Here is a 57,671-nt window from a genome sequence, read left to right as displayed (position 1 = left end):
TGATATAGTAATTTTAGGGTTTAATGCTGAAGAGTTTGGTTGTCTAGGTTCTAAAGCTTTTGCAAAGGATAATCTGTCTTATATCAAAAATGCTAAAGCCTTTAATTTCGATATGATTGGCTCTGATTCAAATATACCTTTATCTTTAATGGGTGGAAAAACAAGTTCTCCTGATTCTCATTTGATTAAATCTGTGGCAAATACCTGCTCTAAATCAAAGGTTAATTTTACTTATATCTTCGATGATTCTAGTGATCATGAAGCCTTTACAAATTTAGGAATACATGCTATGACCTTTATTGATGATGATAAATCAAGAATTCATACTCCAAAAGACAAAGCTGAATTTATAAGTTCAAAATCTATAGATAGATGCTTTAAAGTTGCATCTAAAGAAGTTATAAAACAAGCTTTTTCTGATGATCCCAATATACTTTATTGTAAAGAGCTTTTAGTATCCTCTCTCTTTTTAACTACAATAATAAGTCTTATAATTATAAAAAAAAATAAATCATATAGAGTATAAATATAATACCCTTAAACATAGCTCAAGTTTAAGGGTATTGTAAGGTTAGTTAGCTTTTAAATATTCATTTATAAACAAATCAATATCTCCATCCATTACTGCTGTTAAATTACCTGTTTCTGCTGAAGTTCTATGATCTTTTACTAAGTTATATGGATGAAATACGTAAGATCTTATCTGACTTCCCCATCCCATATCTTTTAATTCACCAGTTAGATCTTCTATCTTTTCTTTGTGCTCTGCTTCTTTCAACTCTACAAGTTTAGCTTTAAGCATTTTTAGTGCAGTATCCCTATTAGAATGTTGACTTCGTTCTGATTGGCATTGTACAACTATTCCTGTTGGAATATGAGTTATTCTTACTGCAGATTCTGTTTTATTTACGTGTTGTCCACCAGCTCCACTAGCTCTATAAGTATCTACTTTTAAATCATCATCTATTATTTCTATGTCTTGATCTTCTGTAAGTTCTGGTATCAATTCTAAGGATGCAAAAGAAGTTTGTCTTTTTCCATTGGCATTATAAGGTGATATCCTTACAATTCTGTGTACTCCTTTTTCTGCTTTTAAATATCCATAAGCGAAATCTCCAGTTATTTTTAAGGTAACACTTTTTATTCCTGCCTCATCACCTGGTAGAAAGTCTAAAGTATCTACCTTATAACCTTTCTTCTCTGCCCATCTTGTATACATTCTAAGCAACATTTCAGTCCAATCTTGGGCATCTGTTCCCCCTACTCCTGCATGTAATGTCATTATAGCATTGTTTCTATCATATTCACCTGATAATAAAACTTCTATTCTAAAACTCTCTATTTCCTTCTTAAGTAGCACTAACTCTTTTAATACTTCTCCTGCCGAGGAAATGTCCTCTTCTTCTTTCATAAGTTCTATAAGAACTAAAGAATCTTCTATTCTATTCTCTAAAGAGTCAAACTTTTCTAATCTATCTTTAATTAATTTTTCCTGTTGTGTTACTTCTTGTGCTCTCTTTATATCTTCCCAAAAATCAGGTTCTTGCATTTTATTTTGAAGTTCTTGTACTTTAAATTTTAAACTAGTTAGGTCAAAGAGACTCCCCTATTTCTTTTGTTAAAGTTTCTTTTAATTCTTCCAAATCTTTTACAGCTTCTTCTAACTGCAATAACACTTTAATCATCTCCCTTTATATAATAAAATAAGCATGGAGAAGTAATTCTACTCCTCCATTTTGTATGTTTAAACTTCTCTTCCGCAACAATTTTTATATTTCTTCCCACTACCACAAGGACATAGATCATTTCTACCTATCTTAGGCTCTTTTTTTATAGGCTGTTTTTTTAATGTATCATCTCCACCTTGGTTAGTTGAAGTTTCCTTTGCAACTTGTTCCCTTTCTGGAGCTTTCTCTATTTGCACTCTAAATAAATATCTAACTGTATCAACTTTTATATTATATATCATTTCGTCAAACATTTGACTTCCTTCAAATTGATACGCTTGAACTGGATCTTGTTGTTTATATGCTCTTAAGCCTATACCTTGCTTTAAGTGATCCATATTATCAATATGATCCATCCACTTAGTGTCTACTACCCTTAAAAGAATAACTCTTTCTATATCTCTCATTTGTTCTGATTCAAATTCTTCTTCTTTATCTGTGTATATATTTTTAGCTATATCATATAATTTTTCTTTTATTTCATCATTAGATAAATTTTCTAAGTGTTCTACTTTTATATAGTCTTTAGGCAAGAATATATCTTCTAAAAACTTAATAAGTTTATCAAGTTCTTCTTTAAACTCTTCTTCTATATCAGATATATGAGAATCTACAACTGAGTTTATAACATCTCTTATCATCTCTTGTATCTGATCTTTCAAGTCTGCACCTTCTAATACTTCAGATCTTTGTTTATAAATTATTTCTCTTTGTTTATTTATAACATCATCATATTGAATTAATGTCTTTCTTATGTCAAAGTTATTTCCTTCAACTTTCTTTTGTGCATTTTCTATAGCATTGCTTACCATTTTACTTTCTATAGCTTCATCATCACCAAGTCCTAGTTTTTCAACTATACCTTTTAGTTTATCAGAACCAAATATTCTCATTAAATCATCTTCCAATGAAACATAGAATCTAGATGCTCCAGGATCCCCTTGACGTCCTGAACGTCCTCTTAATTGATTATCGATTCTTCTGGATTCATGTCTTTCTGTTCCTATTATCTTTAATCCACCAGCCTTAATTACCTCTTCTTCAAGCTTAATGTCAGTACCACGTCCTGCCATATTTGTTGCAATAGTAACCATACCATATTCCCCAGCATGGGATACTATTTCTGCTTCTTTTTCATGATATTTAGCATTTAATACTTGATGTGGTACTCCTTTTCTTTTAAGCATTTCTGATATAAGCTCAGATTTTTCTATGCTAACAGTACCCACAAGCACTGGCTGACCTTTTTTATGAGTTTCTACAATCTCATCAACTATGGCCATATATTTTCCTTTTTCTGATTTATAAACTACATCAGAATTATCTATTCTTAAAACTGGTTTATGAGTAGGTATAACTACAACGTCTAGTCCGTATATTTCTCTAAATTCTACTTCTTCTGTTTGTGCTGTACCTGTCATACCAGATAATTTATCATACATTCTAAAGAAATTTTGATAAGTTATAGTTGCTAGAGTTTTTGATTCTCTTTCTACATTTACGCCTTCTTTAGCTTCAATAGCTTGGTGAAGACCATCACTATATCTTCTACCGTCCATAACTCTTCCTGTGAACTCATCTACTATTAATACTTCCCCATCTCTTACCATGTAATCTGTATCTTTTTTCATGGAATAGTTTGCCTTTAATGCTTGAACCACATGATGCTGTATTTCCATATTTTCTGGATCAGCATAGTTTTCCAACTTAAAATATGCTTCTGCTTTTTCTATACCTTTATCTGTTAGCATAACTGCACTAGCTTTTTCATCTACAGTAAAGTCTTCTTCTTTTATTAAGGATTTGGCAAAGTAGTCTGCTACTTTATAAAACTCTGTAGACTTTTCTCCTTGTCCTGATATTATAAGAGGAGTTCTCGCTTCGTCTATTAGTATGGAATCCACTTCGTCTACTATGGAAAAGTTTAATTTCCTTTGAACTCTCTCTTCTTTATAAACAACCATATTATCTCTTAAATAATCAAATCCAAGTTCACTATTGGTTCCATAAGTAATATCACAATTATATGCTTCTTGTCTTTCGTTATGCTCTAAATCGTGGAGGATAACCCCTACAGTTAACCCTAAGAATTCATATATAGCTCCCATAGTTTCTTTATCTCTTTTTGCAAGATAATCATTTACTGTAACTATATGTACGCCTTCTCCTTTTAGAGCATTGAGATATGCTGGTAATGTTGCAACTAATGTTTTTCCTTCTCCTGTTTTCATTTCTGCAATTCTACCTTGGTGCAAAATTATACCACCTATTAGTTGTTCTCTGTAAGGTTTTAATTTAACAACTCTCCACGCAGCTTCTCTTGCTACTGCAAAAGCTTCTACTAATATATCATCTAAGGTTTCTCCTTTTGATAATCTTTCTTTAAATTCATTTGTTTTATTTTTTAACTCTTCATCTGTTAACTTCTGCATGGTTTGGTCTAATTTATCTATTTTATCTACTATTGGAATTACTCTTTTAAGTTCTCTTTGACTATATGTGCCAAATATTTTTTCCCAAATCCTCATTTTATTCATCCTCACTATTATAAAATTTCTTATTATTATATACCTAATAGATTATAACATCTAATTAAACCCTCTTCAACTAATTATATAATGTAAGCTATTTTATTATTCTCTATTGAAAAAATTTTACATTACATAATTTAGGTATTATAATTAATTTGAATGTCCCATAATTTTAATTTAAAACTGAGGTGAAAATATTGGCTCATGAAATAAAAAATTTTATATTTTGTGCTGATGAAATGATGTATGATATACATACAAGAAGACATTATATTAAATTTATTAATTCTATTCCCCAAACTTGCTTTTATTTTTTTACCCATAATTGTTCTATAAGTCGTAAGGAACTTAAAGAAACGCTTTTAGATTTTGGAATTGATGTTTCATTAAATTCAGTATTAACACCAAATTATTTATTATTAGGATATTGTAAAAAAATATATTCTTCTTTTAGTGTATATCCTATAGTTGATAATAGTTATTCTCATGATTTTTACGATTTTCACATTCATAATATTGAAATATGTGATAAGTATTTTGATTTAATTTGCCTTTCTACTACTAACTTGGACAATCATCATAAAAAATTAATACAAAACTCTACTATTCCCATAGTTTTTTCTTCCAACTTATGCAAGAATAGAAGACTTGACTGTACTAGATGTGACCTAGAGTGCTATATAAGCTTTCTAAAACTTAATTATAAAAGTAGATTGATTATTCCAGATGCCCCACCATTTTTTAACACATTCTTATTATTTAAAAATTTAAACCTTAACCCATCAGAAAGTTTAGTTATTACAAATAGACTTAAATATGATTATTCTAAATTAAAAGAAGCTGGCAGTAAAATGGCTCTTATTCTTAAAAACGATTCCATCTCTGAATATCTTACCTCTCCCTATGATGCAGATATAGTAGTTGATGACTTAGATAATTTATTATATTTTTTAAATATAATAGAGAAGGCATAGCCTTCTCTTTCATGCTTTCTTAGAATTCTGGTTCTATCAAACCATAATTTCCATCTTTTCTTTTATAAACTACGTTTACTTCTCCTGTATCTGCACTTTCAAATACAAAAAAGTTATGTCCTATAAGTTCCATTTGTAAAACTGCTTCTTCTGATGACATTGGCTTTATTGCAAATCTTTTTGTTTTAACTATTTTTGATTCTTCTTTAAATTTGTCTCCTTCATAATCAGGTATAAATTGAAATCTTAATGAATCACCATGCATCCTTTTTTGTAATTTAGTTTTTTGTTTTCTTATTTGTCTCTCTAGTTTATCTATTACTAAATCTATAGAAGCATACATATCTTCATTAGCTTCTTCTCCTCTTAGAATAACTCCATTAAAAGGAATTGTTACTTCTATTATTTGTCTGTTTTTTTCAACACTCAATGTAACTTGGGCTTCTACATCAGGTTTAAAATACTTATCTAACTTTTCTAATTTCTTTTCAACCACATTCCTTAGAGCATTTGTAATCTCAATATTCTTTCCTGTCACTGTTATTCTCATAGCTTCAGCCCCTCTCCTAATGTTTATTATTTTTAAATTTCATGTTATATATATTTTAATACTATTTAATATATATATCAAGTTATTTAATGCTAATTTACAAAATATTAAATTAATTTAAATTAATTTATTTTTTACTCTAAAAAAAACAAAAGGCTTCAACTGCTAAAAAGCAGATGAAGCCTTTTGTTTTAAGCTAGTTGACCTGATCTTTGACCCCACACTCGCCTGCTGGAGCCTTTGCTACCCAGAATTTTCCTCTCACTACTAACCCTCTCGCTATTATTATACGGCAGGTCTTACTTCTAAACCGCACCATGCTCATTAAATATTTTATTTAACTTACGTGGATCGCTTTGCCTGCGGCTGGCATCGACTTTCAATCACAAACCTAACTTAATACAATAAAATTATACAACAATTTTGGCCACAGTCAATACATTTAATTCTTTTATATTTACATTAGATAGTTCTTTTGAGGCAAAATACACTGTAGCTCCAGTAGTTACGATATCATCTATTAAAATTATTTTTTTATTTACAATTTCATTTTTGTTATCAAGTTTAAAGCCTTCCTTTAAATTTATCCATCTATTTTCCCTATCCAATGACTTTTGTTCTTTGGTACTTTTTGCTTTAATTAAAACACCTTTCACAGGTAACTCCAATGTACTGCCAATTTTCTTAGCTAAAAATTCACTTTGGTTAAAGCCTCTTCTTTTTAAAGTTTTTTTATCTGAAGGAATATATGTTATTAAATCACATGAAATATTTTCTTCTATTATCTTTTCTACCATGTAACTTGCCAATATCTCGCCACTTCTAAAATCCTTTTTGTATTTTAAATTTAATATCATTTCCATTATAATTGAAGAATAATAGGCTATACTATAACAACAAACTTTAAATTTTTCTTCTTCTATATAAAAATTACCTTTACACCAATTTATTTTAGAAAAACAATTCATACATATTCCTTTTTCTGTATAAGTTCCACATATAACACATTGATTTTTAGAAGGATATAATAAAGATGCTATACTTTCTTTTATTATGCTTAAATACTTAAAAGACCCATTTCCCATGCTTCTTTATTAAACTCTCTAGTTATTTGTTTTGTTTTATCTATTTCATTAGTTTCTTCGTTACATACAAATATAACTTCTTTCATAGATCCTTCTCTTTTAAACGCCATTTCTCCACAGAAATATATTAGATTTTTATAATTATAGGCATCGTCATCTGCAAAAAATACCATTATGTTTGTATTTTTATCTTGCCTTATATTATAAGTTTCTCCATTAAGATCATCCGTAATTATTATAGCTTTTTTTAAATATTGAAAATTAGATAATATTTTTATGTTCCCATCTTTTTTGGAATAATAAAATATATTTTTACTAATATTTTTATAGTTGTTTTCAAAATAATTATAAACATTCTTTAGTCTATAACTATCTGGAACATATATTAAAACTTTTTTGTTAAGTTCTATGGTCCATCTTAAATATTCATAAATCATATAGGGAATATCCTGATTTAAATCCACCTTTGTAGTTATTATTCTAGGCTCTATTACAGGCATACTATTTTTATATAGTGGTAATACTATATCTCTTTTATTTATAAAAATTGGTTCTATAGAATATGCTATTCCTTTTCCATTTACCTTTAAACTTCTTTCTATTATTTGTTTAATTAACTTTTTAGGTAATTCTGAAGTTTTGTTAATGTCATCAAATATTACTAAATCAAATTTTTCTTCAAGCTGTAATGCTATTTTAGTATTACATACTAAAAGCTTTTTTTCTTGTAAACTTTTAGTATCTTTTATATGACTATACTCTTTAAAATCAGATACTTTTTTAATATTTAATATAATATCTATATCTTCCTCTTCTTCTGTTATATATAAAACTTTTCTATCATTATTAGCAAAAGTTAATATAGTTTCAACAAGTATAGAAGACGAATTACTTGGAACTGTAACTATATTTAATAATTTTTCCTTTGAAAATATCCATGTTTTTAAATAATTACTTATTTTCTCTAAACGCCAATGATTTTTTTTCTCCATTTTAATAAACATATAAACCTCCAGGCTATTGTTCATCATTTTCATAAAAATTTTCTAATATGTTTTGTATTCTCCACTTTAATAAAGAATACCTTTCAAAGCTTCTATTATTATCTACCATAAATTTTAATGCCTTTAATTCTCCTACTACAACTACTAATTCCTTTGCTCTTGTTATTCCTGTATACAGTAAATTTCTATTCATAAGCATAGGTGGTCCCATGAAGGTAGGTATAATAACTGCTGGAAACTCACTACCTTGACTTTTATGTATAGTTATGGCATATGCTAAATCTATTTCATCTAAAAAAATATCTTCATAAATTACTCTCTTTTCTTCATCAAAAATAATGGTCATATTATTATTTTCTTCGTCTATATCCTCTATATATCCTATATCTCCATTGAATATTCCCAATCCTTCTTCTCTATTATATTTGTCTATCTTCTTCCATTTAATATTATAATTATTCTTAGTTTGCATTATCTTATCCCCTACTCTAAATATGTACTCCTTAAATTTTCTCTCCTTTTTATCTTTTGATGGGGGATTTAACACCATTTGAAGATTTTTATTTAAATTTTCAACTCCTAATAGTCCTTTTCTCATAGGACTCAATATTTGTATATGTTTTAATTTATCCCAGTCTTTATTAAAATTTGGTAATCTTTTATGAACTAGTGCTAATAAAACATCTAATATATCTTCATTGGAGTCACCTTTTAAAAAAAAGAAGTCTTTTTCTCTTTCGTTTAAAACAGGCATTTGTCCATTATTTATCTTATGAGCATTTACAGTTATTGCACTAGTTTCTGATTGTCTAAATATGTCTTTTAACCTAACTATCTTAACACAATTACTCTCTATTAAATCCCTTAATACATTTCCAGGCCCTACTGATGGCAACTGATCTACATCTCCCACTATTATAAGTCTAGTTCCTATAGATATAGCTTTTAATAGATTGTTCATAAGCATTATATCTATCATTGAAGCCTCATCTATTATTACCACATCACATTCTAATGGTGTTTCTTCTGTTTTAGAAAATACTTCTTCTTCTCCTACTCCCATTTCCAATAATCTGTGTATAGTTTTTGCATCCCTTCCAGTAGCTTCAGTCATTCTTTTGGCAGCCCTTCCTGTAGGGGCCCCCATACAAACCGTATATCCATAATTTTCATATATCTCAGAAATACAGTTTATTATAGTTGTTTTACCTGTTCCAGGTCCACCTGTTATTATTTCCACTCCATTTAAAAACGCTCCCATTATAGCTTCTCTTTGCGAAGGAGAAAATTCTATATTATTATTTTCTTCAAATTTTTTTATCTCTTCCTCTACAGTCATATCTAAATCTTTATGGTTATATAAGGATAGCTTTAATATGTTCTTAGTTACTCCTAGTTCACAATAGTAGTAAGGTATAGAGAAAACATATTCTTTACCATCCACTATCTCCACCCTTAATTTACCTTGAAAGGCATTTTGCAATATGTTTTCTTTAATATCTTCCTCTTTTACATTTAATATTTCTTTTCCTTCTTTTATTAGTTTATCTATTGGCATACAAGTATTTCCCAATGCAGAAAATTGATTAACTGCATAGTTTACACCACTTTGTATTCTAAAAGGAGAATCTACATCAACTCCTAAATTTCTAGCTATTTTATCTGCTGTTTTAAATCCTATACCTGCAATATTTTCCGTTAATACATATGGATTTTCTTTTACTATTTTAATGGATTCCCCTTTAAATTTTTTATATATTTTAAGACAATGGTTTATAGATATTCCATACTCTTGAAAAAACATCATTATATTTCTAACTTCTTTTTGATCTTTGTAAGCTTCTTGAATTATATTTATTTTTTTATCGCCTATTCCATCTATTTCTTTCAATCTTTCAATATCATTTTCTAAAATATCAAAGGTTTCTAGTCCAAATTCCTTAACAATCTTTTTAGCTGTTACCGGTCCTATTCCAGAAATTACTCCTGAAGCCAAATATCTTTCAATACCTTTTTTAGTATCCGGAATAATTTCCTCACAGCTTTCAACTTTAAACTGTCGACCAAACTGAGGGTGTATAACCCATCCCCCCTGTAATTTTAGGTTTTGACCCTCTGATATATAAGGTATGCATCCTACTATAGTTGTTATAGCCTTAGCATCTTCCTTAATTCTGCTAACTACATACCCATTTTCATCATTCCTAAATATTATGGAATCAACGGTACCTTGTATTTCCTCCATAAGATCTCTCCTATTTTTAGTTATTCACTATCACCTATTAATTGAATATAAAAAAGTTCATAGCACTTTTTATATATTATATCATATATTATATTTTCTAATCCTTATTATACTTTTGGAAAGTTAAAAAACCCTGGTAAAATTTCACCAGGGTTTTAACATGCTATTATATTAAATTAAATTTTTTATTTCTTCTAATTTATTTAGACTCTCCCATGGAAGTTCTACATCTGTTCTTCCAAAGTGTCCATAAGCTGCTGTTTGTTTATATATAGGTCTTCTTAAGTTTAATTCTTTTATTATAGCTGAAGGTCTTAAATCAAATACTTTATTAATTATTTCTACGATTTTTCTATCATCTATTTTTCCTGTTCCAAAAGTTTCTACTGAAATAGATACAGGTTTTGCTATTCCTATAGCATAAGCTAATTGAACTTCTAACTTATCCGCTACCCCTGCTGCTACAAGATTTTTAGCTACCCATCTAGCTGCATATGCTGCGGACCTATCAACCTTTGTAGGATCTTTTCCAGAAAATGCTCCCCCACCATGCCTTCCATATCCGCCATATGTATCAACTATTATTTTTCTTCCAGTTAATCCAGCATCACCTTGTGGTCCGCCTACAACAAATCTTCCTGTTGGATTTATATAATAATTAGTGTTTTCATCTAAAAATTCTACTGGCACAACTTTAGATATTACATGTTCAAAAATATCTTTCTCTATTTGTTCCCTTGTAACTTCTGGTCCATGTTGAGTAGATACTACGATAGTATCTATTCTTATTGCTTTATTATCTTCATATTCTACGGTAACTTGTGTTTTTCCATCTGGTCTTAAGTAAGGTAATGTTCCATTTTTTCTTACTTCAGATAATCTTCTAGATAATTTATGTGCTATAGATATTGCCATTGGCATATATTCTGATGTTTCATTATTTGCATATCCAAACATCATTCCTTGATCTCCTGCTCCTATGACATCTTCCTTATCCATTCCACCCTGCTTAGATTCTAGAGATTCATCAACTCCCATAGCTATATCTGGAGATTGTTCCGATATAGATGTTAGCACTGCACATGTATCTGAATCAAATCCATATTTAGCCCTAGTATATCCTATAGCTTCTATTGTATTTCTAACTATTTTAGGTATATCTACATAACAATTAGTAGTTATCTCTCCTGTCACCAAAACCATTCCTGTAGTTACACTAGTTTCACAAGCAACTCTACCATTTGGGTCCCTTTCAAGTATGGCATCAAGCACTGCGTCGGAAATTTGATCGCAAATCTTATCTGGATGCCCTTCTGTAACTGATTCAGATGTAAATAATTTCCTCATCCTTTTACCTCCTATTGTGTAGCTCTTATATAAAAATAAAGCCTCTTCCGATAAGAAGAGACTTGCTTTTTATTTGCCAGCCCTCTTATCTTGCAGAACTTTCTGCAGGAATTGGCACCTTAATACTTCTAAAAATATTGGTTGCCGGGTTTCATAGGGCCCTTTCCCTCCACCTCTCTCGATAAGAGCTTTTTATTTAATTATTTTACTAATTTATATTAGCATATTACTATTTAGCTGTCAATTATATATAATATCATAAATAAAAATAACACTAATATTAGTGTTATTTTTTGGTGGAGGAGGACGGATTCGAACCATCGAAGGCGAAAGCCAACAGATTTACAGTCTGCCCCCTTTGGCCACTCGGGAACTCCTCCATATATGGAGCTGGCAATAGGACTTGAACCTACAACCTGCTGATTACAAGTCAGCTGCTCTGCCAATTGAGCCATGCCAGCACATTTTTATTATTAACAAGTTCATTTTAAAATATATCTTTTAAAAAACTATGGTGGAGGAGGACGGATTCGAACCATCGAAGGCGAAAGCCAACAGATTTACAGTCTGCCCCCTTTGGCCACTCGGGAACTCCTCCACATATGGAGCTGGCAATAGGACTTGAACCTACAACCTGCTGATTACAAGTCAGCTGCTCTGCCAATTGAGCCATGCCAGCATATTTTTAAATCGAACTTGTCGACAAAAACAAGTATACAATTATATTGTTAAAAATTCAAATGTCATTTTGGTATGTTAAACTTATATTTATCTGCTTTTCTCTATTTTTCTCTTATTATCTCTCTCTTAACTATGTAGATTAACTTTAATTGTTTATTTTTAATTTTAATACTTCACTTAATATAATGCTTATATTATAATGCTATTTAGACAAAATTTTAATATTGTAAAGGAAGATTGATATGAAACAACTTTTAAGTAAATTTAGAAAAGCAATAACTGATTTTTCTTTAATAGAAGATGGTGACAATATTGCAATTGGTTTATCTGGTGGAAAAGATAGCCTCGCTCTTTTATATCTTTTAAGTAAATACAGAGTGTTTTCTCCGGAAAGATTTAATATAATCGCAATTACCATAGATCCAGGAACGAATATGGATTTTTCTCCTCTAAAAAACCTTTGCCAAGAATTAGATGTACCTCTTCATATAATAGATTCTAATATAAAAGAAATAGTGTTTGATATTAGGAAAGAAAAAAATCCTTGTTCTCTTTGTGCGAATTTAAGGCGTGGGATATTAAACGATAATGCTAAAAAGTTAGGTTGTAACAAAGTAGCCCTTGGACACCATAAAAATGATGCTATTGAAACCCTTTTATTATCTATGTTCTATGAAGGTAGGATAAGCTGCTTCCTTCCAAAGACTTACTTAGACAGAAAGGATATAACTGTAATTAGACCTATGGTATACATAGAGGAAGCTGCTATAAAGAGAACTTCAGTGAAATATAATTTCCCTATAATACAAAACTCTTGTCCAGCTAATGGATTTACTAAAAGAGAATCTATAAAAAACTTAATAGAATCTCTTAAAAAAGATTTTCCTGATCTGGAAAACCGATTGTTAGGAGCTTTAACAAATTCCAAGCAACTTTGTATTTGGGATAAATAAATTTGGTAAACTTAGTATAATATTAACAATACCTCCTTCATATAAATTATTGAGGAGGTGTTGTTTTGGATAAAATCATGGTTCACTATAATGATCCTTTAGCTTATAAAATAATGGGAGAAACTTTAAGTAACTTTTTAAATAATAACACTATAATAGTATGTGTCGGAACAGATAAGTGTATAGGTGATTCTCTTGGTCCTATAACTGGAACAATTTTAAAAGAAAAAAATTTTCCTTTACCTGTCTTTGGAACAGTAGAAAATCCAATACATGCATTAAATATAAAGGTAAAAATGAGTGAAATAGCTTCTTTATACCCAAACCACAATATAATAGGTATAGATGCTTGTTTAGGAGAGTCTAATAATATTGGATTTATACAATCACGAAACTATCCAATATATCCTGGTAAGGGTGTGGGCAAAAAACTTCCTCACGTAGGAAACCACTCTATAGTAGGAATAGTTGATTCTACCGAAATAAATATATTTAACAATAACTCCATTAGACTTAATTTTATACTTAATATGGCTAAATCCATTTCTCATTCCATAATATATGGATTCAAATTAACTTGTGAAAAATATACTTTACCAAATAAAAATAAAGCAAAGACATAAACTCTTTGCTTTGTTTCATATTTAATCTATTAAAACTATATTGTCTCCTAGGAAAGTTACATCTAACTTATCTAAATACTCTAACATCTTACCCGTTCCAATTGCTACACATGTAACCGCCTCCTCAGAAACATATACTGGAACATGGGTTACCTCCGATATTAATTTATCTAAACCATTTAATAGTGCCCCTCCGCCAGTCATTACTATACCTTTATCAGATATATCTGCCGCTAACTCTGGTGGAGTTTTTTCTAAAATAGCATGAGTACTTTCTGCTATGGTATTTACAGGTTCTATTAGGGCTTCTCTCATTTCTGATGATGATACAGTTATATTCTTTGGTAAACCTGATATTAAATCTCTTCCTCTTATATCCATAAATTGTTCTTCGCCATTATCATAAACAGATCCTACATTGATTTTTAAGTCTTCTGCTGTCCTTTCTCCTATCATAAGATTATGTTTCTTTCGTATGTATTTTATTATAGCTTCATCAAAGCTATCTCCCGCTATACTTATTGTAGACCTTTCAACTATTCCTCCTAAAGATATAACCGCTATATCGGTTGTCCCTCCTCCTATATCAATTATCATATTACCGCTGGCTTTAGTTATATCAACACCTGCACCTATTGCTGCTGCTAAGGGTTCTTCTATTAAAAAAACTTTCTTAGCTCCAGCATTCCTTGCTGCATCTATAACTGCTCTTTTCTCAACTTCTGTAGATTCACAAGGTATACATACTACTACTCTTGGCGAAACCATTTTCTTCTTTCCACAAGCTTTAGTAATAAAATATTTCAGCATTTTTTCTGTTAAATCGTAATCAGAAATAACTCCTCCTCTAAGAGGTTTTAATGCCACAATATTTCCAGGAGTTCTGCCAATCATCTGTCTTGCTTCTTCTCCTACTGCTAAAAGTTTGCGTTTACTCTTATCAATTGCTACTACTGATGGATCATTTAATACTACACCTTTTCCTTTGATATAAACTAATACAGTGGCTGTTCCAAGATCTATTCCCATATCTGTTCCTACGCTAAAAAACATCCCTATTATTCACACCTACTCTTTCCTTATTCTTCTTTGGTAAAATTTGATACTATTACCTAATATCAATTATAATAGGAATGTTTTTAACCTTCAATAGCTTTATACTTCATTTTTGTAGCTTTTCCACCTCTTATATGTCGTTCTGATTTATTAAAGTCCAATATATTTTTGGCCTCTTTTGCAATTTGAGGATTTATTTTGGGTAATCTTTCCGTCATATCCTTGTGAACAGTGCTTTTACTTACACCGAAGACCTTGGCTGTTTTTCTTATAGTAGCCTTAGAACTTATTATATAGTTAGCAACTTCTAAAACTCTTTCTTCAATGTAATCCTTCAAATTACTACCTCCTTAATTTTTGCATTATTTGTAAATATATACCTATATTTAGTTAATCGATTTTTTATAATGCCATTTTCCGCTAAACTATACGGAAAATGGCGCTATTTTAATATTTTACGTATTTAGTTGGATTTACGTAGTTTCCATCTTTTGTAACAGAAAAATGAAGATGTTCTCCATAGGTCTCATAAGCAGCTCTTAGGGTAGTTTTTCCTACTTTCCCTAATTTACTTCCCTTTTTAACTTCATCTCCTGCTTTTATATCTAGCTTTTCGTCTAAATTAGAATAGATTGTCTTTAATCCATTTGCATGATTAATAGTAACTTGAACACCATCTGCTGTATCTTTTTTAATATCCTCTATTTTTCCATCTAATACAGCAACTACAGGTTTTCCTAATTCACATTTAATATCTATTCCAAAATTAGGTCTATAACTATTTGTAGATTTCCAATAAACAGGCTCTTCTGAATACTCTCTAGCTACAGTCCCTTCTACTGGCTTTGCAAATTTATTATCTGTTGCAGCTGACACCTGAGCCGTTTTCTCAGATTTTTTCTCAACCCCTTTATTTTCTTCTTTAACTTGTAAAGCATTGTCATACTCTACATTTGGTTCTCTAGTCTCTATAGTTTCTTTCTCTTGTTTTTCTTCTTTAATTTTAGTTTCTTCTCTAGCAGCTAATCTTTTTGCTTCTTTAGTATTTTTTGAGGATATGTAAGCCACTGATCCTACTAAACATAAACATATAAACAGGACTAGATAGAACCCCTCCTTCTTTATAAGCTTACGAAATTTACTTGAAAATTTTTTATTCATATAAGCACCTCCTTTTTGTAGTTTGTCCAGACTATAGTAAAAAATACATATTTTATTAAAATTTTTTTCTCCTACTTTCATCAATTTTTGACAAATATCCATTGATTTTAATAAAACAAAAATACTGAGAAGAAAAACTCTAGCTTTCTTCTCAGTATTTTTAATTATCTACTTAAAACCTTTTTATAGTTTTGTATTTCTACACCTGTATAATAATGTTTTAATATATATTTATAATCTTTACCACTCTTACCTAATGCATTAGCTCCCCATTGGCTCATACCTACACCATGTCCATATCCCTTACAGTTTATATTTATTTTATTTTTTTCCAACTTTATGGTAAAGTTTGATGAATTAAGATTTAAAATTTTTCTAAATTTAGAACCAGACATAGTAGTTTTTCCAACAGTTATCTCTTTTACACTTCCTCCAGAAGTCCTACTCTTTATTTTTATTTCATTTTTTAAATTCTTACTATTTGATATAGACTTAGGGTAATTTTTATTGATTATATTTATAAATTCATCATGAGAATATTTCTTAACACTTTCATATTTTGGAGCAGTTTCTTCTCCCTGACTTTTTACACTTTTTAAATATGGTTCTGTGGATGCAAATATATCTTCCCCATTTTCCGTAAAGCCACTACTAGTGGAAAAATAATATGCTCCCTTTATAATTTCACCTTTGTACACTAAAACCTCACCAGCGGTACTATTAACTGCGTTCTCAATCTTATTCCAGTATTCGTTTCTCTTTTTTTCTGACCATCCTTCCATTCTAGCTTTTTTAGTTAAAAATGCTTGGCAATGAACTGTATCACATAAATTTGCTCCTTTAGCATTTTTACAATTAACCCCATTCAATTCTTTTATACGTGGTATAGCATAAGTTCTTGCTGCTATAGCTTGAGCTTTTAAAGCTTCTTCATGGAACTCCGCAGGCATTTCTGCAGAAATTACTCCTTTTATATAATCTTCTAAATCTAATTCTATTACTTTTTTCTCTTTTGATATATATACTTTTACCTTTACTTTTTTAACTTTATTACTTATATCCTTTTTACTATTACTTATATCTTTAACTATATTATTTTCATTCTCTTTTTTTATCAAAGATGGCTTTAATATTATAAAACAAAAAATAATTACAATAAGTATACTCACTAGTATACTTACAAAAAATCTTTTTAATAAATGTATTAGATCACCTTTTCTCATATAGTTTTCTCCCTTTATTAATCTTAAGTATTTTATAATAACTATATGAAAAAAACTACATTTATATTCCAATTATTATATTCTATAAATCTCTGCTCCTAATGCTTGGAGTTTTTTCTCTATGTTTGCATACCCTCTATCTATATGATACACATCTGTAACATTTGTACTTCCTCTAGCTACTAAACCACAAAGTATTAATGCTGCTCCTGCTCTTAAATCTGTAGCCTTAACTTCACAACCTGTTAACTCATTGCCACCTTCTATCACAGCACTTCTTCCATCTATCTTTATATTTGAACCCATTCTTTTCATTTCAGTTGCATGCATAAATCTATTTTCAAATATAGTTTCAGTTACTATGCTAGTTCCTTCTATGGAAGTCAATAAAGCCATTGTCTGAGCTTGCATATCTGTTGGAAATCCTGGATAGGGCATAGTTTTTATATCCACAGGTTTTAGCTGATGATTTCCATCAACTATCATACTATCTCCATTTGTATCTATTTTTACACCTATCTCAGTTAGCTTAGCTATTATAGGTCTTAAATGTCCTTCATTTACTCCATTTAATTTTATTTTACTCCTTGTTATAGCTGCCGCAGTCATAAACGTTCCAGCTTCTATTCTATCGTATATAGGTTTATGAACTACCCCCTTTAAATCCTTTACCCCTATTATATTTATTGTATCAGTTCCTGCTCCAACTATATTAGCACCCATGCTGTTTAAAAATTTAGCCAAATCTTCTATTTCTGGCTCTTCCGCTGCATTTTGTATTATAGTATCCCCTTCTGCAAGTACAGCTGCCATCATTAAATTTTCTGTAGCTCCTACGGAAGGAAAATCTAAATATATTTTATTTCCTTTTAATTTATCAGCTTTAGCTTCTACATACCCATATCCTATATTTATATCTGCTCCTAGTGCATTTAAACCTTTTAGATGTAGATCTATGGGACGGGTACCTATATTACAGCCTCCTGGAAGAGATATTTTAAAATTGCCAAATCTAGATATCATAGGTCCCATTATAAGGAAAGATGCTCTTAGTTTTTTTACAAGTTCACTACAAGGTTCTGAATTACAAATGTTAGATGTATCTATTATTATTTTATTGTTATCCCTATCTATGTCCACTTCTGAAGATATTGATTTTAAAACCTCACTTATTACAAACACATCCTCTAACATAGGAGCATTTTCTATAATACATTTATCTCCACTTAATATACTTGCTGCTATTATAGGTAATACAGAGTTCTTAGCAGAATTTATATTAACTTCACCTTTTAAACTTTTACCCCCATTAACAATAATTTTATTCATAGTATTCCTCCATCTTTTATAAATTTCTAATATAATTCAAAAATTTGCGGTTCCCCCATTATTAAGTAGCTACCTGAAGAATAATTTGCTAAAACATATTGAAAAGAACTTTTTTCTAAGAAATTACTATATCCATTAGTGATTTTTATAGTATCTATACTTTCTGAACTATCATTAATGTTTTCTATGATTTTTTTATTCAGCTTATCTAAATCCTCTGTATTAATCTTAACTTTCATATAACTATACATCTTAACATTTCCCTTAAGTATTCGCTTCCCACTTTCTTTTAACGTCTCTAAAACATCTTCTAAATTCTCCTCTATTAAGACCATTGTAGTTCTACTTAATTTTTTATCCCTTATATTCTCTTGTTGAATGTATCCTCTTAAGTTTTCCTTCTCAAATTCTATAATAGCTATTTTCTCAGTTTCTCTACAATCTTTTATTTGTTCTTTTTCTATATTCAAATCATTTAAAATCTGTTGTAGACTTTTCTCACTATCATGACTATTCTCGCTAACTATTTTCACACCATTTTCCACTATAGTTCCTTTAGAAATATTTAATATAGATTGAAATAAATTTTTCTTTGGTAATTTTCCACCTAATAAAAATAATAATAAAATTAATATTATTGCCAGTTGTGTATTTTTATTCTTCTTTATAATTTTCATACTAAACTATATATCCCCCTTACAATTTATTATAAAAACATCCTTAATAATTATTGACAAATATATAGTTTGTATTCATAAATATATTATTAATATATAAACTATATAAAAAAAGTGTTACAAAATGAGAGTTTTTTTACAACTTTTATTTTGTAACACAAAAGCCGTTAGGAATATTCCTAACGGCTTAATTTATATTTGATTTTATTATCTTTCTACAAGAAGAGCTGTTCCCATTCCTCCACCTATGCAAAGAGTAGCTAAACCTTTTTTAGAATCTCTTCTTTGCATTTCATGTAGTAATGTAACTAATATTCTTGCTCCAGAGCATCCCACTGGATGTCCAAGTGCTATAGCTCCACCATTAACATTTACTTTTTCCATATCAAATCCTAGATCTTTAGCAACAGCTAAACTTTGTGACGCAAAAGCTTCATTAGCTTCGATTAAATCTAAGTCTTCTACTTTCCATCCAGCTTTTTCAAGAGCAACTTTTGTTGCACCTACTGGTCCATATCCCATATAAGCTGGGTCTAATCCTTTTGAACCATAGGAAGCTATCTTAGCTAATGGTTTTAATCCTAGTTCTTCAGCTTTTTCTGCACTCATTATAACTAACGCAGCTGCACCATCATTTATACCTGATGCATTTCCTGCTGTAACTGTTCCATCTTTTTTAAATGCTGGTTTTAACTTTGCTAATGATTCTACAGTAGCACCAAATCTTGGGAACTCATCTGTATCAAATACAACTTCACCTTTTCTAGTTTTTATAACTACTGGAACGATTTCGTCTTTAAACTTTCCTTCTTTAATAGCTTTTTCAGCTTTATTTTGTGAAGCACATGCAAACTCATCTTGCATTTCTCTTGTTAATTCCCATTTCTCTGCTATGTTTTCTGCTGTCATTCCCATATGATAATCATTGAATGATTCCCATAAACCATCCTTTACCATAGTATCTACCATTTTACCATCAAACATTCTTTGTCCCCATCTAGCGTTTGGTAAAACATATGGTGCTGCAGACATGTTTTCCATTCCACCAGCTATTACTACATCAGCATCTCCAGCTTTTATCATTTGAGCTGCTAGCCCAACTGCTCTTAATCCTGATCCGCAAACCTTATTTAAAGTAAATGCTGGTACTTCAACAGGTATTCCAGCTTTTACAGCTGCTTGTCTTCCTGGACTTTGTCCAAGTCCTGCTTGGATAACATTTCCCATTATAACTTCGTCTATAATTTCAGGTTTAATTCCCGCTCTGTTTATTGCTTCTTTAATAACTGTAGCACCTAATTCAACTGCAGGTACATCTTTTAAAGTTCCTCCAAATTTACCCATGGCAGTTCTAACTGCACTAACAATAACAACTTCTTTCATTTAAAACCCTCCCAAAGTATTTAAAATTTTGGCTTTATATCACCTTTAGTTAAAAAATTAACAAATTTCTTTTAAACTATTTATATTATAACCCCATATTAAAAATTTTTCAATATATTTTTGTTAAAAAAAACACAAACTTTATATAAAATTATTAGGTCTTTTATCTAAATACTTGAAATAATATAGTATAGAGTCTACTATTCTTCTTGAAGCATATCCATCTCCATATGGATTTATTGCTCTACTTATATTATTGTATTCTTCTTTATCTCTTATTATTTTATTAGCTTCACTCACTATAAGATTTTTATTTGTTCCTAATAGTTTTACTGTACCTGCTGTAACCGCTTCAGGTCTTTCAGTTACATCTCTTAAAACTAAAACAGGCTTTCCTAAATGAGGTGCTTCCTCTTGAAGTCCTCCTGAATCAGTCATAACCATATAACATTTATTCATTAAATTATGGGTTTCTTTAGTATCTAAAGGATTTAATAAATGAACTCTATCCATTTCACCTAAATATTTATATACCACATCTTTAACAATTGGGTTTAAATGAACTAAGTATACTATTTCTACTTCTTCATTATTTTCAACTATTTCTTTTAATCCTTTACATATATTTTCTATTCCTTCACCCCAATTTTCTCTTCTGTGTGCAGTAACCATTATAACTTTTTTATTCTTATAATCTATTTTATTTAATACTTCATTTTTAAAAGTATAGTTATCTTCTACTGTAAATTCCATAGCATCTATTACAGTATTTCCTGTAATATATATGTCATTATCAGCTATACCTTCCTTTAAAAGATTCTCTCTTGATCCCTTTGTTGGAGCAAAATGTAAATCCGCCATAGCACCGGATAATTTTCTATTCATTTCTTCTGGATAAGGAAAGTACTTATTAAAGGTTCTTAGTCCTGCTTCTACATGACCTATCTTTATTTGTTGATAAAAAGCAGCTAACGCTCCTGCAAAAGTTGTAGTAGTATCTCCATGAACTAAAACTAAATCTGGCTTCTCCTTAGCAAATACGACTTCTAAACCCTTAAGGCTTTTCATTGTTATATCTGTTAAAGTTTGTCCTTTTGCCATTATATCCAAATCATAATTTGGCTTAATTTGAAATAGATCTAAAACTTGATCCAACATTTCTCTATGTTGAGCCGTAACGCAAACTTTACTACAAAGTTCCTCTCTTTTTTCTATCTCCTTTACTAATGGAGCCATCTTTATAGCCTCAGGTCTAGTCCCAAATATAGTCATTATCTTTGTTTTTTTCATAAACCTTACCTCCAAGTTAATTATGTACTATTCCTTGTGCTTAAAAAAGCCATATCTCCAAGCTATTGCCATTATTATCATTACAACAACTGCAAGTAAAAAATATGAGTTCTGATTGCTTATTTGCATCGCTAGTATAGCAAAACTTCCAAGTATAGCACTTATAACATACATTATTAATACAGCTTGTCGTTGATTTAATCCCATATCAAGTAACCTATGATGTAGATGACCTTTATCTGCTTCCATTATAGATTTACCATTTATTTTTCTTCTTATCATAGCGAATAAAGTATCATATATAGGTATGCCTAATGCTAGTATAGGTACAGATATAGCCACTGTTGCTGCAGACTTTATTGCTCCTTCTATAGATATTGCCGCTAATAAGAATCCTAAAAGTTGAGCTCCAGTATCTCCCATAAATATTGAAGCTGGATTAAAATTATAAGGAAGAAATCCAAGGATTGCTCCACTTAAAGCTGCTGTTAAAAATGCTGCTTCATACCTAATATCTATACTCATAACAGCAATTATAAATAGGGTTACTGAAGATATTAATGCAACCCCAGCTGCTAATCCATCTAATCCGTCTATTAAATTAATAGCATTTGTTATTCCTACAACCCAGATTAAAGTTAATGGAATAGAAAGCAGTCCTGTGGAAAGCCAAGGATTACTATTAGAAAAAGGATTAGTTATATTTACTATTCTTAAATCAAATGCAACCAGAGTAGTAGCAGCTAAAATTTGAAATAACAATTTATAAATAGGTCTTAACTCATATTTATCATCTAAAAAACCTGCTATAACAATTATTGTTGCTCCTATTAATATGCCTTTCTCAGAGTTAGTTAAAGGACCTTCTTTCATAACTACAGTAAATAAAAATGACAGGTAAATAGCTATACCTCCCAATAAAGGTATAGGTTTTTTATGCACTCTTCTTTTATCCTTTGGCACGTCTATAACTTTTACCTTTATTGCAAACTTTTTTACTAAAGGTGTTAAAATTATAGATGCTATAGTGGAAACTATAAAAGCTAAAAACAATTCATTCATAACTATCTCTCCATTAATAGGAGCCATCCCCTTCTAATGAATCATCATTATCTATCCAATCTTGTACAGGGACAACTCTATATTCTGTTTTTGTATCTCTAATTATAACCTTATCTATTCCTGCATTTATTATAAATCTTTTACAAAGAGAACAAGGTGCAGCGTGTTTTACAAGTTCTCCTGTTTCTCTTTCCTTTCCAACTAAATACATAGTAGAATTTATCATGTCTTGTCTTCTAGCGGATATTATTGCATTTTGTTCTGCATGTACAGATCTACATAATTCATACCGAGTTCCTCTTGGTACATTTAACTCCTTTCTCCTACACACCCCCATATCACAACAGTTTTTTCTTCCTCTAGGTGATCCTGAATATCCCGTTGCCATTATTTCATCATTTTTTACAATTATAGCCGCAAAATTTCTTCTTAAACAGGTACCTCTTTTTAATAGTGTTTCACATATATCTAAATAATAATTATTTTTATCAATTCTATCCATCTAATCCTCCGTACACTTTAAATTTTATTTATATGCTATTTATTATTCTATACTAAAAATAACATAAATTAAAGTCACAAATTATAGCTAAGTAATATAAAAAGTCGGCATATGCCGACTTTTTATTATTACTTAGTTCCAAATAATCTATCTCCTGCATCTCCTAATCCTGGAACTATATATCCTGATTCATCTAATTTTTCATCTATGGAAGCCACATATATATCTACATCTGGATGAGCATCCATTACTACTTTTATTCCTTCTGGAGCTGCTACTAAACATACAAGTCTTATATATTTTGCTCCTCTTTTCTTTAAAAGAGCTATAGCATCTGCAGCAGACCCACCAGTAGCTAACATAGGATCTGTTACTATTATTTCTCTTTCTCCTATGTCCTGTGGTAACTTACAAAAATATTCTACTGGCGTTAAGGTTTTTTCGTCCCTATAAAGTCCTATATGACCAACTTTAGCTGCTGGTATAAGTTTTAAAATTCCATCTACCATTCCAAGACCTGCTCTTAAAATTGGTACTATGGCTACTTTCTTTCCAGCTAATACCTTAGATTTAGTTTTACATATAGGCGTTTCTATTTCCACTTCTTTTAAATTAAAATCTCTTGTAACTTCATAAGCCATAAGCATTGCTACTTCTTCTACTAATTCTCTAAAATCCTTTGCACCTGTATTTTTATCCCTTATTAAAGTTAATTTATGTAGTATTAATGGATGTGCAATTTGTGTTACTTTACTCATGTTTTTTCCTCCTAAACTTTATTATTTATGAAAACTATTTTCTATACCACTTATTTTATCTAGTCTTTTTTGGTGTCTTCCTCCTTGAAATTCAGAGGATAGAAAAGTATCTACTATATCTAATGCCAATCCTAAACCTACTACTCTTTCTCCTAATGCTAATATATTTGCATTATTATGTTCTCTACAAGAATGGGCACTAAAAGTATCAGAACAAAGAGCTGCTCTTATACCTGGTACTTTGTTAGCTGCAATACTAATTCCTATGCCTGTTCCACAAATTAATATACCTAAATCATAATTTTTATCAGCTACCTGATTTGCTACTTCTTTAGCATAATCTGGATAGTCACAAGATTCTTCTGCGTCAGTACCAAAATCTTTAAGTTCTATGTCTTTTCCTTCTAAGTGTTTTATTATTTCTTTTTTAAGCTTTAACCCTGCATGGTCACTTCCTAATGCAATTTTCAAAATACTACACCTCCAAATAATTTATGATTTTTACAAAAAAAGAAGACACGAGTACTCCTTAATGAATACTTTTATCTTCTTCTAATTTACTTAAAAGTAATAATATATTTTCTTTTAATTGTGCAAAGGTTCGTTGATAAATAGGTAGCGTGCCGCCGAAAGGGTCTAAAATTTCTCCTTTTACGCCGACATATTCATTTAGAGTATATATTTTTTCTTCATACTCTTGAAAATTATATTTTAATGTTTTTTTCAAACCTTCTGTCATTGTTAGTACTAAATAGCTCTCTTTTAATATCTTTTCTGTTAATTGTACTGCACATCTTTCATAGATATTCATATTTAAATTTCTATCTACTAATTTTGCCGCATTAAAAGAAGCTTTACTGTTAGGATGCACAGCTACTCCCGCTGACTTAGCTATTAATGACGTTTTATTAAATTTATTAAATATAGCTTCTGCCATTGGGCTTCTACATGTATTCCCTGTACAAATAAATAATATATCCATTAGCTCCTCCAATTAACTTTTCTAACTACCAGTAAAATATTCTATACTACCTTATTTTATATGTCAACTATTTATTTTAAAAATTTTAAACCTCTATAATATTAAATCCAGCCGATTTTTTTAATCTATTCATTATAGCAATACCTATACCCTTCTCTTCAAAGGTTTCTGATAATATAATATCTACGTTCTTACTATCAAAACTTCTTAATACTGAAAATAAGTTTCTTGCAATAGTTTCTAAATTTTCTCTACCTCCCAAGGATATTACCTGACCATTTACATAAAACTCTCTAGTCTCATCTGTTGCCATTATTCCCACATTTTTTCCTTGTGATTCATATTCGTCTGTAAGTTTCTTTATTTTATCTACAGAATTTTTTAGATCACCTCTAATTATTTTTAATTCTGCTTTAGGTGCATAATGTCTATATTTCATTCCAGGAGCCTTCGGTTTCAAATCCTTATTATCTCCAGCCATTATGGCAGGATCTATATATATTTTATTATCTATGTTTTTTAGCATTTCTAAAGTTATTCCACCTGGTCTTAACACGCAGGGTGGATATATAGTACAATCTATAACAGTGGATTCTACCCCTACATCGCATTTTTCTCCACCTATAATATAATCTACCTTTCCCTTTAAATCTTCTATACAAGTCTCTATATTCGTAGGACTTGGTCTTCCTGATATATTAGCTGACGGAGCCGCTATAGGTACCTTTGCTTCTTTTATAAGTTTCCTTGCTATCTCATTTGAAGGCATTCTTATACCTACACTATTAAGTCCACCACTAGTTCTACTTGGAATTAAAGAACTTTTAGGTAAAATTATAGTCATAGGTCCTGGCCAAAACTTTTCCATTAATTTATAAGCTATTTTGGGTACTTCTTCAACTAAAGGTGCTATTTCTTCTAGTTCTGATATATGAACTATTAGAGGATTATCTTGTGGTCTTCCTTTAGCTTCAAATATCTTTTTTACTGCATCTTCTTTTAAAGCATTTGCCCCTAAACCATACACAGTTTCAGTAGGAAAAACTACTAATTTGCCATTTCTCAGAGCTTCCCCGCACTCCTTTAATATTTTATTTTCTAATTTATCTTTATGTGTTTTTATAACTTTTGTTTCCAAAACTACATCTCCTTTTGTATCTTCTACAATAAATATACTATAATTAGTCCAAAAATCAATCCCGATAATACTCCAATTGTACTAGATACACCTTCCCATAACTTATTAGATTGAGGAAGCATCTCTCCACACACTACATAGAGCATTATACCTGATGCTAAGGATAGATTGGCTCCTAGTAAGTTATTAGATACCTGTCCCATAAAAGCGCCTATAATAGCCCCTAAAGCTGTTGGGAGGGCTGTTAGTACCGTATATAAAAATATTTTAAAGCTATTTTCTTTAGATGCCATTAAAGGAGTAGCTACTGCCATACCTTCTGGTATATCATGTATGGCAATAACTACACTCATTTTTATTCCTAAGTTAGTTCCAGCTGCAAAACCACAGCCCATAATCATTCCTTCTGGAAAATTATGAAGCATAAGACCTAAAGCTGTTATTATAGCCATCTTCTTATGCTCATCAATATACTCGTTATTCATATTTTTATCCACAAAGGCTATAAATATTATCCCCAATATACAGAATATAATTGTATATATAAAATTCCAGTTTGTAAGAGCTTCTGGAATTAAATCAAATACCACCACTGCTAGCATTAATCCGCCTGCAAAGCCTAGTAGTGATCCCAAGGCTTTTTCAGAAGGATTTTTAAACATTATGCCTACCAGTCCCCCTATAGCAGTACCCACTAAGGATATAATACTTCCTATTATTATCATATAAATCAAACTTTATTAAAACCCCTTTTAAAATACTATTCCTTAGATAATATTTTAAAATACAAATAAATATTCCTATATCTATAGGTTTCTATATTCTCTTATTTTATCTATGGTTTCTTCTGAAAAACTTGCATTAACACATTTACTATAAATTAAGTCCAATAGCTTATATTTAAATAGTCTACCTTTACTTATTACAGTAAAAGAATAATTATTTTCTGGCATTAGAATTTTTAATTTGCTATATTTATATGCTACAAAAGGATATTCTCTAAGAAATTTTTCATTTATGGGATGTATTGCCCTACTTCTAATATTAAAAGATAATAATATGATTATTATAAAATCTTTTTCTTTATCATACTTTCTAATTACCTCTTGCACATGAATAAACTGTACTTTATCACAAGGGATTACTATGATTTCTCTTCTTATGCCTGATGATATATACAATTTACCATTATTATAGGAGAATTTTAGTCTCTCCATATTTATTTTAGCAATAATAGCAATCACTATTAGTAATTCTATAGCAGCAAGATAAGTTACAAAAAACACATCCAATATTTTAAAGAATAATAATATGAAAGGTAAAATAAAAAAAATAAAGCCCATAATTAGCATAAATCTTTTATAAGAATTTATTTGCTTCTTTAGAGCTTTATTTATATTCATACTCATCTTCTCCTATATTTTTTTAACTTATATCTTTCATTCTTTCTGACTGTTCAACAGTAATTAATCCATCTATCATTTCTTCTATGTCTCCATCTAAGAAAGACTCTAACTTATATAATGTTAAACCAATTCTATGATCTGTAACCCTTCCTTGAGGATAATTGTAAGTTCTAATTCTTTCACTTCTATCTCCAGTTCCTACTTGACTTTTTCTATCTTCCGCAATACTTGCACTTCTCTCAGATTCTAACATATCATATAATCTAGACTTTAAAACCTTCATAGCCTTTTCTTTATTTTTTAGCTGAGATTTCTCATCTTGACAAGTAACTACTAATCCTGAAGGTAAGTGAGTTATTCTTACCGCTGAGTCTGTAGTATTTACACATTGTCCTCCATGACCTGATGCTCTATACACATCTACTCTTAAGTCATTTTGGTTTATCTCAACATCAACATCTTCTACTTCTGGTAAAACTGCTACTGTAGCTGTAGATGTATGGATTCTTCCACTAGATTCTGTATCTGGTACTCTTTGTACTCTATGAACTCCACTTTCGTACTTTAATCTACTATAGGCTCCTTTTCCTCTAACCATAAATACAATTTCTTTAAAACCACCTATATCCGTCTCATTTACACTAACTGCTTCCGTCTTCCAATTATGTCTTTCAGCATATCTTGTATACATTCTAAATAAGTTAGCAGCAAAAAGAGCTGCCTCATCTCCTCCAGCACCTGCTCTTATTTCAATGAAAACATTCTTTTCATCATTTGGATCTTTTGGCACTAATAACATCTTTAGTTCTTGTTCTAATTCTTGAACCCTTTGTTCAAGCTCCTTTATGTCTTCTTGAACCATATCTCTTAACTCTTGTTCTATATCTTCTTTTAACATCTCTTTATTATCTTCTATACTTTGTAAAACTTCTTTATATTCTTTATAAGTAGTCACTATAGTTTCCATATCTGAGTGTTCTTTACACAGTTTTTGCCATTCTTTTTGATCTTGCATCACTGTAGGGTCACTAATCTTTATTGAAAGTTCTTCATATTTATTTTCTATAAAATTTAATCTATCTAACATAACTTTCTCACTCCGTAAATATATTTTAACAAATATTAATTATATCATATTTTTTGTATTTAAATCAATTAGTTGTTTTAAGTGTTCCAATAACAACTCTATCTAACCCTGCCAAATCTTTATAACATTCTATATTAACAAAGCCATTACTTTCTAATATACAACTAACTTCTTCTTTTTGATCATATCCTATTTCAAAAGCTATAGTTCCTCCTGAATTTAAAAGATGTTTACTTTGTTTTACTATATTTTTATAAAAATATAGCCCATCTTCGCCACCATCTAAGGCTATATGTGGTTCGTAGTTTTTTACATCCTCCATCAAATTTGTTATTTCTCTTTTTTTAATATATGGAGGATTTGATACTATCATATCATATTTTATACTATTTTTTATAGCATATTCTAATAAGTTACTTTTAAAAACTTTCACTTTCCCTTCTAGTCTATTCAATTTAATGTTTTCCTCAGTAACTTTTAATGGTATTTCTTCAACATCAAAACATTCTACATTAACTTTATCAACAAATGTTGCAATAGATATGCCAATTATTCCACTGCCACAGCATACATCACTTATATTCTTATAATGATTTTTTCTTATGATCTCTATGCTTTTTTCTACTAGAATTTCTGTATCTGGTCTTGGAATCAGTACTCCTTCTCTTATTTTAAAGGAAAGCCCCATAAATTCACAAATACCTAGTATATATTTTATTGGCATTTTTTCTTTCCTAATATCTATAAGTTTTAAATACTGATCTTTTTCTTCTTTAGACACTTTATAATCCTTATTAATCATTATAAAAAGTCTATCTTTATTTATTACTTTTCCTAGTAATAGTTGGCTCTCTAATATATAACTTTCTATACCTACCTCTTTTAAAGATTTAATGCCTTCTGATAAAAGGTCTTGTATGGTTTCACAATTTTTTATAACCATTTTATAGCTTACTCCTTTTTAATCTTCTATACCTTCTGCACCTTTTAAAGCCTTTATAGCCACTTCTATTTGTAATGTGTCAGGTTCTCTAGTGGTAAGTTTTTGTAACGCCAATCCTGGTGCTGCTATTATTTTAGATATTCTACTTTTACTTTTTCCTAGCCATTTTATAATTTCATAAGTTGTACCTGATACCACTGGTATAAGTATAATTCTATACATCATTCTTTCTGATAAAGAGTTCCATCCAGTAAAAGAAAAGATAATTATACTTACAATCATAACCAAAAACAAAAAGTTAGTACCACATCTTGGGTGAAATCTAGAATATTTAGCCACATTTTCAACAGTTAATTCTTCTGAATTCTCATAACAAAATATTGTTTTATGTTCCGCTCCATGATATTGAAAGAATCTATTAATATCATCCATCTTTCCTATTATATATATGTAAGAAAGAAATATCCCTACTCTTATTATACCCTCTATAATATTTAAAACTACCGAACTTTCAATACCTAATTTTTTAAATAAGTTTGCAATAAATGTAGGCAAAGCCACAAATAAACTTATAGAAAGCAAAAAAGATACTCCCATAACAATAGCTATAATTATATTATCTGCATTCCCTCTAAACTTTTTTTCAATCCATATATCAAATTTTGATTTTTCTTCATCTTCTTCAAAAAAAGATGCTGAATAATTTAAAGTTTTTATCCCTATTATTAGAGATTCTACCAATGCAATAAATCCTCTAATAATAGGCATTGAAAAAAATTTATTTCTTTTATTGTAAGGGGTGAACTGTTGTACATCTATAATAATTTCTCCGTCACTTTTTCTTACTGCTGTAGCAATTCCGTTAACTCCCCTCATCATGACCCCTTCCATTACAGCTTGTCCGCCTACACTACATTGTTTTTTCATAGTATCACCTCACTCTTTAGGTACTATATGACATTTTCTACATCTTGCCTCATAGGATTCTTTTGCTCCTACAAGCACTACTGGGTCATCATATTTAGCAGGTTTTCCATTTATAAGTCTTTGTGTTCTAGTTGCTGGATTACCACATATCATACAAACCGCTTGCACTTTGTGTACAAATTCTGCGACTGCTATTATATCTGGCATATATCCAAAGGGCTCTCCTTTAAAATCTTGATCTAATCCAGCACATATAACTCTTTTGCCTTCGTTAGCTATTTTGTTTACAACTTCTAGTATACCTTTATCAAAAAATTGAGCTTCATCTATAGCTACTACTTCAGTATCTTCTTTTATAAGTTTTAAAATATCTTCTGAAGACTTAATAGGAACTGCTCCTTCTTTATCTCCACAATGAGACACTACGTCTTCATTGCTATATCTATTATCTATTTCTGGTTTAAAAACTTGAACCTTTTGTTTAGCAATCTTTACTCTCCTTACTCTTCTTATAAGTTCTTCTGATTTTCCGCTGTACATAGGTCCAGTTATTACTTCAATCCAACCATGGTTTTTAGGTCCATACATAAAAAAATACCTCCTAATTTTATAAATAAACAAGTATTATTTTATCAGACCTATATAATATATTAAAGGCTAATTTTCAATAATAACTACTTATCATTTACCTATCAATTAAATTTATTGACTTAATCTATGGAGCTGTGTTATAATTTAGTAGTTAAAAATTCGGATAATTATGTCCAAAGAGTTCGAGAGAGGTGAAAAATATGAGAGAAGGCATTCATCCAGAATATCATAGTGATGCAGATGTAAAATGTGCTTGTGGAAATACTTTTAAATCAGGTTCCACAAAAAAAGAATTAAAAGTTGATATATGTTCAAAATGCCATCCATTCTTCACTGGTAAACAAAAAATAGTTGATGCTGGTGGAAGAGTTGAGAAATTTATGAAGAAATTCAACATATCAAACGAGGAATAATTTAATCCTTTGATTTTAGATTAAAAATAAACCCGACTTTGATCGTGCCGGGTTTATTATTTTTTCTACTACATATTAAACTATTTCTCTAATAACATTATATTTTATATCTTCAGTTTCTATAAAGCCTTCTACTGGAGATTTTATTTCTTCTAAACAATTAAATTCTAAGAAGGCTTTTTTTACTTTCTGAATTAAATCCTTATCCATGTCTGATCTAGAAGCTATTACATCTTTAGGTATGTTAGAAAATTCTTTTATTATTACAATATCTTCTATTGGCATTCCTTCATTTTTAGCACTTTCTATGGCTTCACTATAAGTAGCACCTCCATCTGCTTCTCCACTTAACACACTTTCTATAACACTATGATGCCCCCCCTTAAATTGTACTTCTTTGAATAGATTATCAGGATCTAATTTCTCTTTTTTTATTAAATATCTTGCATATAAGTATCCCGAAGCACTTTCCTTGTCAACATATGAAAAATTCCTACCTCTTAAATCCTCTATCTTATTTATTTCGCTATTTTTCTTAGCTATTATATACCCTTTATAAGTTACTTTACCATTAACTTTAGGTGTAACCAATGGCACTACCCCTATATTAGCGTGTGCCTTAACATAGGCAAAAGGTGAAAACCAACCTATATCTATTACTTTTTCTTTTATTCTATCCCCTAAATCTTCATAATTCTTAACTATAATAATTTTAGCTTTGTATCCTATATTTTTACATACTCTTTCTAATATAGGCACATATATTTCTTTTATATTTTGGGGGGATGTAAAAGGATTTATGCCAAATATTATCTCATTATCTTTCTTTAATTGTGTTGTAACATACTGTATATCATGAGCTGTATCTTCTAATTTATTGCATATAGATAATATATTATTATTTTTTCTTTCCTGTTCTGATATAATTTCTATAGACTTTGCCACTGTAATATAATTATTTTCTTCTGATATAGCTATGGAACTTATGGCTTCACCAATATTATTAGATGCAGTCATTTGTTCTAAGGAAGCTTCTTTTAACCTTTCTATAGACCTTATAATTCCTTCTGATACAGATTCTAGTTTTTCTATTAATTGAGAAGATTCATTAACTATATTCTGTGTTCCAGATATTTTATTTAAACATTTATCCATGGAAACAGTAGATTTATCCACATCTAGAATGATTTCTTTTACTATATCTTTAATTTTTACAACAACTTCATTGGTCCCTTTGGATAGATTTTTGATTTCCTTAGCTACAATAGAAAATCCTTTTCCTGCTTCACCTGCTCTTGCAGCTTCTATAGATGCATTTAGTGATAATAAATTTGTTTGATTAGAAATATATTCTATATCTAAAATAAAATCATTTATTCTGTTAGAAGAATGTCTAAATTTATTATTTATGATTGATACTTCTTTAACATCCTTGTCGAGTTCTAGTAAATATTTTGTTATACCGCTAATCGTATCCTTACTGTTTTTTAGAACATCAAAAGATTCATTATAGCTATCTTCCATAACTATAACATTATTATTTAATACTTCTGATATAGTAATTAATTCTTCTACTGAACTATTGATGTTCTCTACATTCCATGTACTCTGTTCAGTGTTAAACTGAATATCCCTAGATATATTAATTACTTTAGTTAAAGTTTTCATACTATCCCTATACATCCATAGCAATTGGTGTATGTCAAAGCTTAAAGTTTGCCAAGATTCAAAAATCTTTTCATAGTTTTCTTTATCTTTTGCTTCTTTAAAATCATTATATTTTTCCGATATAACGTTTTGTTTATTTTCATAATTAGTGAAAATTATAAAAATTATAAATAAAATAAACATAATTTCTAGTAAAATAATTAACCCCTTGTTGTTAACTAAAAAATATATAACTAAATTAAAAATTAAACTCCCTGAAATAATGAAAGATAATATTTTCTTATCCAATGGTATCTCCCCCCATTTTAGATACTGTTTATATATCATTTATCCCTATGGTTTTAAAATAATATAATTTAAATGAGCAGATTATTCCGCTCATTTAAATTTAATCGCCTATCTATTTTTTTCCTTACTTAAGTCAATTTTACTTATAACTTCTACAAATTCATCATTATTCTTAGTTTTACAAAGCATATTTATAAGTTGTTCTGTAACATTTTGAGTATTATTTTCATCATAAAGTAATCTTCTTATATTAAATGATGCTTCATATTCTTTTTCTGATAATAATAAATTTTCTTTTCTAGTTCCTGATCTGTATATATCTATAGCTGGGAATATTCTTCTTTCTTGCAGTTTTCTATTTAAGTGAACTTCCATATTGCCCGTTCCCTTAAATTCTTCAAATATCATATCATCCATTCTGCTTCCAGTTTCAACTAAGGCAGTAGCTAATATTGTAAGGCTACCTCCTTCTTCTATATTTCTAGCTGCTCCAAAAAATTTTTTAGGCATTATTAAAGCACCTGGATCTAATCCTCCTGATAAAGTTCTTCCTGTTGGATTTATTGTAAGATTATATGCTCTTGCAAGTCTTGTTAAACTATCCAATAGTATAACAACATTTTGACCTTGTTCTACCATTCTTTTAGCTCTCTCAAGTACCATATATGCTACTTTTGTATGGTGCTCAGGTTCTTCGTCAAAAGTTGAATATATCACTTCACCATTTATAGATCTTTGCATATCCGTAACTTCTTCTGGTCTTTCATCTATTAGTAAAACTATTAACTTCATATCTGGGTGATTTATACTTATACTTTGGGCGATCTTTTTAAGAAGTGTAGTTTTCCCAGCCTTTGGAGGAGCAACAACTATTCCTCTTTGGCCTTTACCTATAGGGGATATTATATCCATTAGTCTAGAAGATAGGTCAGATGAACTATTTTCTAATTTTATTCTTTCTTGAGGGTATATTGGGGTAAGATTTTCAAAAGGACGTCTTCTAACAGCCTTCTCTGGATTTTCTCCATTTACTTTTTGTACATAAAGAAGTGCTTTAAATTTTTCTCCTTCTTTTGGTGTTCTAACTTTACCTTCAACTTCATCTCCTGTTTGCAAATTAAATCTTCTTATTTGAGATGGTGATACATATATGTCATCCGGTCCTGTTAAGTAATTTTTACCTCTTAAAAAACCATAATTATTATTTTCAATAATTTCAAGAACACCTTTTGCGGTATCTGATTCATTTATCATTTCTCTTAATTTTTCTCTCTTATTTTCCTCTTGTTTATTGTTATCCTGTTCTTTTCTTCTATCTTCTATTTTATCTCCTTGAAAACTTTCCACTCTGTTACTGTTCTCCTCAATATTAATTCCTTCAGGTTTACTCTTCCCACTCTTTGGAACTATCTTCTCTCTTAATACAACTCCATTTTTCTCTATATGCATAGGGGAAACTTTTTTGATTTCCTCTATTAACTCATTTTTTTTATACTTATAAACACCTTTTATTTCTAGGTCTTTAGCTATCTCTTTAAGTTCATTTACCGTTAATTTATCTAAATCATTACTAGACAAAAAATAACACCTCCAAAAAAATTTAAACATCTCTTTTTATAAAACTTGGGAAATCTTAAAAGATAATCTGAAAGGATTAATTATTTATTAAATTATACAGTATTTTCATAGTAAAATCTACACGTTTTATATAAATATAGTTATAACTATAAAACTATACTTTATTTTGAATAAAATACATTAACTTCTAAATTACTTTTTAAAACATAGCATACATATTTTTATTTATTTCGTTATAAGTTGTAATCTTTCTTTTTACTTTTTCATAACTTCCTATATAAAATATAGGATTATTTAAAAGTTCACATCCTCCTACTATTAAACCATTATAAACTAATAAATCTTTAATAGAATATGTATAAATATGTATATCTCCACATATTGGACATTCTACATGTAAGACTAGCTCTTTGTTTATTATTTTTATATCTTGTATAGAGGTGATAGTACCCATTAATTCTTTAAATTTAAATAAAGAAATTTCTTTTAATAAATATTTTCCACTTTCATCTTTAATAGCAAAATATTTATTACTTTCTATCAACAAAAGAATCACCTCCAAAATTATATCTTTTCATGTATATCTATCTTTCTATAAATAGTTTCAAAATCCTCTTATTTTAAAACTAATATTTAATATAATATCATTCATATGCTATTTGTATTTTCTAATGCCTGTTTATTTTTTATTCAATCTTCTTCATGATTGTTTCTGCTTCAAAAAACATTTCTCTTATATTTTTATTTATCATAAGTTTCTTTTCCGCTATTTTAAAAATTTCATACATGTTGTTCCTATCTTTTATCTTAAAATCTGTATATATATTTTCATTATCCATACAATTATATTTATTTAATAAAAGAAACAAAATATACTTACACTCTTCGTCTTTTAGTATTTCTATTAACTTACTTCTATCAATTTTTTTATAGTTACAAAGTAACTCTATAATCTTTTCATAATGTATTTGTTTATTAAAATAACTCATATTTTTCCTCCTAAATATACATATATCGTTAAGTTGCAATATGTTATTTAAATTATTATCATAATTAAGTTATTTTAAACACAAGTGTAAAATAAAAAAACTGTGACACAGTTTTTTTATTTAATGAATAGCTAACAATGAATAATGAATAATTTAGGGGGTTCTTCTTCCTTTCGTCAGAAGAACTTTAATATTATTAGATGAGACAAATAGTTAATCTATGAATTAGTTCGTTCAGCAAAGCTGAACATTAAGTCTTTATATGATTAAAAAATTTTTTCGTAATGCCAATAGAGAAAAAATATCCATAATTATTCATTATTCCTTGTTCATTAATAAAAGTTTTGCTTTGCAAAATTTTTATTTTATGTCTTATTGGGGTTTTATATTTATTTTTAAAGTTGTCTCTAACGGCTTGTCTACTCCTATTGACATTGTATAATCTATTAGTATGTCCCCACCATCTTCATTTACATTTATATCTAAACTCTTAGTAGTCAACTTTAACTCTAATGTTCCATAAGGCGTATTATAAAGTACAAATTGTTCTTTATATTTTTCAAATTCCATTTTTGTACTAGTAGTGCCTATCCTAATTAAAGAAAATTTATCTCCCTTGGAACTTATTTTAAAGGTTGTAGTAGTACCTTCCATTCCAGATAGCTTAGTTTCATCATAAGCTACATAATAATCTTTTTCCTTTTTATAAAATTTTCCCGGTGTTACTATCTCTACATTATCATCTTTACTTTCAGATTGCACACTAGAAACAGATACAATTACATTCTTTTTCATGTAATTCATTCCCCCAATTCCTATATAATATATTTGTTTATATAATCATCCTGAGCTGGAGCTACTTCTATTTCATTATTATAAGGCTTAGTATAATTTCCATATATTATTTTTATTTTTTCTTCATCTTTTCCTTTACTATATCTACCTGATATTCTAGCTGCAAGTTCTATATCTTCTATGGAAGGTTCTCCTATTATTATTATCATAGAACCACTAAATTCTTTAGCCATAAACACTAGATCTTCTTTAGTTAGGTATTTCTTTATCTCATCGCCTTCTACTTTAGTTCTAGTAGATATTATTTTTGCTTTTGGTGTCATTCTAAAATGTCTACCTATCCTTAGCATTTCTAATTCTCTATCTTCTGGTTCATTATTATACTTAAGTAGATCTCTTAACCTGTTAGAGTAATTAGGTTCCGTAAGTTTACACCCTCCTGCTGGTGAAGGATATTCCTTTATTCCCCATTTTTCTGCTAATTCCATTTGAAGCTTTCTGCTTCTTCCGGATATATCCAAAAGCTTTTCTCTGTCTACTATTCCTTTTAATTCCATTTCAGTAGGAGGTAAATTTTTAGCACATAAAGGTCTTAATATTTTATCTGCATATCCTGAGTGATTTTTTACTATCTCTAAAGAACTTTTGTTTTGAGACATTGGTCTTTGATTTAATACCTCTCCCGTTATTATAAAATCCGCTTCTAAATCCTTTAATAACTTTCCTGAATAATTCATCATTAGACTATGACAATCAATACAAGGGTTCATATTTTTACCATATCCATACTTAGGATTTTTAACAATTTCTAAATGTTTTTCTGAAAAATCTACTATTTTCAAAGGTATATCAATTTGTTTTGTCATCCTTATGGCGCTTTCTTCATTAAAAAAATGAGATTTAAAGCATACACCTATTACATCTATTCCTTGATCCTTCATTAGTTTAGCTGCTAGAATACTATCTAATCCTCCTGAGATCATTGCTAACGCTCTTGTCATGTTTTTCTCCTTTCAAAATTTTATTTATTATTTATAGCTAATTCTATTAGCTCGTCTATTAAGGCTGAATAGGACTTTCCAGATGCCTCCCATAGCTTTGGATACATACTTATTTTTGTAAAACCAGGTAATGTATTTACTTCATTGAAATACACTTCATTACTTTCTTTATCCATTAAAAAGTCTACTCTAGCTAATCCACTACAGCCCAACAATTTATAAATTTTTATAGCTAATTCTTTAATTTCTTCTTGCTTTATATTATCTATATTTGCTGGTATAAGCAATTCTGAATTTTCATTTTGATATTTTGCTTCATAATCATAAAACTCTTTTGCTGGTATTATTTCTCCAGGTACAGCAGCCTTTGGGTCATCATTACCTAATACCGCTACTTCTATCTCTCGTGCATTTATAGCTTCTTCCACTAATACATTTTTATCATGTATAAAAGCTTCTTCTAAACCTTTTAAAAGTTCTTCTTTATTATGTGCTTTTGTTATTCCAACTGATGAACCACTATTAGCAGGTTTTATAAATACATCGTATTGCAGTTTTTCTACTTCTTTTATTATTTCCTCTTTATTTTTCTCATACTCAAACTTATTTACAACTACATAATTTGCTTGTTTGAATTTAAAATTCTCTAATACATATTTAGTATATATTTTATCCATACATAATGCAGAAGATAAAACTCCAGGCCCCACACAAGGAAGTCCTACCAATTTACATAATCCTTGTATAGTTCCGTCTTCTCCATATAATCCATGCAATACTGGGAATACTAATTCTACTTCTTTATTAAATAGTACATTATATCCATTCTCTAATTTATTTTTATTGTCCTTTTCCCATTGTCCATTTTTAATATTATTTATATCTCCAGTATATTGAAACCATTTACCCTCTTTAGTTATTCCTATAGGGCATATCTCGTATTTATCTCTATTAATATTTTTCAATATTGATGTGACTGAATTTCTGGAAACTTCATGTTCTGTGGATTGACCACCAAAAACTATGGCTATTTTTATTTTCTTCATTATTATCTCTCCCTTTAATATATACAAATTTAATTGTTGTGCTAAAAGCACAACAATTAAATTTTACTACTTAAATAATAGTTTAAAATCTTTTATTAATTTAATCAACTACTTTTTAATCTATTAATTTAAGTATATATATCAAATAGTTAATTGACCATTAGGTGCATTTATTATTTGTATTATTCTCTCTTCATAACCAGTATGTGCATTTACATATACTATAAAGGTTTCTCCATTATAGTCTCCTGTAAATTCATAACATAGTTTTTCTTTATTAGTTTCTGTGGGTATTATAGCCAATCTACTAGATTTTATTTTAAGTCTCTTTCCAACCTTTTTTCTTGCTTCTTCTAAACTTACTTTTGCTTTAGGAATATTTCTGTTATTCGTATGAGATACAAGATATTTCGCACTTTCAATACCAACTATACTACCATCATCTAATGCAATTTTTAATTTTATCTGATCTGGATATATCATTATATCATCTTTTTTGTATACATAGCTTACAGTGGCTACGTTGCCATAATCAATGGCATAAGTTGGTACCATTTCTTTATATCCTATACTTTTTAGAAACTCTTCTCCTTTTTTCATAGCAGTGTCTCTTTTTATTTTGCTACTTTCAACTAACCTATTATCTAACAAGTATAATATTTTACCACCTTTTTTACTTACCTCACAAACAATTCTATCACTTTTATCATTTCTACCTTTTACTCCTACCTCAAAAGAATATGTACTTATTCCTGTATTACTTTCTTTATTAACTAGATCTATTTTTGTCACTTTATTTTCGCCTATTACAGTTCTTATCTTTTTTTCTGCTTCTTCTTTTGAAATTTCTTTTTCTTTATTTATTCTTGGCTCTATTTCTACTACATTATCTGAAAAGGGACCATCATAAATTAATGCTGGATATTGGGTTACTTGCTTTTGTATTCCTTTAAATTGTTCAGATATATCTTCCTTGTTTCGTGCAAGAACTCCTCCTACCTTCTTTCTTATTTCTCCCCATCTTACTTTCCCTTCGTTTATGTCATTGCTAACTTGATTTAAATTAGCTTCTAATTTAACGGATCTATTCTTTAAATCCTCTATGTTTTTATAATCCTTATCTTGTAATTGTGTACCTTCTGAAGTAGTTTTTCCTAAAGTATAACAGAAGTCCCCTACTTGGGATAAAAATCTACTGGTATTTTCTATTGTATCTTGACTTAATGGCAACGAATGTAATCTATCATTGGCATTTGTAGCATGCCTAAATATTTCATCAAAGACGATTATATTCTGTTCCCTTGAGCCCACTACAGCTGCCTTACTTAAATTAACTCTTATGTTTTGAACAGAGTCCATAAGCTCATACATATTTTTACTATATTGAGCTTGGAGATAATTTCTATAGTCTGTTCTTTCTAAAGTCATTAAAATGGCAAAAGTAGATGAAAAAACCACTATTATAGTTACTATGGCAGTATAAATAACTCTTTTATTAGACTTTTTCATTTTAATTCCTCCTATTAAAATTTCTTGTAATATTATCTGTAAAAATTTAATTATTTATTCATTTAAACCTAAATAATAATGTCATATGATATAATATTAATTAATTATTGTTATTTCTAAATAAACCCTTATAATTTTTAATAATTTTGTGTACAATATTTACTAGATGAGTTTTCCTACAATTATAATTAGCTTAACCTTAAGAAAGGAGAACTAATGATAAATGAAAGTATTAATATTTTCTATTTCTGCTGGTGGTGGACATAGCAAGGCAGCGGAATCACTAAAAGAATATATTGACCTTTATTCTTCAAAGTCTACCGTTAAAGTTATAGATACTTTAAAATATATAAACCCAATAATAGATAAAGTTATAATCGGAAGCTATTTAAAAACTATAAAAATAACTCCTTCTCTTTTTGGAAAACTATACGATTATACTGAATCTGATTATGGTTTATCTATTATTAGTGCAAAATTTAATGAAATAATGACTTATAGATTGTTACCACTGATAAAAGATTTTAATCCAGACATACTTATAGCTACTCATCCTTTCCCCACTGAAATGTTGTCTATACTAAAATCAAAACATAAAATAAACAGACCAATTATATCTATACTTACGGATTATGCTCCGCATAGTTTTTGGCTTCATCCTTGTATAGACGCTTACATAGTTTCAAATAAGTACATGATATCTGAAATGGTATCCAAAGGTATACCTAAAAATACTATATATCCTTTTGGAATACCAGTATCTAGAGATTTTCTTACAAATTATAGTAGGGAAGAAACTTTAAGTGAAATAAACTTCTATTCAGATAAACCAACTATACTAGTTATGGGTGGAAGTTTAGGAATAGGTAAAATAACTAAAGTATATGAGAATTTATTAAAAATTAATGAAGATATTCAAATTATAGTTATTGCGGGAAATAATAAAAAACTATACTATGAGCTTTTAAGTTATAGGCACTCTTTAGACAAAGATAGCACTTCTTATATAATAGGTTTTACAGATAAAGTTAATAAATATATGCAGGCATCTGACTTATTACTTACTAAACCAGGTGGACTTACTATAACAGAAGCATTAGTATCTAGCATTCCCCTTGCTCTTTTTTCTCCTATACCAGGTCAAGAGGAGAAAAATGCTGAATTTCTTTTGACAAACAACTTAGCTGTTGATTTAGGTGATGGTTCTAATACTAAAGATATAATAGAAAACTTATTAAAGGACAAATCTAAATTATCTAATATAAAAGAAAATCAAAGAAAGTTCTCAAAACCTGATGTAGGTAAAAATATTTATAATCTTATTTTAAAACTAATATCTGATTACAAAATCAATATTGAAGAAATATATTTAAATGAAAAAAATCCAGATTAATTTCTGGATTTTTCTTATTTAAATATATCTTTTATAACTTCAACTATTTTAAATTTAAACTCTATTTTATCATTATCTATTATATCATCTTCTATAATATCTTCTTTTTCTTCTAAGTAAGTTTTCATAACTCTTTCAGTTTCCTCATATGCAACTTCTCCTTTAGTTACATCTACAAAGCATAGTGGTGGAAACATAACACACCACCAATTCTTGCCTTTACCTTCTCCAATTATTATTCTAAAAGCTTCATAATTACCTTGTGGGAGAGTTATATTTCCATATGTTTTTATAGGAAAATTATCATGAGTTAATTCTAATTTTAAATCGTAATTATATCCTTTTTTAGAAATAACATCTTTAGCTATATTTTCTATACCTTTAGTATTTTCCATTAAAATTCTTCTAGATTCATTTATATTGTTACTGTTTGATAATTTAGGATAAATATATTCAAGTACTGAGTTTTTAACTTCCATTTTTAGTTTTTGATCTTCTTCTAAGTCGCTATTAGCTAGTACATGAAATCTTATTAATTTTTCATTCAAATTATTATTTTTTTTAGGAAATTTCTGAGGTTGTCCTAAATTCAAAGATATAAAAAATATAAATATAAAAATAGTAATAATAGCAAATAGTTTATTTTTCAATTTATAATCCCCCTTACACATCTTATATTGAACTATTTGTTATTATTACCATTAATTTTAATTATATTCATTTCACTTTTTATTTTATAGCCCCTATTCTTCTTATATATGTCTTTACATTAACCTCTATATTTGCATCTTTATATATTTCACCCCAATTATCCTTTACTTTATTCCATGTACTAGGATGATATTTTTTTAAATATTTACCCGTGTCTGTTAAATCTGCATTATATTTTTTTTGCGTTGATTCTATTAATCTTTCTAACTCTTTCCTAATAGACTCATTAAAACTTTCTTCTATTTCTTTTAAAGTGTCTTTGTCTATAAATTCCTTTCCTAAATAGTATCCCCTTATTTGTCCTTCTAAACTTATATTTATAGCAATATTTAATTTTTCATCTGACTTTGATTTTAAAACATTTTTCTTTTCTGTATTCTCTATAAGTAAGTCTATAGGATGACCATCTTTATAAATAACTTTATTTCCACTTTTATATTTACCTGTTAGCATCTTAATGCCAGCTGTTTGTGAGGAAGATAGTATGTTTTCAAATTTAAAGTCTTTTATAATACATGAATTAGATAATTCTACTCCTTTCTCACTTTTACTCATGGTTAATAAAGGTAGTATAATATTTCCTTCTTCATTTATTTCCTGCATAAATCTGTTAAAACTGATAGGAATTATGTTACTATTTCTATCGCTGTTTTCTATTAATCCCACTATATAATTGTGAAGATTTTTTTCCGTGTCAGGCTCAAAATCAATATAATTTTTAACCTCTCCATCACATGCTACTACAAGCATATCTCTAGTAATAGCAGGTTCTCGTTGAAGATAGTCTACAACCTCTTTTATAGTATCTGGATATTGAAAAATATCTTTACTTAAAATAAGTAACTTCAAATGACCAAAACTTATATCTCTACTACTTTTACTTATGGCTTTAGTATATGCATCTTCCATAGAATAAGAATCAATAGTTATATTTTTTTCTTTTGCTTCTCCTCCCTTTTCAGGCTTTAACTCGCTTACATCTGGATATCCATATACTACTCTTAATTTTTTTATGTAATTATCAGTAAAAGGTTCATTTGATTTAATTTCTTTAATTTCTTCTTTTCTTTCTATATCTTCTCCTGCATCTATACCAAGAGTAGACACAAATATTCTCTTATCTATTTCTACCTTATCCCAGCATCCACTAATAAAAAAACTTATAATAATTATAAAAAATCCTATGAAAACTTTCTTATTCAACGTTCTTCCTTCCTCCCCTCTTCACACTATTTAAAATTATTATGAGAAAGGGAATAATTATCATATTTATTATAAACATAGTAGGAATAAGTTTTTGAGTTTGTGCACCTAGCTGAGCTACATTTTCAGGATATAGACCTATAATATAAATAAAGGGAACTAAAATCGCTGAAGATAATTTTATATCATCTAGTTTTAAAATATTTTTTAATACATCTGAGGAAAGATAATAATAGTTTATAAAACTTGTATAATAAAACATTATCCAGATAGCCATTACTATACCCTCCCATTTTTGTATGAATGATCCAGGAATATCTATGGAGCTTATCATAGTTATAGTAGGCCATAATAGAATTTTAGACTGTTCTTCCCCAAATGTAGCTATTGATAATATAAAAATTACAATATAAAACACAGAAATAAATAGTAGACTCTTTTTCATAACCTTTGGCGTTTTGTCTTTTTTCTTTAGAATTGGAACAATAAGAAACAATATACCAATTCCACCAAATCTATAAAAAACATTTATAGACCCTTTAAAATATGATAATGGTTTGTTTTTAAAAACAGGCAATAAATTTGTAAAATCCACCCCATAAGCAGATACTAAAAGAACAAAAACAATAGGGATAAACATAATCCAAAAGCTAATTTCATTAAACCGTATTAAATGCTCTAATTCAGCTCTTACCAAATATACCCCAGATAATATCATTACTACAAATATAAACTCTGTAGGAGTATCTTTTAAGAGATACAATTTAATTTCTTCAGTGAATGCCCTTAATGCTACTGATATAAATATTAAACCATATGCAACAATACTTAATGCTACAATGTTTCCTAAAACTTTCCCAAAGGAATTTTGAAATATATCATAACAATCCTTATAGTCACTTTTTTGTATACATTTATATATTAAGTAGGCCGCTACATATGTTATTATTCCTCCAATTATTATAGAAACCCATCCATCTACTCCAACTATAGTAGCAAGATCCCTAGGAATAGAAAATACATTTACACCTATTATTGTTACTACCAAAGTTACGAACAATCCATAGGAAGATATTATATTTTTATCTTTCAATTCTATCACCCCTTTAGAAACACTTATTTCTGTCTAATTTTATCTTTTGGTTTTAGATAACGAGGTCTTCTTTTAAAATATTTTATTGGAAACCTAATATATAAATCTTTAAAATCTCCCTTAGACGAATTTACTATAGGTAGTAAGTATCCTAATCCAAAACTCTTTAACTTTATCATGTGAACTAAAAGAATTATAAGCCCTATCATTATTCCATATAACCCCATAATAGATGCAAGTATTATTAAAGCGAATCTTACAATCCTAAACGCAGAATTTATTTCATAGTTAGGAGTTGTAAAGCTAGTTATGGCAGTTAAAGAAACTATTATTATCATTATTGGACTTACTATACCTGCACTAACTGCCGCTTGCCCTATTATAAGACCTCCCACTATACCTATAGTAGATCCTATAGCCTTTGGTAGCCTTACCACAGATTCCATAAGCAAAGCTAAACTTATCTCCATGATAATAGCTTCTATAAATGCTGGAAATGGCACTCCCTCTCTAGAAGATGCTATAAAATAAGCAAGTCTTGTAGGAATTATAGATGGATGAAAAGATGTTGTAGCTACATATAATGAAGGTAATAATACAGATAGAAAAATGGATACCATTCGTATTAATCTTAATATGGATCCATATATCCATCTTTGATAATAATCGTCTGGCGACTGAAATAAAGCAGGTAATGTAGCTGGAACAACAATAGCAAAAGGGGAATTGTCCACTAATATAGACACTCTTCCTTCGTATAAACTTGCCGCTACTACATCAGGTCTTTCTGTACTTTGTGTTTGCGGAAAAATTGACCATTCATTATCCTCTATTAATTGTTCTACATATCCACTATCTAGAACTGCATCAATGTCTATTTTATCTAATCTTTTAAAAACTTCATCTACTATGTCTTCATTAGCTATATCATCTATATACATAACTGCTATGTCTGTTTTTGATCTAGTGCCCAGTTGTTTAGGAACTATTTTAAATCCTGTATCTTTTATTCTTCTTCTAACCAATGCAGTATTAAACCTTATGGTCTCTGTAAAGCCATCCCTAGAACCTCTTAATACAGTTTCTCCAGATGGTTCAGTCACTCCCCTTGTTGGCCAAAATCTTGTGGATAATACATAGGCAATATCTAACCCATTTACTAGCATAAGAGTATCTCCAGATAGCATAGAGTCTATACCTTTTTTAAGACTATCTATTTCATTTAAATCAGATACTGTTAGAAATTTATTTTTTAGTGTTTCTTTATTAAAGTCTTCCTCTTTCAATGACCTATCTCTATCCATTAAATTTTCCAACACAAAATCATTTAATAAATTTTTATCTGCCATTCCATCTATATATACAATTAAACTTTTAACTTCCCCCATATAAAATTCTCTAAATATCATATCTGAATTATCTTTAAAAATTTCTTTTAAGTATTTTAAATTTTCTTCTAGATCCTTACTTATTTCATCTTTTATATTTATACCCATGACCACACCTCCTTTATTTAATATTTATAAAATATTTTATTTCCTGCGTATAAAACTATACTCAAAAGAATCATTATAATTCCTATTCTTTTACACCTTCTTGAAGTTTTTAGCATCCCTCTTTTTTTAAAACTATTATAATCAATTACTAGAAGTAAAAATCCTTGTATTAAAGATAAAATTAAAAAATATATATTAAACAGCCTAATAATATCCATATAATTCCCCCTTACGCATATAAACTCTCATATATCTTTTGAAACTAACAGGTATTTTATACAATAAAAAAGCCATGTTTTATATACATAGCTTTAAAAATATAATTATATTGTTTTACTTATATATACCTCATTATATTTACTCTTCATTTTCCTATAACAATTTTCTGCCGAATCCCTATATGGGAAAAATCCAAATATAGTAGGTCCGCTACCTGTCATTTGCGCTCCTAAAGAACCATATTGTAATAGTTCTTTTTTGATATCTTTTAAGTTGCTTCTTTCCTCTAAAGTTACTATCTCCAAAATATTTTCCATATTTTTACACAATAGTTTCAAATTATTTTCACCTATAGATTTTATAATTTCCTTTGTATCTGGATGTTTTATTATTTCTTTTTTGTCTATCTTACTATAAGTCTCCTTAGTACATATGCCAAAGTCAGGTTTAACTAACACCAAATAATGATCCTTAAAAGGATTTAATTTAGTTATTTTTTCTCCTATTCCTTCACAAAATGCAGTACCACCATAAATACAATAGGGTACATCTGCACCTATTCTCACTCCTATTTTTGCAAGTTCTTTATTATTTAAATTAGGCATAAATATATCTCTTAATCCTCTCAATACCGCTGCTGCATCACTACTTCCACCTGCTAACCCTGCTTCTATAGGTATATTTTTTTCTATATATATTTCTACCCCTTCTTTTATATTAAAAGTCTCTTTAAACAACTTTGCTGCTTTATATGCTAAGTTTCTGTTATCTAAAGGTATATTACAGTTATTACTATTAATTTCTATATCTTTATCTTTAATATTCAAATGTACTACATCGTATAAATCAATAGTTTGCATAACCATTTCTAAAAGATGGTATCCATCTTCTCTTACTCCTACTATATCTAGAGATAGATTGATTTTTGCATAAGCCTTTATTTTCATACTTTACCTCCACATTTACTAAAAAAGTATTTACTATTTCTTTATTAAGTATAATACTTTTTATAACTCTATCTCAAGTATCGGCTTATGCTAATGCTTCATTAGAAGATTTATGTTTATCTCCTCCATTTTCCATCTCTTTTTTTACTATATTTAATAGTGGATTAAATTCTTCAAAAAACGTAACTATTAAATCCCCTTTTTTACTGTATTTAATAGCTTCTTTTAAGGCATCCTCTTCCTTTAAAATAATCTTTATATTATCTTTATTAAATCCTGTATTTAATATGCCTGTTTTTAATAGCTTTGCTACATCACCTTTTTTTCTTGTTCTATTGTGCTTATCTTCTTTGATATATATGTAATCAAAGTTTTTACCACCTATTTCTCCTAATTTAATTAAATGTTCATCATTTCTATCTCCTGGTGCTCCTATTACTCCAATTAATCTATTATGCTTTAGCTTTTTTGCACCTTTAATAACTGCATTATATCCTTCTGCATTATGTCCATAATCTAATATTATTGTTCTATCTTTAAAACTGTATATATTGAATCTTCCTGGTATATAATTTTCATCTAAATTAAAACTTTCCATAGCTTTTCTTATATAAATAGGATTGATACCCATAGATATTCCCACTGCGCATGCTGCCATAGCATTTTCAATATTATAATCTAATTTACCTTGTAATCCTATTTTTATATTGTTTATATTTATTAATGGGATTATTTTATTATCTTTTTCTATATACATATAACCTTCGTGAACATATATAGCAAAGCACCCTTTATTAAGGTATTCTCTTATAAATTTATTATTTTTATCTTTAGAAAACAATATAACATTGCTTTTTATTCTATTTATTATTTTCATACTCATTACATCATCTGCATTTAACACTACGTATCCTTCATCTTTAACTGCTTCTCCTATAAGAGACTTTACATAAGCTAAATCCTCCAAAGTATCAATACCATCTAACCCTAAATGATCAGTGGTTATGTTTGTAATTACTCCTACATCAGCTAGATCATAAGCTAATCCTTTCTTTATAATACCTCCCCTAGCTGTTTCTAGAACTATTGCTTCCACCTCTTTATTAGTAAGTAGCGTTAATGCACTATTATACCCTGTGGTGTCCCCTTCATCGATTATATTTCCATCTATATATATGCCTCCTGTACTAGTAAACCCTGTTTTATAGCCAGCTAAATCAAAAATATGAGCTATTAGCCTAGTTGTTGTAGTCTTCCCATTAGTTCCAGTTACAGATATCAATGGAACTTGATCCTTTATGTCTTTAAATATCATATTAACTATAGCTTCTCCTACATATCTATTTTGTCCTTTATAAGGGTATTCGTGCATTCTTATGCCTGGAGCTGCATTCACCTCAATAATTGCACCATCAATAGGTTTAGATATATCAGTACAACAAACATCTATGCCACAAATATCTAAACCTACAGCTTTAGAAGCTCTTTCAAGCATTTCAATGTTTTTATTACATATTAAGTCTGTACAATCAATAGCAATTCCACCAGTAGATAGATTTGCATTTTCTCTTAAAAACACTCTTTCACCTTTTTTAGGTACAGAGTTTATATTAAATCCCATCTTACCAATACTATCAATAAGCTTTAAATCTATTTTAATTTTAGTTAAAGGTTTTTCGTGTCCCTCTCCTCTTTTACAGTCTCTATTCAATTCATGTATAAGACTTTCTATTGTACTTTTTCCATTTCCTGTTATATGCGGAGGTATCCTTTCTGAAACCGCTACAACCTTATAATCCACCACACAAATTCTGTAATCTTTTCCTTGTATATGCTTTTCTATAATTATATCTTCATATTCTTTAGATAATATTTTATATGCCTTTAAAAGATCTGCTTCATTATTTAAATTAGCAAATACTCCTTTTCCTTGATTACCATACCTTGGTTTTATAACCACAGGATAACCTATTCTGTCTGCTTTTATAAGCATATCCATAGGATTGTTTATAATTCCTCCTAATGGAGTAGGAATACATTGATTTTTTAAAATTTCCTTAGTTAAGTATTTATCACATGCTATATCTACAGATATACACTTAGTATCGCTTCCTATAGTAGCTTCTACAATTTTCGAAGTTTTTCCATATCCCAATTGTAATATACTTTTTTCTCCTATTCTTATAAAAGGTATATTCCTTTTTTGTGCCGCCTTTACAATAGAATATGTACTAGGTCCTAGCTTTTCTTTATTAAATATATTATTAAGTTTATTTAATGCTAATTCTAGGCTAAATTCATTTTTAGTTATTATTGAATTTATTATCTTTATAGCTATATTACCCGCCTCTATAGCTGTATTTTTATATTTACATTCATACACTATATAATAATGATCTCCTTTTATCTCTCTAGCTTTTCCATAGCTAACTTCTATTCCCAATAAATTTTGCAATTCTATTATTGTATGTTCACATATATGTGCTAAAAAAGTTCCCTCTTTCAATCTTTTTGCAAATCCACCATCTTCATCTATACCACACCTATGCTTTTTTAATCCTGGTAGAATTTCTAGTAGTTTATTATTAAACCCATTTATATCTTTACTTGATATATCTCTAAATCCTTCTAAATCTACCTCCATTTTTATACAAGGTCTATGGGAATATATATTCCTACCTGAAAAATGTTTATAATTTAAAGCTTTCATTGTTTAAAGTATCCTCCTACTCAAATCAAATTTATCGTCTTTTTTTAATACATGCATTCTTATGTTAAATATAGATAAAATCTCTTCTGACTTCTGTTCTGATACATTGCTTTTAGTTATTTCGCTTCCATCTAGTATATATACTGCTCCTGAACCTATTACTCTAAAGCTTGCTTTGTCATTTACTATAATTGCTGTGTCTTCATCTATTCCTATACCTATAATTTGAGGATTTTGGGCTATTGCTACCAGTAATCTACCAATTCTACCTCTCTGAGCAAAATGCTGATCAATTATTACATCTTTAATAAGTCCCAATCCTGGCGCCATTTTAAGAGTGCATTTTCTCGGTGATTCATCATTGGGACCACTTACAATCATAGTATCACTCATTACAGATGCTCCCGCTGAAGTTCCTATATATATACATCCATTTTTATAACTTTTATGTATTGCTTTATACAAAGGAGTTCCACCTATCATACTAGTGATTCTTAATTGATCTCCACCAGTAAAAAATACTGCTGATGCATTATTTATAAGATTTATATTTTCTAATTTAAAAGCATCCTCTCTTTCTTTTACTTGAAGTATTGATACTTTTTTTACATTCAATTCTTTAAAAATCTCCTTATATTCTATGCCTAACTCTTCTGGTATCTCTGAAGCTACAGTAGCTATAATCAGATGGCTTTCCTCATGATTTATATAGCTACTTATTTCCTTTAATATAGATTTATCTCCTTTTTTATCTTCTGCACCACCTATTATTATTAAGTTTCCATATAATTTTTCTTCCATAAAAAACACCTCTTTTACAGATATCCTTTATTTTTACCATATTTATCATATTTATACATGGGTAATAACAAAAAGTCTGTAGTTTTTTAAACTACAGACTCCTTAACTATATTAAATAATTGCTCTACCTGGTATTATTAATTTGTCACCTGGTTTTATAATATCTGGATCTTCTAATTCATTTATATTTACTATATTTTCAACAGTTGTATGATATCTCTTAGCTATCTTCCACAATGTATCTCCATTTTGAACTACATATATTGTAACACTAGCTTTTTTTTCAGGTAGTTCCTCTTCTATACTTTCTATATCTACTAAAAATTCTTTATTAGATACATAGTTAACTTTTGCATAACAATTTACTATGGCTTTTATCGCTATATTTCCTGCTTCTATATTAGCCTCTATACCATCTAAAATGCATTTTGCTAAGCTTCTCATCTGAATTTTGGCACCAGGAACATCTACAGTACAACTAAAAGGAACTTCTTCTGAAACACATTCTATATAATTATCTTCATTGACTGTTTTATATAGAACATTTACATTAAGCACTCCATCAATAATAACTTTATCTTCTACTATTCTCTTATCCGTTATGCATGTATTTCCAGTACAACTAAGTATTTGTTTAGGTCTTAACTCACTGTTTTCTATTTCTATATCATCTTTAACAACTATTTCTTCTTTTCCTTCTCCATGAGTTACATTTAATTCATAACTTTCTTTTTTCATCTCCATAAATATAGAAGGTGAATAGGCATCTTCTATTATATTCATATCTTCTTTGTACATAAGCTTAGTATTTACTTTTATAAGTGCTTCTAAATCAATAATTCTTTTCTCTCCTATATCATTGTCTTTTATATCTACTTCTAACCCCTCTACATAAAAATCAGAATAATTCTTCATAAAAGGTGCCGCACTTTCTACTTCTATATCTTTATCAAATTCTAAAGTTTCTTCCATAGCAAATATATCTCTTGTATCTTTTCCCTTATATATTAAATTTACCATTGCTTTACCCCGTATAGATGCTTTATCATCATATACATTTATTTCTCTATCCTTTATATTTATGTTCCAATTTAATATACTTTCCACTTCTGGCTGACTACTAGGTATCTCTATAACTCCTTTACCTATTATATCTGTTTCTATATTGCTTGCGATTTTATCTATTTCAATAGGATTCTTAAGCATTTGTATATCTTCAGATTCCTCTATATCTTTTATTATTTCGAAATTATATTTTTTATAAACTTCAGACTTTAATTTTACAACGCCTTCTATTCCAATTTTTCTTTCATTTATTATATTACAGTCCATATGTTCAACATAAGCTTCACATTCACAATCCATATCGAAGTCCGCACCTTTGACTTCTACATAATTTGAAAAGTGACCTGTATAGCCAACATTAAATACATTCATAGTCTCTTCCTCTTTAGCAAGATAGATCACATTGTATTCTAAATCTCCTTCTAAGTATACTTTATCCTTCATTACTTCTTTACTATTAACTTTTGGTCTTACTTCTACTGTTAATACTTTTATAACATCTGGGTGAGTGTCTGGTATAACATACTCTGATTTTATAATGTTATCAGAAAAATTTTCCCCTAAAAGCTGTTCACATTCTATGCTTTCTTTAATAACATCTATAGCCATAATTCAATTCCCTCCTAACATAAACCTACTATATAATGTATATATTTATATGCCGCAAAATATGATTAATCTTTAAATTTATTTATAATATATCTACATATAATAAATATACATATTTTCAACATAAATCATCATTCTTCAACACCTTTAAGCCTAAACAAGGTTTTTTCGCCATTGAAATTGTTGACATAAGTAATGTTTTGTTTTATTATATATTATGGTTGTTGACCATATAACCTCTCATAAATTCTCAATACCCTTTTATACCATAGTTGAAAGATGGCCCCCACCATCTTTCTTTTTATTTTTTTGAATTTACTTTATATAAAATAAGGCATAAAAAAAACAGTACCATCAATGGTACTGTTTATCAGGCATATACTAACTGTACTGTTTTTGTTAGAACGTCTGAATAACTATAAGTTACTGCCCTTTGATTCTCATCATCTAATCTAACCAAAAAAATACTGGGATACGTTTTTTCTATTACTCCAGTACTTACAAAGGTTTTTCTTCTTCCTCCATTGGCTTTTAAAGTAACAGTTTTTCCTACATTCTCTTCTATGTCTTTCCTGATGTCTGCCAGAACGTTAACTCTTCTCAAAACAAACACCTTCTTTCCTCTTATATACATTATACATCATATATTGTAAAAAGTCAATAAACTATTTATTTTATATCTAAATTACTTATTTGTCAATATATATATGACTTAATTTTTACAAATATTTAAACGTATACACCAGATTATTACGTTTTACTTCTTCTTAACTTATTATTACCTAATGGAAGGTTATTTATTCAAATTTTTCTTATTCATATATACTTTGGTTCAAAAGTTAAATTCCCAAAGCATATTTCCTCTGGGAATTTCATTTTAAGAATACAATGATTTTGGAAACCCTTCTCTATATTTACCTCTTGTTTGAAGTCCCCCTATTCCATTGGCTCCTGTTATTGTATTTTCTAATGCCTCTTGAATGGATACAACTTTTCCTATATTGCTATATGCTATTTTCTCACATAGGAACACTGGGTCCAAGCAATGTATAAGCACTCTATTAGGTGCACTAGCAAAATTAGCACCTGCGTCTAATATGGCCTCATAATAAGATTGACATGCACCAGCAAATATAACTAAGTTATCATATCCTGGTTCATAATTTCTAAGTTCATTTACAGTTCTTATAAAGTACTTAGAATTCCTATAGTTATTTAAGTCCATATAATTTGTTGTATTTTTTAATATTGCATCGTGGCCTGTTATTATAACAATATCGGGCTTAACTTCCTTTACCATCTGCAAAACTTTCTCAGGTTGTTCCTTTTCAGCTATAATAGCCCCAACTACATCTAGTTCTAACTGCTTATATACTTTCATACATACATCTAAATACTCTGCATCTCCGTCCACGTGCAATATCTTACCTGGCCTTCCAAAAGCTAATCCATTATTTTTTTTTCCCCTTGTAACCCTTATTTCCTTATCCGAGGATCTGGTATATTTTGAGGTACTAATTTCTTCACCTCTATTCATCAGAATATTTTTTATTGAAGTATTTATTCTTTCGTCAAATACTTTTTCATACTTAGTATTCTCTTCTTTAACTAGTTCTAAATCATTTCCTAATGAGTCTGCTATAATTCTTAGATTTACGCCTTTTAGTTTATATAGTTTTCCTTTTTTACTCTTCTGTATATCTATTATTTTAAAAGTTATATCTTTACCATAAGATTTTCTTGCAACTATGTCCCCTATATTCATATACGCACATCCCAAATATTATTTTAATTCTATAATATGAATAAAAATATAGGATGATACAAAAAGATTGCTATTTTGCTTAATGAATAGCAACCTTAAATTATAATATTATATACTATTTTATTTTTACATTAGCAGCTTTTTTATTTGTGTTTTGTCCCTTAAATATTTCTATTGATTCTACTTTCTCCATATTAGTTACTATAACAGGAGTCATTAGGCTTTTTCCCTTATTTTTTATAAACTCTTTATCTACAGTTAATAGAAGATCTCCTTTTTTAACTGTATCACCTTGTTTAACATGAGAAATAAAACCTTCACCTTGAAGTTCAACAGTATCTATACCAACGTGAATTAATATTTCTAGACCATTATTTGTGGTTATTGCAATAGCATGTTTTGTTGGGAATATAACAGATATCTCTCCCTCTATTGGAGCATAGACCTTATCTCCTTTTATTTCTACAGCAAAACCATCCCCCAGCATTTTTTTAGAAAAAACCTCATCTGGAACTTTTTCTAATTCTACTACTTCACCTTCTATTGGTGTTAAAATAATTTCTTCTTTTATATTATTTTTTTTGAGGTCATCTTTGAAATCTTCTTTTTCATTATAATTCTCTTTTTCTTCTAAAGGCTCATATGAATTATTAATAACATTTTTAATATCATCCTTTATTCTTTCTGCATCTGTTCCAAATATTACTTGAACACTATTTCCGGCCTCCATTACTCCAGCTGATCCTAAAGCTTTAAGTGTATTTTTATCCACCTTTGAAGTATCTACTAAATTTAATCTAAGCCTTGTCATACAAGCATCTAATTCTTTTATATTATTTTTTCCACCTAAAGCCTCTAAAACTTTAAATGCTCTATCATCCCTTTTTAAATCCTTAATTATAAATTGTTCTTTTGATGCTTTATTGTCTTCTCTACCAGGTGTTTTAATATTAAATTTCTTTATTACAAAATAAAAAACTACAAAATATAAAATAAAAAATGCTATTCCTACAGGCCAAATTAATAGAGCATTTCCAGTAAATTTAAAACCTAATATATAATCTATTGCAGAAGCTGAAAATGTATATCCTAATCTTATATCTAAAATTTTTGTTACTAATCCTCCTATAAAAGCTGCTAAAACATGAAACACAAATAACATTGGTGCAACAAATATAAACGAAAATTCAATTGGTTCTGTTATCCCGGTAACAAAAGCAACTAATGCTGCTGATGCCATCATTCCTGCCACTGCTTTTCTATTTTCTTTCTTAGCAGTAAGAACCATTGCCAGAGCTGCTCCTGGAAGTCCAAACATTATATTAGGATATTCTGATGCCATAAATATACCTGCGCTAGGATCTCCATGATAAAATCTTGCAAAATCTCCTAAATAAGATACCCCATCTACTACATATTCTCCAAACTGGTATAAGAACGGTGGATAGTACATATGATGAAGTCCTACAGGTATAAGTAGCCTTTTTCCAGATGCATAAAGAGCTGGACCATAGGGAGAGGTGCTAGCCCAACGTGCAAACACATCTATACCCTTTTGTAGTTCCGGCCAAACCTTAACCCCTATAATTGCAATAATTAATGATGCAATAGAAGTAACTATAGGGACAAACCTCTTACCTGCAAAAAAACCCAAAGCTTGTGGTAGTTTTATATTATGATATTTATTATATAAAATCGCTGCTGTCAATCCTATTATAATACCGCCGAATACCCCCATATTTATTTGATTTAATCTTACTATCTCAGTATACTCCGCTGAATTTTTAAATATGTCAAATGCCATTCCCTGAGCTTTGGCTATTTGCTCTGCTGCAATTTGAGCAAAATTATCTCCAGCAACTTTAATTATTCCTTGTAGAATAAATTGACCTACTACCGCTGCCAAAGCTGCCGTTCCCTCTCCTCCTGAAAATCCAATAGCTACACCAACTGCAAAAATCATTGGAAGATTTGTAAATATGGCATCTCCTGCTGTAGCTAAATATGGCATATTTAAAAGATCCGGCTGCCCTAATCTTAAAAGTATTCCCGCTGCAGGCAATACTGACACGGGAAGCATTAGAGATTTACCTATCTTTTGTAATATACTAAATAGCTTTTTCATTGGTATTCCTCCTATATTATTTTTTTAAAACAAAACACGAGTATCTCTGATTCTATACCAAAGTTAGTGAATATAGTAACTATATCTTCTACTAATTGGATACCAAAACTTCCTATGTCATCTATTCTACCTAAAAAAGGACTAACATATGTGGCTCCGGCTTTTGCTGCCAATAATGCTTGTTGCGCTGAAAAGATTAGTGTAACATTAGTTTTTATACCTAATTTAGTTAATTCACTAACTGCTTTTAATCCTTCTTCACACATAGGCACTTTTATTACTATATTTTTGTGTATTTTTATAAGTTCTTTAGCTTCTTCTACCATTTTTTCTGATTCTAAACTAATAACCTCTGCACTTATAGGTCCATCTACAATTGAACATATTTCTTCAATAACTTCTTTAAGGTCTCTGCCTTCTCTTGCTATTAAGGTTGGATTAGTTGTGACCCCATCTAAAACTCCCCATTTAGCTACTTTTTTTATTTCTTCTACATTAGCTGTGTCTATAAAAAATTTCATATAAACTACTCCTTTCAATAAATCTATTATAACCATTATACCATCTCATCAGAGTATTTAAAATTTAATTAATTTAAATTATGTTGACTTTTCAATATAATGGTAGTATAGTAACAATAGATGTAATATATAATAATATTGAATTATTGTAAATTTTTACACATAGACTAAATTGTATATTTAATATAATTTATTAAATTACGTTTTTATATAGTAAAAAATAAGGAGGGGTTAATAATGAAATCAACAGGTGTAGTAAGAAAAGTAGATGAATTAGGGAGAATTGTAATTCCAATAGAACTAAGAAGAACTTTGAACATTGCAGAAAAAGATCCTCTAGAAATTTTTATAGATGGTGAACATATTATGCTTAAAAAATACGAGCCTGCTTGCATCTTCTGTGGCGATGCAAGAAATGTAAATTATTATAAAGGAAAAAACATATGCAAAGATTGTTTAGATGAATTAAAAAGTAAATAAAAATACAGCAT

54 protein-coding genes, 4 tRNA genes, 1 pseudogene and 1 riboswitch (1 of these 60 running past the window's edge) are annotated in these 57,671 nt (G+C 29.1%); of the genes and pseudogenes, 7 read left to right on the top strand and 52 right to left on the bottom strand.

From position 1 onward, the window contains the following. Positions 1-526, top strand: partial view of a M28 family metallopeptidase gene (locus B5D21_RS10350; RefSeq protein WP_011098641.1) — the 3' portion only. The gene continues 818 nt to the left of window position 1, outside the view; only the last 526 of its 1,344 coding nucleotides appear in the window; its start codon lies off the left edge, out of view; the stop codon is at positions 524-526. 45 nt (positions 527-571) lie between these two features. On the opposite strand, the gene prfB is transcribed toward B5D21_RS10350, so the two are convergent. Continuing rightward, a protein-coding gene (gene prfB, locus B5D21_RS10345; protein ID WP_181894035.1) for a peptide chain release factor 2 occupies positions 572-1,676 on the bottom strand; the annotation gives its coding sequence in 2 pieces (ribosomal slippage) (positions 572-1,594 and positions 1,596-1,676; 1,104 coding nt in all). Positions 1,677-1,744: 68 nt separating this feature from the next. Continuing rightward, the gene (gene secA / locus B5D21_RS10340; RefSeq protein ID WP_035110978.1) at positions 1,745-4,255 is read right to left on the bottom strand and encodes a preprotein translocase subunit SecA; all 2,511 of its coding nucleotides are present in this window, start codon (positions 4,253-4,255) and stop codon (positions 1,745-1,747) included. Positions 4,256-4,455: 200 nt separating this feature from the next. Here secA and B5D21_RS10335 point away from each other — a divergent pair, with 200 nt between their 5' ends. After that, the gene (locus B5D21_RS10335; protein WP_035110977.1) at positions 4,456-5,232 is read left to right on the top strand and encodes an HAD family hydrolase; all 777 of its coding nucleotides are present in this window, start codon (positions 4,456-4,458) and stop codon (positions 5,230-5,232) included. Between the two features lie 19 nt (positions 5,233-5,251). Here B5D21_RS10335 and hpf read toward each other — a convergent pair whose 3' ends face one another. From hpf to B5D21_RS10290, 9 genes are all read right to left on the bottom strand, one after another. Then, the gene (gene hpf, locus B5D21_RS10330) at positions 5,252-5,782 is read right to left on the bottom strand and encodes a ribosome hibernation-promoting factor, HPF/YfiA family (RefSeq protein ID WP_011098637.1); all 531 of its coding nucleotides are present in this window, start codon (positions 5,780-5,782) and stop codon (positions 5,252-5,254) included. Positions 5,783-6,192: 410 nt separating this feature from the next. Then, on the bottom strand, positions 6,193-6,867 hold the full coding sequence (locus B5D21_RS10325; protein WP_011098636.1) for a ComF family protein: 675 nt from the start codon (positions 6,865-6,867) through the stop codon (positions 6,193-6,195). Continuing rightward, positions 6,840-7,871: a hypothetical protein gene (locus B5D21_RS10320; protein ID WP_052040426.1), complete on the bottom strand. Its 1,032-nt coding sequence runs from the start codon at positions 7,869-7,871 to the stop codon at positions 6,840-6,842. The genes B5D21_RS10325 and B5D21_RS10320 overlap by 28 nt, the downstream gene beginning before the upstream one ends. 13 nt (positions 7,872-7,884) lie before the next feature. Beyond that, a complete protein-coding gene (gene recD2 / locus B5D21_RS10315; RefSeq protein ID WP_011098634.1) occupies positions 7,885-10,116 on the bottom strand; it encodes an SF1B family DNA helicase RecD2 in 2,232 nt (743 codons plus the stop codon). Positions 10,117-10,287: 171 nt separating this feature from the next. Then, positions 10,288-11,463, bottom strand: a complete 1,176-nt coding sequence (metK, locus tag B5D21_RS10310; protein WP_011098633.1) for a methionine adenosyltransferase — start codon at positions 11,461-11,463, stop codon at positions 10,288-10,290. 82 nt (positions 11,464-11,545) lie between these two features. Further along, a riboswitch (SAM riboswitch) is annotated at positions 11,546-11,651 on the bottom strand. Between the two features lie 106 nt (positions 11,652-11,757). Then, a tRNA-Tyr gene (locus tag B5D21_RS10305) sits at positions 11,758-11,843 on the bottom strand. Between the two features lie 5 nt (positions 11,844-11,848). Next, positions 11,849-11,924 (bottom strand) — tRNA-Thr (locus tag B5D21_RS10300). 51 nt (positions 11,925-11,975) lie between these two features. Continuing rightward, positions 11,976-12,061, bottom strand: a tRNA-Tyr gene (locus B5D21_RS10295). A 5-nt stretch (positions 12,062-12,066) separates the two neighbouring features. Next, positions 12,067-12,142: transfer RNA gene (locus B5D21_RS10290), tRNA-Thr, on the bottom strand. A gap of 244 nt (positions 12,143-12,386) precedes the next feature. On the opposite strand from B5D21_RS10290, the gene B5D21_RS10285 reads away from it, so the two are divergent. Next, entirely contained in the window at positions 12,387-13,097 is a 711-nt protein-coding gene (locus B5D21_RS10285; RefSeq protein ID WP_011098632.1) for a tRNA 2-thiocytidine biosynthesis TtcA family protein, read from the top strand. A gap of 65 nt (positions 13,098-13,162) precedes the next feature. Then, positions 13,163-13,720, top strand: coding sequence for a spore protease YyaC (gene yyaC / locus B5D21_RS10280; protein ID WP_011098631.1), 558 nt, complete (start codon positions 13,163-13,165; stop codon positions 13,718-13,720). 21 nt (positions 13,721-13,741) lie between these two features. Here yyaC and mreB read toward each other — a convergent pair whose 3' ends face one another. The 20 genes from mreB to B5D21_RS10180 form a co-directional block, all read right to left on the bottom strand. Beyond that, positions 13,742-14,773, bottom strand: coding sequence for a rod shape-determining protein (mreB, locus tag B5D21_RS10275; protein ID WP_011098630.1), 1,032 nt, complete (start codon positions 14,771-14,773; stop codon positions 13,742-13,744). An 86-nt stretch (positions 14,774-14,859) separates the two neighbouring features. Beyond that, positions 14,860-15,114: a sporulation transcriptional regulator SpoIIID gene (spoIIID, locus tag B5D21_RS10270; protein WP_023437156.1), complete on the bottom strand. Its 255-nt coding sequence runs from the start codon at positions 15,112-15,114 to the stop codon at positions 14,860-14,862. A gap of 109 nt (positions 15,115-15,223) precedes the next feature. Further along, positions 15,224-15,937 carry a M23 family metallopeptidase gene (locus B5D21_RS10265; RefSeq protein ID WP_035110972.1) on the bottom strand — a complete coding sequence of 238 codons (714 nt, stop codon included), beginning with the start codon at positions 15,935-15,937 and terminating at the stop codon, positions 15,224-15,226. A 164-nt stretch (positions 15,938-16,101) separates the two neighbouring features. After that, entirely contained in the window at positions 16,102-17,160 is a 1,059-nt protein-coding gene (spoIID, locus tag B5D21_RS10260) for a stage II sporulation protein D (protein ID WP_035110970.1), read from the bottom strand. Between the two features lie 75 nt (positions 17,161-17,235). Beyond that, a complete protein-coding gene (gene murA, locus B5D21_RS10255) occupies positions 17,236-18,489 on the bottom strand; it encodes a UDP-N-acetylglucosamine 1-carboxyvinyltransferase (RefSeq protein WP_011098627.1) in 1,254 nt (417 codons plus the stop codon). 26 nt (positions 18,490-18,515) lie between these two features. Next, positions 18,516-19,166, bottom strand: a complete 651-nt coding sequence (locus tag B5D21_RS10250; protein WP_011098626.1) for a hypothetical protein — start codon at positions 19,164-19,166, stop codon at positions 18,516-18,518. 207 nt (positions 19,167-19,373) lie between these two features. Further along, positions 19,374-20,549: an acetyl-CoA C-acetyltransferase gene (locus B5D21_RS10245; protein ID WP_011098625.1), complete on the bottom strand. Its 1,176-nt coding sequence runs from the start codon at positions 20,547-20,549 to the stop codon at positions 19,374-19,376. A 141-nt stretch (positions 20,550-20,690) separates the two neighbouring features. Then, entirely contained in the window at positions 20,691-21,839 is a 1,149-nt protein-coding gene (wecB, locus tag B5D21_RS10240) for a non-hydrolyzing UDP-N-acetylglucosamine 2-epimerase (RefSeq protein ID WP_035110968.1), read from the bottom strand. 27 nt (positions 21,840-21,866) lie between these two features. After that, on the bottom strand, positions 21,867-22,901 hold the full coding sequence (locus B5D21_RS10235) for an MraY family glycosyltransferase (RefSeq protein ID WP_035111187.1): 1,035 nt from the start codon (positions 22,899-22,901) through the stop codon (positions 21,867-21,869). A 13-nt stretch (positions 22,902-22,914) separates the two neighbouring features. Beyond that, positions 22,915-23,403, bottom strand: coding sequence for a deoxycytidylate deaminase (locus tag B5D21_RS10230; protein ID WP_011098622.1), 489 nt, complete (start codon positions 23,401-23,403; stop codon positions 22,915-22,917). A 128-nt stretch (positions 23,404-23,531) separates the two neighbouring features. Continuing rightward, the gene (upp, locus tag B5D21_RS10225) at positions 23,532-24,161 is read right to left on the bottom strand and encodes a uracil phosphoribosyltransferase (RefSeq protein ID WP_011098621.1); all 630 of its coding nucleotides are present in this window, start codon (positions 24,159-24,161) and stop codon (positions 23,532-23,534) included. 21 nt (positions 24,162-24,182) lie between these two features. Then, positions 24,183-24,632, bottom strand: a complete 450-nt coding sequence (rpiB, locus tag B5D21_RS10220) for a ribose 5-phosphate isomerase B (protein ID WP_011098620.1) — start codon at positions 24,630-24,632, stop codon at positions 24,183-24,185. Positions 24,633-24,690: 58 nt separating this feature from the next. After that, complete coding sequence (locus B5D21_RS10215) at positions 24,691-25,143, bottom strand: low molecular weight protein arginine phosphatase (RefSeq protein ID WP_035110965.1); 453 nt, start codon at positions 25,141-25,143, stop codon at positions 24,691-24,693. A gap of 85 nt (positions 25,144-25,228) precedes the next feature. After that, positions 25,229-26,281 carry an L-threonylcarbamoyladenylate synthase gene (locus B5D21_RS10210; protein WP_011098618.1) on the bottom strand — a complete coding sequence of 351 codons (1,053 nt, stop codon included), beginning with the start codon at positions 26,279-26,281 and terminating at the stop codon, positions 25,229-25,231. Positions 26,282-26,304: 23 nt separating this feature from the next. Continuing rightward, on the bottom strand, positions 26,305-27,006 hold the full coding sequence (locus tag B5D21_RS10205; protein ID WP_035111185.1) for a ZIP family metal transporter: 702 nt from the start codon (positions 27,004-27,006) through the stop codon (positions 26,305-26,307). A gap of 81 nt (positions 27,007-27,087) precedes the next feature. Next, the gene (locus B5D21_RS10200; protein ID WP_035110960.1) at positions 27,088-27,684 is read right to left on the bottom strand and encodes a hypothetical protein; all 597 of its coding nucleotides are present in this window, start codon (positions 27,682-27,684) and stop codon (positions 27,088-27,090) included. Positions 27,685-27,706: 22 nt separating this feature from the next. Continuing rightward, complete coding sequence (prfA, locus tag B5D21_RS10195; RefSeq protein WP_011098615.1) at positions 27,707-28,774, bottom strand: peptide chain release factor 1; 1,068 nt, start codon at positions 28,772-28,774, stop codon at positions 27,707-27,709. 64 nt (positions 28,775-28,838) lie between these two features. Next, a complete protein-coding gene (prmC, locus tag B5D21_RS10190) occupies positions 28,839-29,717 on the bottom strand; it encodes a peptide chain release factor N(5)-glutamine methyltransferase (RefSeq protein WP_011098614.1) in 879 nt (292 codons plus the stop codon). Between the two features lie 18 nt (positions 29,718-29,735). Then, a complete protein-coding gene (locus B5D21_RS10185) occupies positions 29,736-30,644 on the bottom strand; it encodes a DUF1385 domain-containing protein (RefSeq protein ID WP_035124493.1) in 909 nt (302 codons plus the stop codon). Positions 30,645-30,653: 9 nt separating this feature from the next. Next, a complete protein-coding gene (locus tag B5D21_RS10180) occupies positions 30,654-31,232 on the bottom strand; it encodes a thymidine kinase (RefSeq protein WP_035110951.1) in 579 nt (192 codons plus the stop codon). A 203-nt stretch (positions 31,233-31,435) separates the two neighbouring features. Between B5D21_RS10180 and rpmE the strand changes: the two genes are divergently transcribed. Then, positions 31,436-31,648, top strand: a complete 213-nt coding sequence (rpmE, locus tag B5D21_RS10175; protein WP_023437137.1) for a 50S ribosomal protein L31 — start codon at positions 31,436-31,438, stop codon at positions 31,646-31,648. 75 nt (positions 31,649-31,723) lie between these two features. On the opposite strand, the gene phnD is transcribed toward rpmE, so the two are convergent. From phnD to ypeB, 8 genes are all read right to left on the bottom strand, one after another. Beyond that, positions 31,724-33,604: a phosphate/phosphite/phosphonate ABC transporter substrate-binding protein gene (gene phnD, locus B5D21_RS10170; RefSeq protein ID WP_158001431.1), complete on the bottom strand. Its 1,881-nt coding sequence runs from the start codon at positions 33,602-33,604 to the stop codon at positions 31,724-31,726. Between the two features lie 108 nt (positions 33,605-33,712). Next, positions 33,713-35,212, bottom strand: a complete 1,500-nt coding sequence (gene rho, locus B5D21_RS10165) for a transcription termination factor Rho (RefSeq protein ID WP_011098606.1) — start codon at positions 35,210-35,212, stop codon at positions 33,713-33,715. A 169-nt stretch (positions 35,213-35,381) separates the two neighbouring features. Continuing rightward, positions 35,382-35,729 carry a hypothetical protein gene (locus B5D21_RS10160; RefSeq protein ID WP_035110949.1) on the bottom strand — a complete coding sequence of 116 codons (348 nt, stop codon included), beginning with the start codon at positions 35,727-35,729 and terminating at the stop codon, positions 35,382-35,384. Positions 35,730-35,868: 139 nt separating this feature from the next. Next, the gene (locus B5D21_RS10155) at positions 35,869-36,171 is read right to left on the bottom strand and encodes a hypothetical protein (RefSeq protein WP_035110948.1); all 303 of its coding nucleotides are present in this window, start codon (positions 36,169-36,171) and stop codon (positions 35,869-35,871) included. Positions 36,172-36,543: 372 nt separating this feature from the next. Next, positions 36,544-36,966, bottom strand: coding sequence for a YwiB family protein (locus tag B5D21_RS10150; RefSeq protein WP_035124491.1), 423 nt, complete (start codon positions 36,964-36,966; stop codon positions 36,544-36,546). A 20-nt stretch (positions 36,967-36,986) separates the two neighbouring features. Continuing rightward, entirely contained in the window at positions 36,987-37,967 is a 981-nt protein-coding gene (locus B5D21_RS10145) for a DUF814 domain-containing protein (RefSeq protein ID WP_011098602.1), read from the bottom strand. 20 nt (positions 37,968-37,987) lie between these two features. After that, positions 37,988-39,013 (bottom strand): D-alanine--D-alanine ligase family protein, encoded by a 1,026-nt coding sequence (locus tag B5D21_RS10140; RefSeq protein WP_035110942.1) that lies wholly within the window; start codon positions 39,011-39,013, stop codon positions 37,988-37,990. A gap of 141 nt (positions 39,014-39,154) precedes the next feature. Continuing rightward, positions 39,155-40,522: a germination protein YpeB gene (gene ypeB, locus B5D21_RS10135; protein WP_011098600.1), complete on the bottom strand. Its 1,368-nt coding sequence runs from the start codon at positions 40,520-40,522 to the stop codon at positions 39,155-39,157. A 223-nt stretch (positions 40,523-40,745) separates the two neighbouring features. On the opposite strand from ypeB, the gene B5D21_RS10130 reads away from it, so the two are divergent. Beyond that, positions 40,746-41,915: an MGDG synthase family glycosyltransferase gene (locus B5D21_RS10130; protein ID WP_011098599.1), complete on the top strand. Its 1,170-nt coding sequence runs from the start codon at positions 40,746-40,748 to the stop codon at positions 41,913-41,915. A gap of 14 nt (positions 41,916-41,929) precedes the next feature. Here the strand turns inward: B5D21_RS10130 and spoIIR are convergent, their stop codons facing one another. The 13 genes and pseudogenes from spoIIR to fsa form a co-directional block, all read right to left on the bottom strand. Further along, positions 41,930-42,586: a stage II sporulation protein R gene (gene spoIIR / locus B5D21_RS10125; RefSeq protein WP_011098598.1), complete on the bottom strand. Its 657-nt coding sequence runs from the start codon at positions 42,584-42,586 to the stop codon at positions 41,930-41,932. A 58-nt stretch (positions 42,587-42,644) separates the two neighbouring features. Then, on the bottom strand, positions 42,645-43,829 hold the full coding sequence (locus B5D21_RS10120; protein ID WP_011098597.1) for a Ger(x)C family spore germination protein: 1,185 nt from the start codon (positions 43,827-43,829) through the stop codon (positions 42,645-42,647). Further along, positions 43,822-44,931, bottom strand: coding sequence for a GerAB/ArcD/ProY family transporter (locus tag B5D21_RS10115; RefSeq protein ID WP_011098596.1), 1,110 nt, complete (start codon positions 44,929-44,931; stop codon positions 43,822-43,824). The genes B5D21_RS10120 and B5D21_RS10115 overlap by 8 nt, the downstream gene beginning before the upstream one ends. A 14-nt stretch (positions 44,932-44,945) precedes the next feature. Next, the gene (locus B5D21_RS10110; RefSeq protein ID WP_035110939.1) at positions 44,946-46,418 is read right to left on the bottom strand and encodes a spore germination protein; all 1,473 of its coding nucleotides are present in this window, start codon (positions 46,416-46,418) and stop codon (positions 44,946-44,948) included. Between the two features lie 17 nt (positions 46,419-46,435). Next, a complete protein-coding gene (locus B5D21_RS10105; protein WP_035110937.1) occupies positions 46,436-46,636 on the bottom strand; it encodes a CLC_0170 family protein in 201 nt (66 codons plus the stop codon). Between the two features lie 105 nt (positions 46,637-46,741). Further along, positions 46,742-47,584 (bottom strand): 4-(cytidine 5'-diphospho)-2-C-methyl-D-erythritol kinase, encoded by an 843-nt coding sequence (gene ispE / locus B5D21_RS10100; protein ID WP_011098594.1) that lies wholly within the window; start codon positions 47,582-47,584, stop codon positions 46,742-46,744. 85 nt (positions 47,585-47,669) lie between these two features. After that, positions 47,670-50,294, bottom strand: a complete 2,625-nt coding sequence (cphA, locus tag B5D21_RS10095) for a cyanophycin synthetase (protein WP_011098593.1) — start codon at positions 50,292-50,294, stop codon at positions 47,670-47,672. 3 nt (positions 50,295-50,297) lie between these two features. Next, positions 50,298-51,095, bottom strand: coding sequence for a cyanophycinase (locus tag B5D21_RS10090; protein WP_035110935.1), 798 nt, complete (start codon positions 51,093-51,095; stop codon positions 50,298-50,300). 111 nt (positions 51,096-51,206) lie between these two features. Continuing rightward, complete coding sequence (locus B5D21_RS10085) at positions 51,207-52,769, bottom strand: DUF3794 and LysM peptidoglycan-binding domain-containing protein (protein WP_011098591.1); 1,563 nt, start codon at positions 52,767-52,769, stop codon at positions 51,207-51,209. A gap of 370 nt (positions 52,770-53,139) precedes the next feature. After that, entirely contained in the window at positions 53,140-53,373 is a 234-nt protein-coding gene (locus B5D21_RS10080; RefSeq protein WP_035111179.1) for a Veg family protein, read from the bottom strand. A gap of 273 nt (positions 53,374-53,646) precedes the next feature. Next, entirely contained in the window at positions 53,647-54,534 is an 888-nt protein-coding gene (yabG, locus tag B5D21_RS10075) for a sporulation peptidase YabG (RefSeq protein ID WP_035110931.1), read from the bottom strand. A gap of 115 nt (positions 54,535-54,649) precedes the next feature. Beyond that, positions 54,650-56,659 carry a glucose PTS transporter subunit IIA gene (locus B5D21_RS10070; RefSeq protein WP_011098589.1) on the bottom strand — a complete coding sequence of 670 codons (2,010 nt, stop codon included), beginning with the start codon at positions 56,657-56,659 and terminating at the stop codon, positions 54,650-54,652. 38 nt (positions 56,660-56,697) lie between these two features. Then, positions 56,698-57,180, bottom strand: a pseudogene (gene fsa / locus B5D21_RS10065) (fructose-6-phosphate aldolase); the annotation flags it as partial. A 237-nt stretch (positions 57,181-57,417) separates the two neighbouring features. Here fsa and B5D21_RS10060 point away from each other — a divergent pair. Further along, positions 57,418-57,660: an AbrB/MazE/SpoVT family DNA-binding domain-containing protein gene (locus tag B5D21_RS10060; protein WP_023437052.1), complete on the top strand. Its 243-nt coding sequence runs from the start codon at positions 57,418-57,420 to the stop codon at positions 57,658-57,660. Positions 57,661-57,671 lie beyond the last annotated feature (11 nt).

It is taken from the genome of Clostridium tetani (assembly GCF_900167265.1).
In the GTDB taxonomy this organism is placed as follows: Bacteria; Bacillota; Clostridia; order Clostridiales; family Clostridiaceae; genus Clostridium_G; species Clostridium_G tetani.
Note: the sequence above shows the minus strand (reverse complement) of the source record. Positions and strands in the feature narration are given on the sequence as shown.

Excerpts from the sequence above, each read along its gene's own strand:
- B5D21_RS10215 (WP_035110965.1), bottom strand. The coding sequence starts at position 25,143 with ATGGATATATTATTTATTTGTACAGGGAATACATGTAGAAGCCCAATG.
- prfA (WP_011098615.1), bottom strand. The coding sequence starts at position 28,774 with ATGTTAGATAGATTAAATTTTATAGAAAATAAATATGAAGAACTTTCA.
- B5D21_RS10180 (WP_035110951.1), bottom strand. The coding sequence starts at position 31,232 with ATGTATGGACCTAAAAACCATGGTTGGATTGAAGTAATAACTGGACCT.
- recD2 (WP_011098634.1), bottom strand. The coding sequence starts at position 10,116 with ATGGAGGAAATACAAGGTACCGTTGATTCCATAATATTTAGGAATGAT.
- metK (WP_011098633.1), bottom strand. The coding sequence starts at position 11,463 with ATGAGGAAATTATTTACATCTGAATCAGTTACAGAAGGGCATCCAGAT.
- B5D21_RS10090 (WP_035110935.1), bottom strand. The coding sequence starts at position 51,095 with ATGGAAGAAAAATTATATGGAAACTTAATAATAATAGGTGGTGCAGAA.
- secA (WP_035110978.1), bottom strand. The coding sequence starts at position 4,255 with ATGAGGATTTGGGAAAAAATATTTGGCACATATAGTCAAAGAGAACTT.
- rho (WP_011098606.1), bottom strand. The coding sequence starts at position 35,212 with ATGTTTAAATTTTTTTGGAGGTGTTATTTTTTGTCTAGTAATGATTTA.
- prmC (WP_011098614.1), bottom strand. The coding sequence starts at position 29,717 with ATGGTTATAAAAAATTGTGAAACCATACAAGACCTTTTATCAGAAGGC.
- B5D21_RS10285 (WP_011098632.1), top strand. The coding sequence starts at position 12,387 with ATGAAACAACTTTTAAGTAAATTTAGAAAAGCAATAACTGATTTTTCT.
- hpf (WP_011098637.1), bottom strand. The coding sequence starts at position 5,782 with ATGAGAATAACAGTGACAGGAAAGAATATTGAGATTACAAATGCTCTA.
- B5D21_RS10205 (WP_035111185.1), bottom strand. The coding sequence starts at position 27,006 with ATGATAATAATAGGAAGTATTATATCCTTAGTGGGTACTGCTATAGGG.
- B5D21_RS10085 (WP_011098591.1), bottom strand. The coding sequence starts at position 52,769 with ATGGCTATAGATGTTATTAAAGAAAGCATAGAATGTGAACAGCTTTTA.
- rpmE (WP_023437137.1), top strand. The coding sequence starts at position 31,436 with ATGAGAGAAGGCATTCATCCAGAATATCATAGTGATGCAGATGTAAAA.
- upp (WP_011098621.1), bottom strand. The coding sequence starts at position 24,161 with ATGAGTAAAGTAACACAAATTGCACATCCATTAATACTACATAAATTA.
- B5D21_RS10320 (WP_052040426.1), bottom strand. The coding sequence starts at position 7,871 with ATGTTTATTAAAATGGAGAAAAAAAATCATTGGCGTTTAGAGAAAATA.
- B5D21_RS10105 (WP_035110937.1), bottom strand. The coding sequence starts at position 46,636 with ATGGATATTATTAGGCTGTTTAATATATATTTTTTAATTTTATCTTTA.
- yabG (WP_035110931.1), bottom strand. The coding sequence starts at position 54,534 with ATGAATATAGGGGACATAGTTGCAAGAAAATCTTATGGTAAAGATATA.
- B5D21_RS10250 (WP_011098626.1), bottom strand. The coding sequence starts at position 19,166 with ATGAAAATTATAAAGAAGAATAAAAATACACAACTGGCAATAATATTA.
- B5D21_RS10145 (WP_011098602.1), bottom strand. The coding sequence starts at position 37,967 with ATGACAAGAGCGTTAGCAATGATCTCAGGAGGATTAGATAGTATTCTA.
- B5D21_RS10155 (WP_035110948.1), bottom strand. The coding sequence starts at position 36,171 with ATGAGTTATTTTAATAAACAAATACATTATGAAAAGATTATAGAGTTA.
- B5D21_RS10060 (WP_023437052.1), top strand. The coding sequence starts at position 57,418 with ATGAAATCAACAGGTGTAGTAAGAAAAGTAGATGAATTAGGGAGAATT.
- B5D21_RS10150 (WP_035124491.1), bottom strand. The coding sequence starts at position 36,966 with ATGAAAAAGAATGTAATTGTATCTGTTTCTAGTGTGCAATCTGAAAGT.
- murA (WP_011098627.1), bottom strand. The coding sequence starts at position 18,489 with ATGAATAAAATTATTGTTAATGGGGGTAAAAGTTTAAAAGGTGAAGTT.
- cphA (WP_011098593.1), bottom strand. The coding sequence starts at position 50,294 with ATGAAAGCTTTAAATTATAAACATTTTTCAGGTAGGAATATATATTCC.
- spoIIR (WP_011098598.1), bottom strand. The coding sequence starts at position 42,586 with ATGTGTAAGGGGGATTATAAATTGAAAAATAAACTATTTGCTATTATT.
- B5D21_RS10235 (WP_035111187.1), bottom strand. The coding sequence starts at position 22,901 with ATGAATGAATTGTTTTTAGCTTTTATAGTTTCCACTATAGCATCTATA.
- B5D21_RS10230 (WP_011098622.1), bottom strand. The coding sequence starts at position 23,403 with ATGGATAGAATTGATAAAAATAATTATTATTTAGATATATGTGAAACA.
- ypeB (WP_011098600.1), bottom strand. The coding sequence starts at position 40,522 with ATGAAAAAGTCTAATAAAAGAGTTATTTATACTGCCATAGTAACTATA.
- ispE (WP_011098594.1), bottom strand. The coding sequence starts at position 47,584 with ATGAAAATAAAGGCTTATGCAAAAATCAATCTATCTCTAGATATAGTA.
- B5D21_RS10070 (WP_011098589.1), bottom strand. The coding sequence starts at position 56,659 with ATGAAAAAGCTATTTAGTATATTACAAAAGATAGGTAAATCTCTAATG.
- B5D21_RS10130 (WP_011098599.1), top strand. The coding sequence starts at position 40,746 with ATGAAAGTATTAATATTTTCTATTTCTGCTGGTGGTGGACATAGCAAG.
- spoIID (WP_035110970.1), bottom strand. The coding sequence starts at position 17,160 with ATGAGAAAAGGTGATCTAATACATTTATTAAAAAGATTTTTTGTAAGT.
- mreB (WP_011098630.1), bottom strand. The coding sequence starts at position 14,773 with ATGTTTTTTAGCGTAGGAACAGATATGGGAATAGATCTTGGAACAGCC.
- B5D21_RS10110 (WP_035110939.1), bottom strand. The coding sequence starts at position 46,418 with ATGGGTATAAATATAAAAGATGAAATAAGTAAGGATCTAGAAGAAAAT.
- B5D21_RS10140 (WP_035110942.1), bottom strand. The coding sequence starts at position 39,013 with ATGAAGAAAATAAAAATAGCCATAGTTTTTGGTGGTCAATCCACAGAA.
- wecB (WP_035110968.1), bottom strand. The coding sequence starts at position 21,839 with ATGAAAAAAACAAAGATAATGACTATATTTGGGACTAGACCTGAGGCT.
- B5D21_RS10245 (WP_011098625.1), bottom strand. The coding sequence starts at position 20,549 with ATGAAAGAAGTTGTTATTGTTAGTGCAGTTAGAACTGCCATGGGTAAA.
- B5D21_RS10200 (WP_035110960.1), bottom strand. The coding sequence starts at position 27,684 with ATGAATATAAATAAAGCTCTAAAGAAGCAAATAAATTCTTATAAAAGA.
- B5D21_RS10185 (WP_035124493.1), bottom strand. The coding sequence starts at position 30,644 with ATGAAAAAACAATGTAGTGTAGGCGGACAAGCTGTAATGGAAGGGGTC.
- B5D21_RS10265 (WP_035110972.1), bottom strand. The coding sequence starts at position 15,937 with ATGAATAAAAAATTTTCAAGTAAATTTCGTAAGCTTATAAAGAAGGAG.
- B5D21_RS10325 (WP_011098636.1), bottom strand. The coding sequence starts at position 6,867 with ATGGGAAATGGGTCTTTTAAGTATTTAAGCATAATAAAAGAAAGTATA.